55 protein-coding genes, 1 tRNA gene and 3 pseudogenes (2 of these 59 running past the window's edge) are annotated in these 57,671 nt (G+C 35.7%); 12 read left to right on the top strand and 47 right to left on the bottom strand.

Annotated elements, in window-relative coordinates:
• The 23 genes and pseudogenes from OOL01_RS01520 to OOL01_RS01410 form a co-directional block, all read right to left on the bottom strand.
• On the bottom strand, positions 1–250 hold the start of the coding sequence (locus OOL01_RS01520) for a hypothetical protein (RefSeq protein WP_264686604.1). Its footprint begins 1,199 nt before the window's first position; the window shows 250 of its 1,449 coding nt (coding positions 1–250); the start codon lies at positions 248–250; the stop codon falls past the left edge of the window.
• Positions 247–441 (bottom strand): hypothetical protein, encoded by a 195-nt coding sequence (locus OOL01_RS01515; protein ID WP_264685152.1) that lies wholly within the window; start codon positions 439–441, stop codon positions 247–249. Before OOL01_RS01515 ends, OOL01_RS01520 begins: the two co-directional genes overlap by 4 nt.
• A 4-nt stretch (positions 442–445) precedes the next feature.
• Entirely contained in the window at positions 446–1,633 is a 1,188-nt protein-coding gene (locus OOL01_RS01510) for a hypothetical protein (RefSeq protein WP_264685153.1), read from the bottom strand.
• A 14-nt stretch (positions 1,634–1,647) separates the two neighbouring features.
• The gene (locus OOL01_RS01505) at positions 1,648–3,573 is read right to left on the bottom strand and encodes a DUF4815 domain-containing protein (protein ID WP_264686949.1); all 1,926 of its coding nucleotides are present in this window, start codon (positions 3,571–3,573) and stop codon (positions 1,648–1,650) included.
• 16 nt (positions 3,574–3,589) lie between these two features.
• The gene (locus tag OOL01_RS01500; protein ID WP_264686948.1) at positions 3,590–4,276 is read right to left on the bottom strand and encodes a hypothetical protein; all 687 of its coding nucleotides are present in this window, start codon (positions 4,274–4,276) and stop codon (positions 3,590–3,592) included.
• A gap of 20 nt (positions 4,277–4,296) precedes the next feature.
• Positions 4,297–5,514 carry a phage tail protein gene (locus OOL01_RS01495; RefSeq protein ID WP_264685156.1) on the bottom strand — a complete coding sequence of 406 codons (1,218 nt, stop codon included), beginning with the start codon at positions 5,512–5,514 and terminating at the stop codon, positions 4,297–4,299.
• Positions 5,515–5,520: 6 nt separating this feature from the next.
• The gene (locus tag OOL01_RS01490) at positions 5,521–6,318 is read right to left on the bottom strand and encodes a baseplate assembly protein (protein WP_264377168.1); all 798 of its coding nucleotides are present in this window, start codon (positions 6,316–6,318) and stop codon (positions 5,521–5,523) included.
• Between the two features lie 9 nt (positions 6,319–6,327).
• Entirely contained in the window at positions 6,328–6,663 is a 336-nt protein-coding gene (locus tag OOL01_RS01485; protein ID WP_264377169.1) for a GPW/gp25 family protein, read from the bottom strand.
• Positions 6,664–6,668: 5 nt separating this feature from the next.
• A complete protein-coding gene (locus OOL01_RS01480; RefSeq protein WP_264686947.1) occupies positions 6,669–6,923 on the bottom strand; it encodes a PAAR domain-containing protein in 255 nt (84 codons plus the stop codon).
• Positions 6,924–6,931: 8 nt separating this feature from the next.
• On the bottom strand, positions 6,932–7,387 hold the full coding sequence (locus OOL01_RS01475; protein ID WP_264686946.1) for a phage baseplate assembly protein V: 456 nt from the start codon (positions 7,385–7,387) through the stop codon (positions 6,932–6,934).
• Positions 7,374–7,847 (bottom strand): hypothetical protein, encoded by a 474-nt coding sequence (locus OOL01_RS01470; RefSeq protein ID WP_264686945.1) that lies wholly within the window; start codon positions 7,845–7,847, stop codon positions 7,374–7,376. Before OOL01_RS01470 ends, OOL01_RS01475 begins: the two co-directional genes overlap by 14 nt.
• Positions 7,828–8,330 (bottom strand): annotated as a pseudogene (locus OOL01_RS01465) (phage tail protein). Before OOL01_RS01465 ends, OOL01_RS01470 begins: the two are co-directional and overlap by 20 nt.
• A gap of 1 nt (position 8,331) precedes the next feature.
• Positions 8,332–8,637 (bottom strand): head-tail joining protein, encoded by a 306-nt coding sequence (locus tag OOL01_RS01460; RefSeq protein WP_262986521.1) that lies wholly within the window; start codon positions 8,635–8,637, stop codon positions 8,332–8,334.
• 96 nt (positions 8,638–8,733) lie between these two features.
• Positions 8,734–9,738, bottom strand: a complete 1,005-nt coding sequence (locus OOL01_RS01455) for a major capsid protein (protein WP_264686944.1) — start codon at positions 9,736–9,738, stop codon at positions 8,734–8,736.
• Positions 9,739–9,762: 24 nt separating this feature from the next.
• Positions 9,763–10,134 (bottom strand): head decoration protein, encoded by a 372-nt coding sequence (locus OOL01_RS01450; RefSeq protein WP_264686943.1) that lies wholly within the window; start codon positions 10,132–10,134, stop codon positions 9,763–9,765.
• Entirely contained in the window at positions 10,109–11,215 is a 1,107-nt protein-coding gene (locus OOL01_RS01445; RefSeq protein WP_264377348.1) for a S49 family peptidase, read from the bottom strand. Before OOL01_RS01445 ends, OOL01_RS01450 begins: the two co-directional genes overlap by 26 nt.
• Positions 11,212–12,630, bottom strand: a complete 1,419-nt coding sequence (locus tag OOL01_RS01440; RefSeq protein WP_264686942.1) for a phage portal protein — start codon at positions 12,628–12,630, stop codon at positions 11,212–11,214. Before OOL01_RS01440 ends, OOL01_RS01445 begins: the two co-directional genes overlap by 4 nt.
• Positions 12,630–13,661, bottom strand: coding sequence for a PDDEXK nuclease domain-containing protein (locus tag OOL01_RS01435; protein ID WP_012482036.1), 1,032 nt, complete (start codon positions 13,659–13,661; stop codon positions 12,630–12,632). Before OOL01_RS01435 ends, OOL01_RS01440 begins: the two co-directional genes overlap by 1 nt.
• A gap of 26 nt (positions 13,662–13,687) precedes the next feature.
• Positions 13,688–13,912 carry a hypothetical protein gene (locus OOL01_RS01430; protein ID WP_211908700.1) on the bottom strand — a complete coding sequence of 75 codons (225 nt, stop codon included), beginning with the start codon at positions 13,910–13,912 and terminating at the stop codon, positions 13,688–13,690.
• 1 nt (position 13,913) lies between these two features.
• Positions 13,914–15,743 (bottom strand): phage terminase large subunit family protein, encoded by a 1,830-nt coding sequence (locus tag OOL01_RS01425; protein WP_264686941.1) that lies wholly within the window; start codon positions 15,741–15,743, stop codon positions 13,914–13,916.
• Entirely contained in the window at positions 15,740–17,224 is a 1,485-nt protein-coding gene (locus OOL01_RS01420; RefSeq protein ID WP_264686940.1) for an ankyrin repeat domain-containing protein, read from the bottom strand. Before OOL01_RS01420 ends, OOL01_RS01425 begins: the two co-directional genes overlap by 4 nt.
• Before the next feature lie 19 nt (positions 17,225–17,243).
• Entirely contained in the window at positions 17,244–17,714 is a 471-nt protein-coding gene (locus OOL01_RS01415) for a hypothetical protein (protein WP_264686939.1), read from the bottom strand.
• Positions 17,715–17,847: 133 nt separating this feature from the next.
• A complete protein-coding gene (locus OOL01_RS01410; protein ID WP_264377173.1) occupies positions 17,848–18,318 on the bottom strand; it encodes a RuvC family protein in 471 nt (156 codons plus the stop codon).
• A 724-nt stretch (positions 18,319–19,042) separates the two neighbouring features.
• Here OOL01_RS01410 and OOL01_RS01405 point away from each other — a divergent pair.
• The 7 genes and pseudogenes from OOL01_RS01405 (at position 19,043) to OOL01_RS01375 (ending at position 26,047) form a co-directional block, all read left to right on the top strand.
• A complete protein-coding gene (locus OOL01_RS01405) occupies positions 19,043–19,534 on the top strand; it encodes an RNA polymerase sigma factor (protein ID WP_264377175.1) in 492 nt (163 codons plus the stop codon).
• Positions 19,535–19,583: 49 nt separating this feature from the next.
• On the top strand, positions 19,584–20,381 hold the full coding sequence (locus OOL01_RS01400; RefSeq protein WP_264686938.1) for an ATP-binding protein: 798 nt from the start codon (positions 19,584–19,586) through the stop codon (positions 20,379–20,381).
• A 23-nt stretch (positions 20,382–20,404) separates the two neighbouring features.
• Positions 20,405–20,884, top strand: a pseudogene (locus OOL01_RS01395) (hypothetical protein).
• Positions 20,881–22,113 carry an AAA family ATPase gene (locus OOL01_RS01390; protein WP_264686937.1) on the top strand — a complete coding sequence of 411 codons (1,233 nt, stop codon included), beginning with the start codon at positions 20,881–20,883 and terminating at the stop codon, positions 22,111–22,113. Before OOL01_RS01395 ends, OOL01_RS01390 begins: the two are co-directional and overlap by 4 nt.
• Before the next feature lie 348 nt (positions 22,114–22,461).
• Positions 22,462–22,584 carry a hypothetical protein gene (locus tag OOL01_RS01385; protein ID WP_264686502.1) on the top strand — a complete coding sequence of 41 codons (123 nt, stop codon included), beginning with the start codon at positions 22,462–22,464 and terminating at the stop codon, positions 22,582–22,584.
• A gap of 43 nt (positions 22,585–22,627) precedes the next feature.
• Positions 22,628–23,959: a group II intron reverse transcriptase/maturase gene (gene ltrA / locus OOL01_RS01380; protein WP_264686936.1), complete on the top strand. Its 1,332-nt coding sequence runs from the start codon at positions 22,628–22,630 to the stop codon at positions 23,957–23,959.
• A gap of 21 nt (positions 23,960–23,980) precedes the next feature.
• Positions 23,981–26,047: an AAA family ATPase gene (locus OOL01_RS01375; protein ID WP_264686935.1), complete on the top strand. Its 2,067-nt coding sequence runs from the start codon at positions 23,981–23,983 to the stop codon at positions 26,045–26,047.
• On the opposite strand, the gene OOL01_RS01370 is transcribed toward OOL01_RS01375, so the two are convergent.
• The gene (locus OOL01_RS01370) at positions 26,027–27,265 is read right to left on the bottom strand and encodes an IS256 family transposase (protein WP_264686429.1); all 1,239 of its coding nucleotides are present in this window, start codon (positions 27,263–27,265) and stop codon (positions 26,027–26,029) included. The genes OOL01_RS01375 and OOL01_RS01370 overlap by 21 nt on opposite strands.
• Positions 27,266–27,371: 106 nt before the next feature.
• Positions 27,372–27,560 carry a hypothetical protein gene (locus tag OOL01_RS01365; RefSeq protein WP_264686934.1) on the bottom strand — a complete coding sequence of 63 codons (189 nt, stop codon included), beginning with the start codon at positions 27,558–27,560 and terminating at the stop codon, positions 27,372–27,374.
• Positions 27,561–27,810: 250 nt separating this feature from the next.
• On the opposite strand from OOL01_RS01365, the gene OOL01_RS01360 reads away from it, so the two are divergent.
• Positions 27,811–28,677 carry a hypothetical protein gene (locus tag OOL01_RS01360; RefSeq protein ID WP_264686933.1) on the top strand — a complete coding sequence of 289 codons (867 nt, stop codon included), beginning with the start codon at positions 27,811–27,813 and terminating at the stop codon, positions 28,675–28,677.
• A gap of 301 nt (positions 28,678–28,978) precedes the next feature.
• On the opposite strand, the gene rlmB is transcribed toward OOL01_RS01360, so the two are convergent.
• Positions 28,979–29,746: a 23S rRNA (guanosine(2251)-2'-O)-methyltransferase RlmB gene (gene rlmB / locus OOL01_RS01355; protein ID WP_064085291.1), complete on the bottom strand. Its 768-nt coding sequence runs from the start codon at positions 29,744–29,746 to the stop codon at positions 28,979–28,981.
• A gap of 92 nt (positions 29,747–29,838) precedes the next feature.
• Between rlmB and OOL01_RS01350 the strand changes: the two genes are divergently transcribed.
• Positions 29,839–30,330, top strand: coding sequence for a Smr/MutS family protein (locus tag OOL01_RS01350; protein WP_264374581.1), 492 nt, complete (start codon positions 29,839–29,841; stop codon positions 30,328–30,330).
• 11 nt (positions 30,331–30,341) lie between these two features.
• Here the strand turns inward: OOL01_RS01350 and uvrC are convergent, their stop codons facing one another.
• The 14 genes and pseudogenes from uvrC to secB all read right to left on the bottom strand — a co-directional run.
• On the bottom strand, positions 30,342–32,159 hold the full coding sequence (uvrC, locus tag OOL01_RS01345) for an excinuclease ABC subunit UvrC (RefSeq protein WP_264686932.1): 1,818 nt from the start codon (positions 32,157–32,159) through the stop codon (positions 30,342–30,344).
• Complete coding sequence (gene glyS / locus OOL01_RS01340) at positions 32,143–34,251, bottom strand: glycine--tRNA ligase subunit beta (RefSeq protein WP_264686931.1); 2,109 nt, start codon at positions 34,249–34,251, stop codon at positions 32,143–32,145. The genes uvrC and glyS overlap by 17 nt, the downstream gene beginning before the upstream one ends.
• Positions 34,252–34,254: 3 nt before the next feature.
• A complete protein-coding gene (locus OOL01_RS01335; protein WP_264374578.1) occupies positions 34,255–35,094 on the bottom strand; it encodes a glycine--tRNA ligase subunit alpha in 840 nt (279 codons plus the stop codon).
• Between the two features lie 44 nt (positions 35,095–35,138).
• Complete coding sequence (locus tag OOL01_RS01330) at positions 35,139–35,897, bottom strand: hypothetical protein (RefSeq protein ID WP_010404500.1); 759 nt, start codon at positions 35,895–35,897, stop codon at positions 35,139–35,141.
• 661 nt (positions 35,898–36,558) lie between these two features.
• Complete coding sequence (hemB, locus tag OOL01_RS01325; RefSeq protein ID WP_010404406.1) at positions 36,559–37,557, bottom strand: porphobilinogen synthase; 999 nt, start codon at positions 37,555–37,557, stop codon at positions 36,559–36,561.
• A complete protein-coding gene (gene nuoH / locus OOL01_RS01320) occupies positions 37,550–38,575 on the bottom strand; it encodes an NADH-quinone oxidoreductase subunit NuoH (RefSeq protein ID WP_010404403.1) in 1,026 nt (341 codons plus the stop codon). Before nuoH ends, hemB begins: the two co-directional genes overlap by 8 nt.
• On the bottom strand, positions 38,559–38,918 hold the full coding sequence (locus OOL01_RS01315; RefSeq protein ID WP_246038627.1) for a hypothetical protein: 360 nt from the start codon (positions 38,916–38,918) through the stop codon (positions 38,559–38,561). The genes nuoH and OOL01_RS01315 overlap by 17 nt, the downstream gene beginning before the upstream one ends.
• Before the next feature lie 73 nt (positions 38,919–38,991).
• Positions 38,992–41,040, bottom strand: coding sequence for an NADH-quinone oxidoreductase subunit NuoG (nuoG, locus tag OOL01_RS01310; protein WP_264686930.1), 2,049 nt, complete (start codon positions 41,038–41,040; stop codon positions 38,992–38,994).
• A 5-nt stretch (positions 41,041–41,045) separates the two neighbouring features.
• Entirely contained in the window at positions 41,046–41,258 is a 213-nt protein-coding gene (locus OOL01_RS01305) for a hypothetical protein (protein WP_006279675.1), read from the bottom strand.
• Between the two features lie 257 nt (positions 41,259–41,515).
• Complete coding sequence (locus OOL01_RS01300) at positions 41,516–43,012, bottom strand: leucyl aminopeptidase (protein ID WP_264686929.1); 1,497 nt, start codon at positions 43,010–43,012, stop codon at positions 41,516–41,518.
• A gap of 96 nt (positions 43,013–43,108) precedes the next feature.
• Positions 43,109–43,750 (bottom strand): protocatechuate 3,4-dioxygenase, encoded by a 642-nt coding sequence (locus tag OOL01_RS01295; protein ID WP_064085711.1) that lies wholly within the window; start codon positions 43,748–43,750, stop codon positions 43,109–43,111.
• A gap of 166 nt (positions 43,751–43,916) precedes the next feature.
• Positions 43,917–47,057: a bifunctional proline dehydrogenase/L-glutamate gamma-semialdehyde dehydrogenase PutA gene (putA, locus tag OOL01_RS01290; RefSeq protein ID WP_264686928.1), complete on the bottom strand. Its 3,141-nt coding sequence runs from the start codon at positions 47,055–47,057 to the stop codon at positions 43,917–43,919.
• A 121-nt stretch (positions 47,058–47,178) separates the two neighbouring features.
• Complete coding sequence (gene acnA / locus OOL01_RS01285; RefSeq protein ID WP_264687240.1) at positions 47,179–49,800, bottom strand: aconitate hydratase AcnA; 2,622 nt, start codon at positions 49,798–49,800, stop codon at positions 47,179–47,181.
• 9 nt (positions 49,801–49,809) lie between these two features.
• Positions 49,810–50,310 (bottom strand): annotated as a pseudogene (gene secB, locus OOL01_RS01280) (protein-export chaperone SecB); the annotation flags it as partial.
• A 164-nt stretch (positions 50,311–50,474) separates the two neighbouring features.
• Between secB and OOL01_RS01275 the strand changes: the two are divergent.
• Genes OOL01_RS01275 through OOL01_RS01265 form a run of 3 tightly spaced genes read left to right on the top strand, consistent with a single transcriptional unit; the run spans position 50,475 to position 52,488 of the window.
• Positions 50,475–51,134, top strand: a complete 660-nt coding sequence (locus OOL01_RS01275; RefSeq protein ID WP_010404363.1) for a Tim44/TimA family putative adaptor protein — start codon at positions 50,475–50,477, stop codon at positions 51,132–51,134.
• A gap of 14 nt (positions 51,135–51,148) precedes the next feature.
• Positions 51,149–51,853 carry a DNA polymerase III subunit epsilon gene (dnaQ, locus tag OOL01_RS01270; protein WP_010404360.1) on the top strand — a complete coding sequence of 235 codons (705 nt, stop codon included), beginning with the start codon at positions 51,149–51,151 and terminating at the stop codon, positions 51,851–51,853.
• Positions 51,854–51,888: 35 nt separating this feature from the next.
• The gene (locus tag OOL01_RS01265; RefSeq protein ID WP_264686927.1) at positions 51,889–52,488 is read left to right on the top strand and encodes an SCO family protein; all 600 of its coding nucleotides are present in this window, start codon (positions 51,889–51,891) and stop codon (positions 52,486–52,488) included.
• Positions 52,489–52,540: 52 nt separating this feature from the next.
• Here the strand turns inward: OOL01_RS01265 and rnc are convergent, their stop codons facing one another.
• The 7 genes from rnc to OOL01_RS01230 form a co-directional block, all read right to left on the bottom strand.
• Positions 52,541–53,233, bottom strand: coding sequence for a ribonuclease III (gene rnc / locus OOL01_RS01260; RefSeq protein WP_264687239.1), 693 nt, complete (start codon positions 53,231–53,233; stop codon positions 52,541–52,543).
• 89 nt (positions 53,234–53,322) lie between these two features.
• Entirely contained in the window at positions 53,323–54,390 is a 1,068-nt protein-coding gene (locus OOL01_RS01255) for a quinone-dependent dihydroorotate dehydrogenase (RefSeq protein ID WP_264377646.1), read from the bottom strand.
• Between the two features lie 72 nt (positions 54,391–54,462).
• Complete coding sequence (locus OOL01_RS01250) at positions 54,463–55,260, bottom strand: hypothetical protein (protein ID WP_006015735.1); 798 nt, start codon at positions 55,258–55,260, stop codon at positions 54,463–54,465.
• A 107-nt stretch (positions 55,261–55,367) separates the two neighbouring features.
• A tRNA-Cys gene (locus OOL01_RS01245) sits at positions 55,368–55,439 on the bottom strand.
• Between the two features lie 5 nt (positions 55,440–55,444).
• Entirely contained in the window at positions 55,445–56,335 is an 891-nt protein-coding gene (locus tag OOL01_RS01240) for a class I fructose-bisphosphate aldolase (protein WP_264336825.1), read from the bottom strand.
• A gap of 58 nt (positions 56,336–56,393) precedes the next feature.
• Positions 56,394–57,392: a molecular chaperone DnaJ gene (locus OOL01_RS01235; RefSeq protein WP_264686926.1), complete on the bottom strand. Its 999-nt coding sequence runs from the start codon at positions 57,390–57,392 to the stop codon at positions 56,394–56,396.
• Positions 57,393–57,552: 160 nt separating this feature from the next.
• Positions 57,553–57,671: the final stretch of an AAA family ATPase gene (locus OOL01_RS01230; RefSeq protein WP_064085706.1), read on the bottom strand. 2,161 nt of this gene lie beyond the right edge of the window; the window shows 119 of its 2,280 coding nt (coding positions 2,162–2,280); the start codon falls outside the window, past its right edge; its stop codon occupies positions 57,553–57,555.

Here is a 57,671-nt window from a genome sequence, read left to right as displayed (position 1 = left end):
CACTTTTGTCGACTATTGATTCCAATGCTTTAGCAAGATATGCTAATTGATCTGGAGTACTGTTTTCTGCTAAATCCTTAAGTCTTTTTTGTAGTGCATCAATTATTCCTTTTACTTCAGTCATCTGCACAACGTTGGAAATAGCTTTTTTATCTGCTATCAATTCCAGCGATTTTGCAAGATATGCCAGTTGATCAGCTGTGCTACTTACTGCTAAATCCTTTATCCTTTGGTATATTGCTTCTTTCATTCCCAAAAATTCAAAAAAGTTTCAAATCTAAATCGTTCAAAATTACTTTTCAGTTGATTATGTTTATTTTCTCTCTCACTCATATCTTCATCTATTTTCTCAATTGTGGTACGAATACGTACTACATCTTCCACTGCAATGTTTTCTGGATGAGGTAGTGGATACCCTCTACTCGTTTTATCATTTGACATTCTTCTATGTAACAATGATTCGTAGATTTTTGACTTTAGGACGATAGATAACTGTTCCACTTAAAACTAATTTTATCCTTGTCTCATTGCCATTAAAGTTTGTCAGCACATGAGTTCTCTCTACCCAATTTTCTCCAATTGGTTTTCCTGATGTTAAATTTACTAATTGCCATTCTCCCACGTTTTTCTCTACATAAGTTTTAATGTCTGCAGTGCCAGGTATTAGCGCATCATATGTTATGGTAATTTTAGTGTTAGCTCCTGCTGTAATGCTTCTTGTAACATAATCTCCTTTTTCCCCTATATTACCCATAACTAGCTGTAACCCAGGATATAGCACTGGACTTTTTTCTTTTGACCCTTTTAAATTTGCCTTTACTGTTAACTCTCCAGATAGTCTTTCACGCAGCGCGAGCGACAAGTTATCAGATAGAAAATTTTCTTTTCCCTCTTCATCTATCAGAATAAATTCTACATTGGTATCAAATGCTACTTTTTCGACGTTCGTCAAAACAATTAAATCTGAAGTATTGTTTGCAGTAACTTTACCAAGATCAATAACGTGAGAATTTTCAGTGAACTTCGCTGCTAAAAGCCTAAAAGTTAGATCTAAATTTTGATGTGGTGTCCAAGTACTTGCGTTGCTAGATGAAAGTAATACTCCTACTTGATATGGCTGACTTGTTACCCAACGGCTATTTACTGCATCATATTTGCCAAGTTCTGCTATCTTTACTGCAGTACCAGGATCATCAGTAAGCAGTACTATTGAATACTCCTCTCCTGCATGGCAAAACACTGGTGACCACTCTATACGTGTTGCTGTGCCATCTATCTTTATATCTTTTGGCTCAATATAACTTTCAGCAATGACAGTCTGCGAGGGCATTCCCACTGCTGTTTCTCTAATCTGCACAACAACACGTTTTTTGCCGCTATTTGTGAACCATAAATCTAGACCCCCTATGTGTCTGCTCTCATTTAAAGTAAATGTTTGTGCTAAAGGATCAACTCGTCTTGCTGCGATCACTCTTCTTCTTTCTTCTATGGTAATTGTTTTTTTACCAGTATAAGTTGCTTCTCCATAGCTTCCTTTATTCCCATAAAATTGCACCAATTTAGTACCTGCTGGAATGTTTGCTGGGATTTTTATTTTTCCCTTTAATTTTCCCTGATTGTTAGCTGTTAACATTTGGTTTTCCAGTTTTAAGTTATAGGTTGAATGTTTATTCCGTCAAATTTTATCTCTTTAAGCTTCTCATTTGGCTCAAAACCTTCAATTTCAAAATTCTGTATTGCTTCTCTCATAAATTCAGTTTCATAAGAATTACTTGATAATAGCTCTGTGGTCTCTCTAGTATTAAATTCTCTAGTTACTGGACTTTTCCAATTTGTTTTTACCTCCGTCCAGTGATCAATGTTTTTATTTATGGTAACTTTTGCGGTTATTTTATCAAAAGCTTGATACGGATTAATTTTTTCACTTTTAGTCTGTAAAAGCTGTTCTAATACCGGCTCAAGTTCATACGGTAAAAGATAAGGTTTTGTGCTCTTTTCAACATCAATAATTTCTACGTCTATCGGTAAAATTAGTTCCTTATTTACTATCGCTGCAGACTGCGAAACTCCTTGATCACGCATATCATCGTCAAAGAACGAATCTACAAACACTCCTTTTTTCGTTGTAGGTTCTCTTGAATTTGCATCACTGCGTAAACGTTCCTGTGCAACTAGCGCATAAAGATCATTTATTCCTTTTTTCATTGCTTCAAGCTCATTCATCGGTACAGCATGAATAGCATTATTCACTATTTTTACCCCTTCGCCTTTTTTCCACGTCTGATGAATGTAGCAGAGCAAAAGTTGTCCACTAGGCGCTCTAGGCATTGATGGTCTCCAGGGATGGGCAATTCCCTTGATTCTTCTCACCACTCCTTTGCTATCGATAGTAATTAAATCAAAGCGGGGCATTTTCCAGGTGTAATCAATCAGAACCAAGCTGTTATCAACTGCTCCTTTTACTTTGCATCCCTCTTCACTTATATCTTCAGGACTTACATGAGTACGACAGCGATAGGTTATCAGGTAACTACTCCCAGGAGCTGGTTCTTTGCCAGGTAATGACCAATCAACGTTTCCTGCATTTAACTTATAGTCTGTACTATTTTCATAAATAACATTGCCTTGTTTAACTTGAATAATCTCAAGTACTGCAGAGTCAGGTATCGGATCAACAGCTCCTGAGTATGAACCATGAGTAACAGTAGTGGTTTTCTGAACAGTTATATCTACTTTTTTGATTTCACTTATTGGAAAATCATTAACTTTAAGTTCCATTACTCTTTGGCTATTTAGCTGAAAAGTATGTGGTTCTGATTCAACTGATTTTATATTCGGATCTTGATCAAAAGAAACACGAATACTATGAGGTAACTCAATCTCATAGCCATCAACATGAGCTTTTCCCTCATTAATCACGAATACTTGTTTTTTGCCCTCTTCTTCCTTTTGCAAAAACATTACTTCAAGGCCATTTACAACGTAGGAACCATTAGCTTCTTTGTCATAACGAGCAAGAGCAGTAGTTACTATGTTTGCTTGTGGTGGTGGTGAATGTTCTATTAATACTCCATTTTCAATGTTATAGATTGGATAAAACTCTCCTGCAGAAAAACGTGGAGAAAGACCTTCTGCTTGATAACCCCAAATGGTGGAAACTTTAAGCCTTGCAGCTCCTACTTCTTGATAATTACGTGTACCAACAGCAGGATCACGAAGATTTTCGTCCTCAAGTTCTGTAATCGTAGATTCTAGATAATAAACACCTATACGAACTGTGGTACTCAGTGGAATAACAAACTCTTTTGCCTCTACCTTTCTCACCGCTCCACGAAGATAGATTTTTCCTCCTTCAAGTGTAACTTTACCAGTTTCTCTATCTATAATACAATTGCTTCCTGTTATAACATCACCATCACGAAATATTGCATCACCTATGCCTTTAAGCTTAGAAAGAGCATACTCCTGAGTCTCGTTTAATTCTGCAGATTGTAGACCTCTTCCTGCCAGGAACAAACTTTTTTCGTATTCTTTGTCAGGATTAAAGCGATTGTAATAGGCGTTTAAAGTCATTTTATGCTAGAAAAATTCAAAAAGTTACAACAAATGAAAAAGTTTCCCGAGTTGCAGCAGTTCTGATAAGTGGCACGGTATGTTCTAAAACTAACAAAATTCCCGGATTTTCCACGTCTTTTGGCTCAAAATATCTCTGCCCAGATGACACTTTTTCCTTTACCTTTGTACCAACCATAACTCCGAGCTCCCTTATTACTTGATTTGCTGCGTCCGTGAAATCGAAAGTAAATTTAAGATAGAGATTATTAGTTGGTACATTAGAGGGTTTAAACCTACCTGTGGGAGTTAGAAGCTCTCCATCATCATCACCAGTACAAAAGAGTATCTCATCAACAACACGACGTCCAACTTCCTTAATTAATGTTGCAGAAGTAATTAGTTCCGGTGGTGTGTCTTGAGTGTACTCTATAGTGATTACGCTATCTGCTATAATTGCACCATTTTCTACACGCTCAATAGTGCCTGAGCTACTATCAACTATATAATCTATGCTTGACTGATAAATTGTTTGCCCTGTATAAACTTTTACATCTTTAATAGTGTGGTGATCTAAACTTATCTTGCCGCCTGCTGCAAAAGTTTTTTCAACTTTGTAGCTGCTTTCCCAGGTAGAATCTCCAGATCCCCAAGCAAGATGTATCGGTTGCTCTTTTATGCTCGCAGCAATAGCTGCTCTGCCTGATTGTGTGAGTACTGACATAGTTGATTGTGCAGTTGATATTATGTATATACAAGATCCGTAGAAAAAACGTCCAATTTTTTTGCAATAATAGGATCAAAATCTTTCCAAGGGCGATTTAAGTGGCGATGTTCATGCCAAGTAACCATACCTGAATAGAATGCTGCTACGTAATTTTCTAGCTCATGAATGGGATCTTTCTGTTTTGAATCTGAATCATTTTGACAATCAACATGATATTCCACTAAATTAGACTCTATTATTTTTTGATCAGTAAAATTCTTCGCTTCATAGTAATAAGTTATACTAAATCGCTCTAAAATTGGTGTACGTTGAAAATTCCAAATCTGCTCAGAAAGTTTATCTTCACTTAAGTGAAGTGTATGCTCTATTTCTTCATAAGTAGTTGATGCAAAACAAGCATTGATATCCCCTAAATTCCAACTATCTGACAATACTATTAATGCTTTAGCACACTTAATTTCTGGCAATAAACTCTGTGGTAGAGGATATAGTGCTTCTAAGTTGTACCACTCATGATTTCTTTCATATGTACCGTTGTAATTCTTCGTGTGAGGCTCTTTCTCTCCTAATGTTGCAACATCTAACCTATATAAATCATTACTGTAACTTCTATCATAATGTGATCTAAAAGTGCCAAATTTAAATCTTGGATTTCCTATTTTCAGCTCAAATGAGTTTTTTCTTCCAAACGATAATACTGGTCCTTCTTTTGCTATTTTTACACCTGAGTAGTCTGAAAGAAGATCTCCAAAAATACTTTCATCTAACATAAATCGCTGAGCATTATAATAGTCATTGAATATTCGCATTAATCGAGATCTTGCCGGTGCAGAAAGTTTTGCCAGAGCAATTACACTATCGACAAAAAAGTCATTAGGAACATCAGAGATGCCAATTTGAAATTCAGCAAAATGCTCTCCTGGTGGTTCTTCTTGAATGGTAATATTATCAATGTTTGCCCACTTCAGCGCCATCTTCAGTGACTGTGGTGTACCGCGCAAACGTTGAAATCTTATTCCGTTTTGCTTAGCTGAGACCCATTCTTTTAATGCACTCTTAGTAGCTTTCTTACCCCAGGATAAAATTTCTCCCAAGCCGTATTCCGCTACTAGCCACGGCAACATTTCAGTCTGTGGGTTAATTTTAAATCCCCGTAGAGAATTTGCATCAAAAGAATAATTAATTATGTCTGTAAGTATTTGCTCTTGCTTTGAAGCATTTGGAGGAAGTATCACCAATTTTTACCTAACACTTAAATTATTTAAAGTAACGCATTCATTATCTCGCACGACGATGTCTTCTATCGGCTCTGTAAGCTCTATATTCTGCATACCTTCTATAAAGAGGTGGGCAATAATCCATGATCTGGTAACATTCCACCCTAAACCTTTAGCAGATTCAAGATCTTTGATAAATTGTTCCTTTGCAGCTTCGATAACATCTTTGGATGCAGTAGGGTAAATATGCACTTTAGCATGAATAGTAATGGGAATAATACCACAGCCAATAACTGTAAGCGTATCTGTTAATACACGAATATCATCGCGAATAACGTGATTTCTGACGATCTCTAGCAATTCTTCTGAAGGTACTCCATCATTTTCTGTGGAAAATATTGAAATCTGTACACTTCCTGGTATAGTTGATACCACTTGCGCATCTTTTACTCTTGTGTCAGCAGATAATGCATGATAACGATAATGCTCTTTGCTTCCTGCTGTTGACCAACCAACAATTTTGGCTTTTACCCGCTTTCTTAAGGATTCATCATTCTCTGACTCCTTTCTCAGCACACCATAAAATTCAGCCAAGTGATCAAGGTCATTACCTCTTGCAAAAGCAAGTAAATTTGCCTGTGCTGCATCATTAATCCTTTGCCTAAGAAGTAGTTCACGCCAGGCTGCCACTTCCAGGATTTTTATTGCTGGATCACTCTCAGTTAGCGCAGAAAAACTTGCATCTCGACGCATTAACTCTTCTTTCATTCGCGAAAGGATTTCCTCAAATTTTAATGTTTCGACAATATTTGGTGTTTTCATTCTACTGCCTTATACTATAATACCATCAAGGCGGATCGGCTCTCCATTTGGTAGATAGGTTCCTTCTAAAATGAGAGTTACTTTGCCTTCTTTAATTTCTGTTACTTGTACACGTTTAAGCTTAAATCGACGCTCCCACTTTTCCAGTGCTTCTGCAACTGCTGCATAAAGTTCTTGTGCAAAACCAGGTACAATTGGATGATCAATCAGCTCAAATAATCTTGATCCGTAATCTCGGCGCATAACACGAGTACCAATTGGTGTAGTTAAAATATCAACTATTGATTGTTTTAAATGCTCTATACCACTGATTCTTTTGCCAGTTTCAGAACTCATACCACGCATATTATTTACCCTGCAAAGACATTGTTACTTCCTTGTTCTGCTATTGCTCCACAGGAAATTAGGTCACCAGTACGAGCAATCGCTTTGCCATTTGCAAACACTGCTTTCGACCCTTGAGTCATTACTTTTCCTTCACTCAAACTATCTCCTTGCCTACAGACAGGTCTTCCGTTTATAAATACATCTCTGCTTCCACTTATACAAAAATGCGGCAATGCTTCTTCACAGTGATCTCCTAGGCGTATAACTGATTTATTCATTACTTTCCCTAATTTAGATTTATTCTTTTTGCTTTTAGTTTTATTTCGTTCTTTGTTATCTCTATGCTTGATTCCCCAACCTTCAGTGTTATTTTGTCTACTACTTCAATCTCTAAATGATGTTTCCCTTTATCATATGTAAATCTTGTCCCATCTTGAAATTTTACACTATTTACTTCCTTTTTATTCTCTGGAGGAGGGTATTTTTCCTGATATATTGCCGGTAACACCACCCCCAAAGACAATTCTCCCAATGGTGATAATACTATTACCTGTTCATCAATATTTGGTGGTGACCAACTTTCAGCTCTATTTGTTATCCATGGAAGAAAATCTGTTACAAGTTCACCTATTTTAACTTTTACTTTAGCTTTTTCATAATCTATTTTTTCGACAATGCCTATACGGACAATGTTGGCCAATTTCCTCCGCAATTCTGAAATTGCAAAATTACTTTCCAACATTCACATCGATTAAATGAGGTTTTATTTTACTCACTTCCCAAATCGATCGCCCTACATGCAATTCGTGCGCCCAGTCTACCATCCACACTAAATATGCATCGAGCTCTGGCCTAAAATCATCTCCTCCTCCTGATATAAATTCTCCTGGTGAAACATTTTTCACGTTCCAAGTATTTTTATTTACTACTCTGGCAACCTCAGCAGCTAATGATCTGACAATAATAGGGGCATTTTCTATTGTGCTATCAATCACAATTCGTGCTTCAAATTTTGCTCTCAGCGCCAGCTCCTCTGTTCCTGGATCTTTTCCTTGCTCTAGACTTGACAATTCTACAAATACCGCTGGAGCCGCTAACTCTTTCCTTATTGCTGGATATACTTCACATGTCTGTATCGCTGGTATCTCTGCCTCTAGCGTATTACAAATCGCTTCATGTAAATTAGTCCAAAATGCCGTCATAAAATAACTCATGTGTAAAATATTTTTCAAATATCCTTTCAACTTCATAATTAACAATATTATCCTTGAAGCCTCTGGTTTCAGTGACAATTTAACTTCCTTTATTGGCAATGCTGCTCTTCCTTCACGTTTAAAAATAACGCTATTTCCTTTTGGCATAACTGCTGCAAATCCTCCTATAAACTCATGCTTTCCTACTTTCGATCCCCTTCTTGTTTTTTGTATTTTACCAATTGTCGATGCTCTAATGTCATAGAGATTTGCTCTAATTAACACGTCTAATCTGCTAGTTTTCGCCTTAAAAATTCTTAATCTCTTTCTTATCAAACTTAATTTTATCTTCTTTTCCTCACTGATTTCCTTAGCTGCTTGCGCTTTTAACCATAGTGCCGTTTTGTTTAATGCCTTTACCGTTGCTAATTCTACTTTTCTTCTTTTAGCATTTACACTTTCTATTACCTCAACTTCTATATGAACAGACATTTTACACCCCAGACGCTTTTATTTTCCACGTTATTCCAGACTTGTCTCTAAGTGGCGGTGAGTGTACTTTATATCTTCGATCACCTATAACAAAAACATCTCCCACTATTGGCTTTAACACATCAAACGCACTTACTTCTAACGCTAAAGTTTCTTCCACAAATTGTCCTTCACCAATCTCGTATAATTTATCTGGCTGTTGCTTTAATACTTGTACCATGTATGACTTATCCTTTGATTTATACAAAGCCACTTCTCCTAAATGGGCAAAACAATCTTCTAATAATCGCTTAATATTCTCTTGCATATTTCTTTTTGATATACTAACCTTTACATGCTAAGAAAGCGCATATCGGTAGAGTCGTTCTGTGCCTCACCACCTTGTAGTTACTCTACCAGTATGTTATGCTATAGCGACTTTTACTAATACGCCAGGTCTATGGCACATTGGCAATGGATTTGACTGCGTATGTAAATCTGTTCCTCTATCAAATCTTCTTGGTTTTTGCTTTGCATATAGTGGCTGTCCTAGTGTGTTTACCGTCTCATTAAAATCTGCTGGTGCAAAATATGTTGTAAATGTGCTTGCTGTTCCTAGTGGAAAACAGTGACCTGTATCTTTCTCAATAAATCTTCTCACGGTTCCTTCAGGATCAGTTGCTTGTCCTCTGTATTCCTCAAATGTTATTCCACAAAACGTAAATCCTGATCTCATATCATTCCGAAGCGCTGCTCCTTCTTGCCATCTTTCATATGCTTCTTTTACTTTACTATGCGAAGTTAATGCATCAAAAAATTCAGGGCTTACCAAAGCATGTACTCCTGTCATATATTCACCACTTAGATTATCTTCTATATGCCGGAGTACTTCCAGACACTTACGCTTTACATCTGTTGTTGCTGTTCCTAGTGCAAAATTTACTACTTTTGGCGTGATTTCAAATTCGTTGTACAGATTTAATAATTCTGACCCGTCAGCATCTAAAATTATTCCTTTCAGCGCTCCCATTCGTAAATGCTCTAATGTTATTGCGTGTTTGTTTCTCATTAGCTGTAAATGGTCAGTTACTACGTCTGCCAGCGCTTTCAGTTCACTCTCTGATCCAAATGCTCTTATTCCCTGTACTTCTTCTGGTAACACTACATCATCATGAGGAATATGTGGAATCGTAAATGTTCTTACTTTTCTTTTTCCTCTTTTTCCTACTGTTGCTGGTGCTCCGGGTAACTGCGTTGGTAGTAAACTTAACACTCCGTTGTGTTCTTCTATCGTAATATGTCTAAATCTTACTGATCTACTTGGAAATAAATTTAAATTTCCAACACGTCCATAATTTATCGGCAATATATTCATCGCATTTGTTAGTGCCGTCATGCTAAATGCTGTATTTGTAAATGGATTTTGCATTCTTTTTCTCCTTATTAATTTTAGTTAAACTCCCTTGCGGATAATGATCCCTCGTCCTTCAAGTTGCTTTATTGCTGCAGTTTTCTGCTCTTCAGTGATATTTGCTGGCCATACAATTGCATGATCGGCAAGAAGAGCAATACGAGTAATTATTACTGCTTTAGTATCTCCATCTTTGCTATTTACATCGCTTGTTATTACACCTATCGCTGTTTGTGTGCCATCTGTGGCAGTTGGATTTATTACCTTAATCATGTTGTCTTTATCACGACCAACAACTGTACCAAGTTTAAGATTTTGACCTTTAGCTACTGCTATTGAGTCTCTTGAATACAGGCTTGATGCCTCATACTTTAATAAGTCACCTAGATTATTTTGTTCGGTTATAGTACTCATTTTGCTTTTCTCCTTTTGTTATATATTTTAAATGCCTACGACTTTTCGCTACCTGCATCATCAACTCTTCTCCTGAATTCTGTGGTATTGCACTCAGTATCTCTGTCTTTTTCGTTTGCTCTGCAAGTAATTCCATTAAAACCTCCCTTGCTTGCTCAACACTTACGCCCTGCTCAATAAATTCTCCTATCTTTTCTGGCATCTTTGATATATTACATAAACGTATTAATTCAAGAACTTCAGTACGATACTTAGTTAAATTATTAGTTTCTTCTTTTAGGTCAGTTATAGTTTGTTCGTTCATAGTAATACTCCTGTTTTTATTAATATATTTAAACTCTGAAAGAATTGTAATTCCATCTGCAAGACCTATTTCTACTGCTTTCTCGCCAAAATATAGCCCTGCTTCTGTTGATTTGATTGCCTCTACAGAAAGGTTTCTATTGCGTGCTATTAGCTCAACCAGCATTTCATATAAACGATTCACTTCGCTTTTTAGATTTTCTAAACTCTCAGAAGTTATTGGCTCATGTGGATTTAAATCATTTTTTCTACTTCCTGCAAACACTGTGGTATATTTTATTCCACATTTTTCATCAAATCCACTTTGATCTATATGACTTGCTATTACTCCTATACTCCCAACTCCTGAAGTGCGGGTGAGAAAAATCTTTTCAGCGCTAGAAGCTATAGCGTACGCAGCAGAATATGCATCATCATTTGCTATCGCTATTATCCTCTTTTTTCCTCTTGATTCATAAATAAAGTCAGCTAGGTCAAATATACCGTTTACCTCTCCTCCGGGGCTATCTATTTCCAGTATAATTGTCTCTATGCTACTATCTGCTAATGCTTGTGTAATTTGTTCTTCTATTTGCTCATATGATGTCATTCCGAGCATTTCATCAAATGCACCAGGTTTTTTAGTTAAAATGCCATGTATCGGTATTATTCCTCTTTCACTATTTCTTACTGCATGTTTTATATTTTTAAAGATAGGCTGCTTTCCTGTTTGTAGTGACAGTAACTCAAAACTCCTTGGTTCTACCATTACACATCTGTTTAGCCATTGTTGTTTCATATCACCTCTTGATTGGCCGTAACGTCAGAATCAAAACTTAAGCCCAGTTCACTTGCACGTCTTTGATCTTCTGCTATTTCTTGGTCAATTTCTTCTACATCATAACCCATTTCTGATACTACTTCCGCTCGACTCTTGAATCCATTTCTTACTGCCATTTGTTGTGCTTGCTGATCTTTCAGTGGATCCACCCAATCAAATCCCTGTGGTATCCATTTTACTTCTTCTTTCACTGCTTTTACTACTTTTTCATCTATACTCAGTTCTCCACAAAGCACTGCTAATTCTAGCCATCTATTCCAAATAGGTCTACAAAACTGGAACACTATCACGTTATGCTGTAACATTGCACACCTTCTGCGAAACTCTATCAGCCCTGCTCGAATGGATGAATAATTAACACCTGTTAAATCTCCTGTTAGCTGCTCATATGTTATTCCTGTACCTATTGCTATTGCCCTCAGTTGCTGTCTCATGAATGCTTCATAACTTCCTCCTACGTCTGATGGTTCTGAAAATTTTATGTCCTCTCCTGGGTCTAAAAGCTGCATTGTTCCAGGTTCCAGTCCAGATAGTGCTACTCCTTGCTCACTTGCTTCACCTTCTCCCATGATATTTGCTTCTGGATCGAGTCTCGTAATAAATCCAGCAAACATTGCTGCAGTTTTCTTTCTCACCAGCTCTGCATCATCATATTGATCAAGCTCATAAAGCTTCAGCAGTATATTAGAAAGCCAAGGCTCCCCTCTGATTTGCCCAGGTCTTAATGGTCTATAAATATGTAAAACATCATTTGCTGGCACTCTCACTGATTCACCAAACGAGCCTTCACCAGGGTGTTCTTTAAATAGGTAATATGCTTCTCTTTGCCCAAGCTTGTTAAACTCAATCCCGTTTCTTATTACATTACCATTTCCTAAAGTTTGATTTGTTTTATTATCTAAATGTTCAGACTCAAGTACTTGCAGTTGTAATGGTACAGAAAATCCATCTTCGAGTTTACGATTTCGGAGGCGTACAAAACATTCTCCTCCCTCTATCATACTTCTGCATACTAGAGCTTGTAATCCATAAAAATCACTTACTCCGTTACTATCTGCTTCATCTGTCCATCTTAGCCATAATTCTTGTACTTTCTTTCGAAATTCTCCATCTCTTGCTTTTGATTGCGGTTTTATTCCTGTCCCAATAGAGTTACTCACTATGGTATCAATGATATTTGCTGCATATGGATTTTTTCTCACCATATCACGTGATCGACTACGTAAAGTTTCAAGGTTTTGAGACAGCAAATTGTTTATACTTCCTAACTCTGGTTGAAAGTGAAAAAATCTTCTTCCTGACCCTGCTGCATCCCATGCAGAGCTTTTGATTTTTGGCTTACTAAATAGTTGTTTGAATGATTTGAGTAGCATTACTTCTCTTTATCTGAAACTTTAGATAACTCAGCTTCTAATTCCTCTATCGTTGGTAAAGCTGTCTTTATATTCTCTGGTAGACTTTCAGTTATTCGATATTCTGCTAGTCCTATTGGTTTTGTCATATCTTTTAGAGTGTATTTTGCTAGTACATCATTTTTAGATTTACATAAAATCAACCCTACAGATGGTTGATCTGTCTCGTGTTTTAGCAAGTCATCTACTGCTGAAAGGTAGAAATTCATTTTACCGGCGTATTCTGGTTTAAACTTATTATCTTTCAATTCAATTACTATAAAACAACGTAATTTTAGATGGTAGAATAATAGATCGACAAAGAAGTCTTCATCACCAACATCTAAATGAAATTGTCTACCTACAAATGCAAAGCCTTCACCAAGTTCTAACAAAAACTTCTCCATATGTCCTACAAGACCTTTTTCTACTTCTCTTTCATGAGCATCCTTTCCTATACTTAAAAAATCAAAAATATATGGATCTTTTAACGTGTAATGCGCTAGATCTGATTGAGGTGAAGGTAACTTCTCTTTAAAATTAGTGATAGCCTTTCCTTGACGTTTATGTAACCCAAGTTCAATCTGCATTACCATGATGTTTCTTGACCAGCCATGTTCTATAGCTTCTTTTATGTAGAATAGCCTCGCTTCTTTGTCCCGAACTAAGTCCATCAGAAATACATTATGTCCCCATGGCAATTGGGCAACAAGTTGTTGCACAAATTCAATATCTTGATATTCCCCTGCAAACTGCCTCATATATTTTAGATTTCTTGTGCTAAAACCTTTCATTTCTGGAAACTCAGCCTTTAAGTCTCTACTTAACTGCTCAATTACTTTGGATCCCCAACCTTGGCTCTTTTGTTTTTCTAGAATCTGTGTTCCAATATAATGATAAAGTAGTAGTAGCTCTTTATTTACTGTTCTTGCTGCTTTATAACGACTAATAGCAATCTGTTCTTTCAGCTGCTCTAAAAATTCTGTATATTCTTTTGCTATAATTTTTGTCATACGGTTCCTTTCAACGATTTTCATCATTATATGATCCCCTTACTCGTTGAAAAAACAATTTTCCTCTTTGGCTTCATGCCCGCAACTTTTAACCCCGCTTTTATTCGTTGCCTGAGCTCCAATAAATCCTTTATTTGAACTTCCCCGTACCGTACAATATGGTCACCATATGCAATTGATACTACTCTCTCTCCATTTTGTAGTTTCTTTATCGCTTCTTCGACTTGAATTAAATATTCTTCGTTATACATTTCACTTCTCATTCAACCATTGGCTTTGCCTTACTTTTTTAGGCTTTTTGCTTTCCATTTTTCCACTCAAACTATTCCATTTATTTTCTTGCCACCTATCAATTCCAAGCGCAATAGATGCAGCTCTCGCATAAATTCGGCAATCTAGCACTTCGTTTCTTTCTCTTACCTTTTGCCACTCCTGTTTGGTGTATCCCTTTACTACCTTGCTGACTAACTGCTCTGCCGTTAGCTGCTTAAAATACTCAGGTGCATACTCGGGAAAATGACAATATCCAGGTAGAGCTTTTCCTTCTTCTTCTTTTAAAATATTAAATAATTGAAAAAGCTCTGACTTTAATATTGATACTCCTACTGGCCAGAGCTTTATTCCTCTTTTTAATTTTTGACCACCAACTGTTATATCTACTCTACTTGGGCTACTAAGTGTCACTAACGCTTTATTTACACCTTTCACTGCCATTACTCTTCCTGATCCTTGATGACTTCTCACCCAATTGTATACTTCCTGCGTTGCATATCCAGCATCTACTGCCATCATACTTATCATATATTCAAGCCCATTTTCACCGATAAAATGATGATTGAGGAGCTCCGAAAGCTTTCCCCATACTTCTCCACTTCCTGTATCTCCTTCAAATACTCGGTAGTCTATTGACCAATTTTCTCTGCCTTTTCCCCAGGCTACAACTTCTACTTCCAAGCGATCTTTTTGAACATCTACTCCTGCTGTGAGAACTACTTCGCCTTTTGGTACTGTGCCAATCTGAAAAAATTCTCTCCTGTTAAATAATTGCTTCCAGTCCGGTACTTCTCCTTTATCTACCCAGGTTTCTCCAAGCGTGGTATTTATCCAAACTTTCAGTAATTGTTCACTTTCCTTTGCATGGAGAAAGTTCTCTACTGCTTGTTGCCAACTATACCAGCCTACTGGACTATAAAGACTTGAAAGATGAAATCCTTTTTTCTCCCCTTCTTTTGCCCCTGTAGCTCTCCATTCTCCACGGTCTAGCATCTCTGTCTTTTGATGATTTTCTATCTTTTCACCACATTCTATACACATATAGTGTGCTGTATTTGGATTTTTATCTTCCCATTTTATTTGTGACCACTTTAAAATTTGGTAATAATTACAATGCGGACATGGTACAAAAAAATATCTCTTGTCTGTAGCTTCAAATTCCTTCTCAATTCTGCTTATTCCATGAATCGTTGGCGTTGATACTAAAAAAATCTTTCGCCGTGCAAATGTATTAGTACGGGCTATGCTGAGTAAAACTGGATCTCCTTCACCTCCCGAATCTCCTGGATAGGCATCTATTTCATCAAGAAAGAGATATTTTACTGGCATAGATCGGAGGCCTACACTGCTATTTGCTCCGGTTATTACTACTATTCCACCTGGAAATTCCTTACTTTGTACAGTATTCCCTGAATCTCTTGATCTTGGGTCTTTTACTTTACTTTTTAAACATGGTGTACTTTCAATCAGTGGCGCAAATCTTCCTTTTGACCAACGTTTTCCCATTTCAACTGTTGGCTGTACTACTAGCATTGGCCCTGGTGTTTGATCGATGATATAGCCTATCCAATTGTTACCAGCTTCTGTTCCCCCAATCTGCGCTCCTTTCATGAATACTACTTTTTCTGCAGGTGAAGAAGGAGAAAGTGAATCCATTATTTCTTTTAAATAAGGAGTTCTTTCTGTTCTCCATTTCCCTGGCTCTGATGCTGCAGTTGGTGCTAGAACTCGATACTCATTTGCCCACTCTGATACTTTAAGCTCTGGATCTGGTCTTAAACCTTCAGAAAAAGCTCTAGCGTATATCATTGTCTGCATCTACTCATAATTGACTCTATCTCAACATCATTAACAGTAGAACTACACTCTTCCAGTTCCATAAACATCTTTTTCTGAAATTCCTTTTCTATGTATCTTTTGCTCATCTCACTTATCATTATTGCTATAATAAGCGCAAGTATTCCTGTTGTTGTTGCAAAAATGATTGTACTGCTTATTGTTGTTGCTGTTAAACCTATATATGCTGCCATTGCTACTGCGCTAACTGTAATACAGATGCAGATAATATTATTATGTTTTTTCATCCTTTTATCTGCTATTTCTCTCTGTGCTATATATTTATTATGAAGGGTTGGAAAATTAACAACGGTATCTCTGCAGAGTAACGCTCCATTTTTTTCAGTAAATAAAACTTTAAGTAACTCTAAATTATTTGACTTGATTGCTAAGTGCAAAACAGGTGTATAGTTTGCTCCTTTTTTCAGTAGTAATTTTACTACATGTAAATGTCCTTTTTCTGCAACAAGGTAAATAGGTGATAAACCTTTATTATTTACAATATCAATATCAATTTCTTCCTTTAAGATTGCATCTACAAGCTCAATTTCTCCTCTTTGTGCAGCTAAATGGAGTAGACTATTCTTTTCAGAACCGTATTTATTACTCATCAAAGCCTTCTTTATCTCAGGTTTAGCGTAATCAAATGGTGTCTTGCCCCTATCGTCTTTTACCAGAGGGTCTATATCTTCTCGCGTTAGTAAGACCTCTATTGTTTTAAGTCTTTCAGCGTAATGTAGAGGTGTTCTATTTTCGTAGTCCTGCAAATTGACTTGAGCATTAGGCTCCTTTATTAAGCATTTGAGAATATCAAGACATAAATCCCTTTCATCGTAATTAGTATTACTTACAGCTATATGCACAGGTGATAATTTCATCGAGTTTTGTCCTACACGTGCGCTATTTACATCTGCTCCTAGCTCCAGTAATAACTTTACTATCTCCAACTTCTTGTTATTAACTGCATAGTGCATTGGTGTCTGATTTGGTGCATCAAAGACATCTATTTCAGCGCTTCCTTCTTCCACTAAAATTTTGACAACATTTTCATGTCCTATGCCTGCTGCTAGATGTAATGGAGTATGATGCAGAGCATTTCGTACATTAACGTCAATACCTTTTCTGATCAAATATCTCACTGCATTAATTTCACCTATCATTGCAGCTAAATGAAGTAAGCTATCTTGTTCTGATCCGTATTTGTGATTGATTAATGCTTGTAATATTTCTGCTTTTTTACCTTCTTTGGCATAATCTAAGGAGGTTTTGCCTTCATTGTCCTCAACAAAAGGATTAATGTTCTTTTTCGTGAGTAACAGATCTACCATACTTAATTCATCAAACTCTATAGCGCAATGCAGTGGAGTTTTTCCGTTTAACCCTCTGACATTAACATCTAATCCAGGTTGATTAATGAGGCATTTTATTAACTCTAAACTTAAGTTATCAGCCATTTTATATTCAAAATCTTTTTTATATTTGAAATTTAGTATTAGATAATTCTTGTAATGAGTTTGTAATCTCTTCGGTTAGCGCCATATGAATCTTTTCAGTGTCGCTCAGTGATGCAAGCAGTGCTGAAACTCTATTTGGAATATTAAGCAAATTATTACGGACAACTCTTGCTACATTAAACGCATCGCGCTTTACTTCTTCTACTGCTACAAGTTCTCCTATCTCAGCCTTAGCTTTCGCCTCAAGAAGTTTACCACGCTCCGTTTCATTTTTTATTCGCGTTTTTAGCAATATCGTTGAAAGCTTTTCTCCATTCTCTTTTCTTCTCAGTGGTTGACTTGGATCACGAACAGCTTTCAGAGCTTCATTTGCCTGCTCGGGGTCAATAAGTCCATCTTTGAGTTCAACGATTCCTTTCTTTACCAAAGAACAGACATATTGCCTTGAAAACCCTTTTTCTCTTGCCCATTCTGCTTGCTTAATTTTCACCTTTTTTTCTCCTTTTTTGGCACTGCTCAGCTATAACTGCACAAGTAGTCAACATTTGAAATATTTCTGACGCTAAAGAAGGCCCGAGGTCAGGACCACCAAACCCTCCAGCATGGCCGAAAGGACCCACTTTTTATGATACTTTTAATGTATTAAAATCTTTACTGAAATTCATAACATAGAACATTAAAGCTAAAGAATCTGCTTCATTATCATCTGTTGGACAGAAACCCTTTTTCTGTACTGCTTCAATTACATCAGCTTTACTTGCATTGCCTTTGCCTGTTATAAAGCGTTTGATAGTTTTCACAGATACACCTTTGTATGGCACATGATGTTCTTCACACCAAGCAGAAAGATGTGCTAAAAACCCTCCATAGATATGTGAAGCATCAGTTCCCAAGTGTCTTCTCACTTCTTCAAAGTACACAACTTCAATACCTGGAAATTTATACTTAAGTGCATTAAGCCAATTACGAAAATTTAAAAACTGCATTCCACCACCACTAAACCTGCTAACATGAAAACTCTTACTTCCACTTTGCACTATTCCATCATGTAAAATAGTCCAACCAGTTTGTTTGCCAAGATCTAGGGTGAGCATTTCCTTTCAATTGCTGAGTACATATATATACAAGATTTGGAAAATTTTCGTCCAAAAAATCTTCAATTTTTGAAAAATTTTTTATAATTAACTCTTTCTTGAAGATGTTTATTTAAAAACCTTACTTATCCTAAACATGATTTTTCTACTTTTAGAGTTTTTTTTATTATTCTAAATCTTATATTTTATATGTTTTTATATATGTGTATATTTTTATATATGTATTATATATATATTATATATAAGGGTTTTAGGAAGCTGGAACCCTCCATATTGGCGGACTTCAGATATGCCGTTCCTAGGAACGGTTTTAGGAACGCATGGTGAAAACCCTCCATACAGGCTAATTCTAGATTCCTGATTCCTAATTCCTGATTTAGGAAGCCAGTAATTAGGAACGGAACTTAAGATCATAGAGAGCACATTTTTCCCTCTTAAAAATTGGTAATATTGAATTTCAAAATATGAAATTCTTATATATCTTACTACATTTTTAACATAATTTTAGAAAGCCTGAGCTACCCACTCTTTGAAATCCATTCAAAATAGTTTCCAAAAACCTGAACTGTATTATTTTAAATTGCATCAGTATTATTCTCAAAAAAAAATAACAGAATATCAATAGATTAAAAATCGCATCAGTATTATTTATTTTTGCTCCTGTCCTACATAACGGCATTAATAACTCCCATCCTTAAAGCATTAATTTGTTTTAGGGAAAACCATGAAATTAAAAAATATAGCTATAATTGTTAAAAACGTAAAATACCAAGCCTATAGACTAAAACTTGCTAAGTGCTTTATTGATGAGAATAACGAAGATCTTGAGCAAGAACTCTTCTGTGAAATTTGGCCATGTCTTGATCAATATGATGAAGATAAAAGTAGCTTTAACACTTTCGTAGCAAGATTAACTGAAAACAAAGCTATTAACTTGCTAAAGAAACAGCGATGTGCAAAACGCGATATCAATAACTATATTAGTATCGATGTAACAGAGCTACTTGAGAGTGAAATAACAAAACGCATTGATGTAGACTATATGATCTCGGTTTTACCAAAGGAATGGCAAAATATATGTGAGCAACTTAAGTTTTTCAACTTACATGAAGTTGCCAAAATGAACAACGTTTCAAGAACCACTTTAAACAATATTATCAAGAAGATACGTGCCAAACTTTCTCCTATTTACTACGAAGGCAAAAAGAAAAATTGAACAAAATTTTTGCCTTTCTTGTATATATACATTGCAGCATGGATAAATAATGATTCTTAAAATTTTGAATAATAATGAAAGATTGCAAACAATATCAAGTGTAAAGATGGTCATCTTTGGTCCTTATGGTATTGGTAAAACAAGTCTCCTAAAGACTATAGATGAACCAACACTTTGCCTTGATTTTGAAGCAGGGCTTCTTGCCGTTCAAGACTGGCAAGGAGATTCAATTAGTCTTCGCACTTGGAATGAAGCTAGAGATATTGCTTGTCTTATAGGGGGGTCTAATCCTGCGCTGAAGTCTGATCAAGCATACAGCCAAAGACACTATGAACATGTATCTGGTAAGTACAAAGATCTTTTCTCTGAGTTTTCTAAATACCGATGCATCTTTGTAGATAGCATAACCGTTGCTTCATGTTTATGTCTGTTATGGGCAAAAATGCAACCTGAAGCTTTTTCTGAGAGATCAGGAAAACAGGATATGAGAGCTGCGTATGGATTACTTGCTCAAGAAATGATGGCTTGGCTCAATCAATTTCAACACATCAGAGACAAAGACATCATCATAGTTGGCACTTTAGGTCAATATCTCGATGACTGCAATCGTCCAACTTGGCTACCTCAATGCGAAGGAACTAAAACTGCCAGTGAAATTCCTGGGATAGTTGACGAAGTAATCAGTATGGTTGGAATCAAGAAAGATGATGGAACGGAGAAGCGCTCTTTTGTTTGCCACACTTTAAACCCTTGGGGATACCCAGCTAAAGACCGCAGTGGACGCCTGAGTATGGTTGAAGAACCGCATTTAGGCAAGCTGCTTACAAAGATTAAAAGCAAGTTTTAAAATTTAAACATGGAGAGTGATATATGTTACAAAACCTATTAACTGATTTTAACACTGTAAAACCGCAAAGTAGACTGATACCAAAAGGTACAATAGTAAAGGTAAAAATGACAATCAAGCCTGGAGGTTATGAGCATTGGTTTACTAAAAGCCCCACTACCGGTAGCATTTATTTAAATACAGAATTTACCGTTATTGAAGGTCTATATGAAAAGCACAAGATTTACCAAATAATTGGTATTAAAAGTAATAAAGCAGAAGATACTTGGGGAGAAATGGGTCGCTCTATGCTTCGCAGTATCTTGGAATCAGCACGTGACATTCATCCACATGATAACTAAGAAAGTGCAATCCTTGCTCGTAAGCTAAATTCAATTGCAGAATTAAATGGCTTAGAGTTTACAGTAAAGGTAAGTGTTATAACTGATGAATATGGAGAAAAGAACAAAATTGCTTCGGTAGAATACCGCAAAAATTATGAAATTGACAGAGTACCATTTTGAAGTACGACGAGGAAAAGCTTTGGTCTGCTGTCGTTACTAGAGGTATTCAGGACGCAGTAGGAAAAAACTCAAAGCTAAGAGAAGAAGCAATTCATTGGCTGAATTCAAAATCTTTTGAAACTGTTTGTGAGCTAGCTAATCTCAACTTTACACGTATGAAAAATATGTATGGGAATTTTATGTCTAAAAAGCAAAAAGAGTTAAAGATGTTATTGATTGATAATATCAAGGAGTGTGTTTCTTACCTACTTCCAAATGGTGAGTTTTACCGAGAAAAAACTTATATCGGAAACTTAAATGGAAATACAATTACAGTTAAAATAGTAGGTAAGGAAGCTGGTGATTGGCGTAATTTTACCAAAGGGACTAGCGGTGATATTATTGATCTTTGGATTTTGATTAAAGGTGATATATATTCTGCTAGAAAGTGGCTCAATAAAAAATCAAAGAGTGGAGAAAAAAAAGGGGGGAAAAGAGAAGAAAAAATATTTTCTGTAAAGCAGTACTTAAGTGATCAATCACCAATACCAGAAGATATAATAGCTCCACGAATTCTCACTCCAGGTGGTCTTTTAGTCATTGGTGGTACGCCAAAGGTTGGCAAAAGTTATTTTCTTCTCTCTTTGCTTGCACATCTTGCAGCAGGAGTGTCGTTTCTTAAGATGAAGTCAGCAAGGCCACTAAAAATAATCTATCTGCAAAATGAGATGGAGTACAATTATATCAGGGAACGCATACAACAAATCATAACTAATCAAAGGCTGCCAAATCTAGCAGAGGAAAACTTGATTGTTACTACAAAGATGAGATTAACTTTAAATGATGAAGGTATAGAGAGAATAAAAGAGATCATAGGGGAAAAATTTAAAACGATAGATCTTATCGTCTTGGATTCGATTGACTATGAAAATATATTTTCTGGCCTGCAAAGCAGAATAGAAAAATTACGTTCTATAATTAATCCTATGGCTGGAATCATTATTACACGTCATACCAGAAAAGTATCCACAGCTACACTCGCAAAAAGTCCTTTTCAAGCTTTAATTGGTGCTAATGCTTTAAGAAGTTTTTATACATCTGGTATGGTAATGTTTCAACCAAATAAACGTGCAAATGTCTTGCAAGTAGTATATGAGCTAAGAAACGGTAAATCAATACCAGCAAAATTCATTAGCAGAGTAAATGGGCGTTGGCAGAACTCTAAAGTTATAGCTACAGGTGCGCCGTAGAGACATGGAAAGTGTTGAAGCTGCATGATAGATGAGGGTGGGCCCCTCGGAGCCGGTTTACAAGAGCAGGCTTTAAACAACCATAAGCTGCTTTGGTAAAGAGCCAAGGTGGTGAGCGTTATGGAAAAGGTGCAACTATGCATCATGTGTGAAGTAGAGAGATGAACGAAAGTGAACCACTGATGAAGTGTCGAAAATGACAATTAGGAGGCGTCAAAACCAGGGGTTCTGTAGTAACCTGGGATAAGTCTATCAGGAGCTTGTTTACTGGGTAGATGGCGTCCGGCATAGAGGTGGCATGAATCTATTTTAGGCTATTGTGCGGAACTACGGGAACCTGTCGTTTCGATGATAAGGAAGAAATCCAAGGAGCTAAACTCTAAGGATGAGAGTACCGATGCGAAAAACAGGGGCGGATCAGCTCGTAGTAGTGAAGAAGTTTCTGTAATGGGAATGGAGCGAAGGGGCTGAGTTATTTAGTTTTAGTTATTTATCAACCGCAAGGGAGGAGTTAATGAATAAAACAAAGTCTTTTGATATACCAAAGCAACTTATTTGGAGAGCTTATAAACAAGTATCGAGAAATAAGGGTGCTGCTGGTGTAGATGAGGTTTCGATAACAAAATTTGAGGAAAATCTAAAAGATAATCTGTACAAACTATGGAATCGGATGTCATCTGGAAGTTATTTTCCAGAAGCTGTAAAAGCTGTTGCAATACCGAAAGGTACAGGAAGAGGACAAAGAATTTTAGGTGTTCCTTCAGTAATCGACAGGATAGGGCAAACAGTAGCTTCTATGTATCTTGAGCCGCTAGTAGAGCCAAAATTCCACGAAGATTCATATGGTTATAGACCAAATAGATCTGCATTGGATGCGGTAGACACAGCGCGTAAAAGATGCTGGAGGTACGATTGGGTGATAGATCTTGATATATCAGGATTTTTCGACAATTTAGACCACAAGTTGGCATTGCAAGCTATCAAGAAGCACACAGACTGCAAATGGGTCATACTGTATGTTGAAAGATGGATGAAAGCTCCAATTCAGCAAACAGATGGCAGTAAGGTAATCAGGGATAAAGGAGTTCCACAGGGAGGTTCAATAAGCCCGATAATCTCAAACATATTTATGCATCATGTATTTGATGAGTGGATGAGACAAAAGTGCCCAACAATACCATTTGAGAGGTATGTAGATGATGCGATAGTGCACTGTAAGACTCAGAAGCAGGCGGAATTTATGAAGATAGCAATTGAAGAAAGATTGGCTGAGCATAAGCTAAAATTACATCCTGAAAAGACACAAATTGTGTACTGCAAGGATGACAATAGAAAAAGTGAATTTCCTACGCAAAGTTTTGATTTTCTGGGCTACACATATAGACCAAGGTTAGCAAAAAGTAAAATAGGAAAGCATTTTGTTTCATTTCTTCCTGCAATTAGCAACAAAGCCAAGAAAAATATTACTACAACCATAAGGTCATGGAAAATACTACGAAATACACACAAAACATTAGAGGAAATATCAAAGATAGTAAATCCAATAGTCAGAGGCTGGTATCAGTACTATGGCAGGTTTTACAGGAAAGAGATATACAAACCTCTGAGAAACATAGAGCGGCACCTAGAAAAGTGGGTCAGAAGAAAGTACAAGAAACTTCGAACTCATGGAAGACTAGCAAGGCAACTTCTAGGAAAAATGAGAAAGGAAGGGCCAGAAACTTTCTACCACTGGATATTAGGTTTAGGTCAAAAGATGAATAATGGAAGCTGTGTGAGTCGAGAGGTTCATGCACAGTTTTGCGAGGGGCTCGTGGGGAAGTTCCACCGGTCTACTCTCCCTTAATTTGTCCGCAAAACGGACACTATGGTAGAGCTCAAAACTCAGCTTTTGCAAAACATCAGATCTTGTCTTTTTCACCTACTACCAAGAGGAACATTTCGTGGTGATAAGTTTTATGTAGGTGATGTACAGGGTAACAAAGGCAAAAGCACTGTAATAGAGTTAACAGGTGAAAGAGCTGGATTATGGAAAGATTTTGCAACAGGAGAAGGTGGTGACATTATTGACCTTTGGGCAACAGTACACGGGAAGAATGCAAAAACAGAGTTTCCTGAAGTAATGCTCTCAATAAGTGAATGGCTTGGCATCAAAGAAAAAAATAATATTAGAGATCTAGAACAATACCTGACTTGTAGTTGGAACTACTACGATGAAAATAACCAAGTAATCGTAATAGTCTACCGTTATGATCCTCCTTTAGAGAAAAAACAGTTTAAACCATTTGATTCTAAAAAGCAGAGATTCAAAGAGCCAGAGATAAGGCCGCTCTACAACATTCCAGGTATCTTAAAATCAGATAAGGTTGTTCTGGTTGAAGGAGAAAAATGCGCAGAAGTACTTATAGAGAAAGGAATAACTGCAACAACAGCAATGTTTGGAGCAAATGCACCTATTGATAAAACAGATTGGATTCCGCTAAAAGGTAAACATATTATCATTTGGCCAGACAATGATGAAGCAGGTAATAAATATGCTAAAAACGCTGAAAAGAAACTTTTAGAACTTGGTGTTGCATCACTTGCTACGCTTAGGATTCCACCAGATAAACTAAGGAGTTGGGATGCTGCTGATGCTGTACAAGAGAATATAGATATTTTTGACTTCATCGAAAAAAACTCAAGAAAAATAATTATTAAATCACCGCTTGATATTTTTAGCTGGAGTGTGGAGCGTTTTGTAGGTCCAGTACCAAAGCAAAGATTCTTAGTTGAAGGATTATTTCCTTTGGGTGTCACATCTATTTTAGCTGCAATGGGTGATACTGGTAAAGGCATGCTTCTTCTTGACCTAGCCCTCAAGGTTGCAGCTAGCATAGATCAGGTATGCGGATTTGGCCAACTTGTTACTGAACATGGATCTGTGGTGGTATTTTCTGCGGAGGATGATACAAATGAAATACATCGTCGCTTAGAACGACTTGATCCAAAATGCGAGAGATTGAAATATAAAGGTAGGCTATTTATTGTACCATTACCAAACATCGGAGGATCTCTTACCATACTTAAGAACGTTCGCGGTAAAGTTGTAGAAATCTCTCCAGAATTTGAGTCGGTAATGAAGCAGCTGAGCAGGATAAAGGATTTAAAGCTCATTATATTTGATCCCCTTGCTTCTTTCATTCATGCAGATTTAAATGCTGATCCAGCAGTAGGGGATTATCTCATGTGTTTATTATCTGATTTAGCATGTAGCACTGGAGCTTCAATAATTACTGCACATCATATGAGAAAGCTGAAGGGAGAAAAGCCTATATCAACAGTAGAGCAAGCACGAGATGCTATTCGAGGCACTTCTGCTCTCGTAAATGGAGTCAGGTGTTCTTTTGCTTTTTGGCCTGTTGAAGATATGACTAAACCAATGATTTTTAGGTCAATTGGAAAAATCCCAAGACAAAATGCACTATTTTATGGAGCTGTTGTTAAAGCAAATGGCCTGGCTGATCGTACCATACGCACTTACCTAAGAAATGAAGAAACAGGGCTATTGGAAGACATCACTGAACAATTAAAAGCTCAAAATATTAGCGATAAAGATCTTAAAATATATCTTATTGATTCAATTGCGCGAGCTGCTATTTCAGGACATCCATTTACTCACACAGGAAGTGCAGGAATACATAAACAACGACATAGACTGCCTGAAGTTTTTCATAGTATGGGAAGAGATAGATTAGAGCGTATAGTGCAAGAGCTTTTACAGGCAAAGCAAATAGTTAAAGGAATGGCTAATGGTTCAAAAGAGGATAAATGGCTCGATATTAAAACAGGACCATTTGCACGTGGAGTGGGAAAATTTATTCATGGAGCTGAAAAAAAGGGAATGTTCAAAAAAGTGTGTCAAAGCGAATTTTTAGTTCAACTCAATTTTTAACCTATCAGGAAAAAAGATATCAAGTTGAGATATAGTTAGAGCCCAATTAGGCAAAGCCATAGCCCATTTTTGCTCTATCTTTTTTATAGCACAATATACCAATTTGTACAAGGCATTTGTACTGGTAAATGAACCTTTGGTTTTAGTAAATTTTCTGATTTGTCTGTGCAACCCCTCAATTGGATTGGTGGTATAAATTAGCCTTCTAACAGGGCCAGAATACTTAAAATAACTAGACAAATTTTCCCAATTGTTTTGCCACGATTTTATGACTAAAGGATATTTTTCACCCCATTTTTCCTCCAGTTCAAGTAAATAATTTTCGGCGATTTCTCTACTTGTAGCACGGTATATTTTTTTCAAATCATTCATAAAAACTTTTATATCTTTGCTGGATACGTATTTTAGTGAATTTCTTATTTGGTGCACAATGCATAACTGTACCTCAGCATTGGGAAATACGCTATTTATATCTGTAGGGAAGCTTTTCAGACCGTCAACACAAGCTATCAAAATGTCTTCTACTCCTCTCTCTTTTAAGTCATTTAATACGCCTAGCCAGAAGTTAGCTCCCTCACTTTCTGCTAAGTAAAAACCCAGTACTTCTTTTCTGCCATTTTGGTCTATTCCTAATATATTGTACATGCATTTACTTATGCAATGTCCATTCTCTTTGACCTTAAAAAACATCCCATCCATAAATACTATCGGGTATACTGATTGTAGGGGACGACTCCTCCATTCATTGATTATAGGCAGTAATTTATCTGTAATTCCAGATATCTCTGCTGCAGATATTTTATGGTCATAGATTTCTTCCACATAGGATGCTATATCCCTGTATCCCACACCGCTTGCAAACATGTTCAAGACCTTTGTTTCAAGTTCTGGATGTAAGCTTGTTTGCCTTTTTTTCACTATCTGTGGTTCGAAACTTCCCTCTCTATCTCTTGGTGTCAATAGTTCAAATGAACCTGCACTCGTCTTCAAAGTTTTGCCATTCTTTCCGTTTCTTCGATTCTTTTCTTCTCTTTCATTGGATAAATGATGCTCTATTTCACCTTCTAGACTTGCTTCCAGCAGCCTTTTTACAAATGGTGTTAATGCTCCATCTCTCCCCATCAATGGTTTACCTTCCCTTATTGATGACAGTATATTTGCTTCCAGCTCTTTGTAATCTACCAGGCCAGTCGTTCCATTTTCTATTTTGTAACTCATATATCAAACCTCTATTTTTTGTTTCTATTTTATTTTTATTTCTCGGTTTGACACACTTTTTTGAACATTCCCCCAAATTACGAATTGCTATCAGATTCAAGTCACTTCAGCTTAGAAACACAAGATAACTTTGAGTTATTAGATCAACATCATGAATATAATCTCTATCTAGAGAATGGTTTTGTGAAAATGTTCGACTGCGCAAGCGATCACGTTTATCACGATCATAACTCAGCCTATATCTAATATACAAGGAGGGCCCTGCCCTCTTTTTGTTATTCCAATGCCCAGACACTGGCATCCAGTTAAATTTGCTAGTATAAAAGTAATCAACGTTTCTTATGATGGAAAAATGGATTCCAGTGTCAAGCACTGGAATAACACCAAAGGGGCTACTAGGATGACATCGTCTGCTACATACTTAGATCACAAGAGAAGAATTCTGAAGCGAAAAGCTTCAAGGAAATCTTATGCAAAATCTAGTATTTACGGAATTTATATTATTTTCATGCACATTATGGTTTTTATAATTAACGGAAAGTGATATGGCTAGTTTAACTTTTAAAGACAACTCTGGAGCAAATGTACCATCCCCTAACATTAAAAGCATAATTTATGAAGATGCTGCACAGAATAAGTATACCTTTGGTGTAGACAATGCTACTAATGTTTTCAACACTTTTAAGTATGAACCTAATGGTGCTGCTGAAATAGATTACAGTGCTACAGCAACAAACTTCATGACTGGAGGTGCAATTGCTACATTATTAGGTATTGGAACTAATGTAGATGCAATAAAAACTAAGACTGATTCTATTCCAGCTGACTTAAGCGCTGACTTAGTTACCATAAAAACTCAAGTCGGAACAGATCTGATATCAGGAATAAAGGCTAAGACTGATAAGATTACAGATACCTTAGGAGCTGATGTCACTGCTATAAAGGCTAAAACTGATACTATTCCAGCTGACTTAACAGCTAAAGTAACTGCTATAGAAACTGCTACAAATGCTGCTAATTTAGGAGACAAGGTTACTGCAATACAAACTAAGACTGATAAGATTACAGATACCTTTACTGCTGATGTTGCTGCTATAAAAGATGCTACAAGTGCTGCTAATTTAGGAAATAAGGTTACTGCAATACAAACTAAGACTGATAAGATGCCTGATGACTTAAACGATGAGTTAATTAAGTTAACTACAATAGGAAATGCTATAAATGGTAATGGTCACGTCACTGCAGCTGCTAAAGCTGTACTAGAGAGCAGTTTCAAGAAAGCTATTAAAGAAGCTGGAGAAGCTGGAGAAGATGGTAGCGAATGGCTTAGAAATGAGATAAAAGAGATAGTGTCACAGCCATCCTTCGAGATTCCAACAGATTCAAGTTCACCTCTTTCTTGGGATTGGTAATGTAAGTGCTAGTGAATGACATCGCAAGATGTCATTCACTGTTGTCATTACAGCATGTGATACACAGCTGTACGAACATTATTCTGTAGGAAGATGTCATGCCAGTGCCCAGACACTGGCATCCATTTTTCCATCATCATCAGAAACGTTATATTTTTTTTATACTCGCAAATTTAACTGGATCCCAGTGTCACGCACTGGGATGACATCTTCCAGCTGTGCATGTGAAGCTAAAATGGCATTCTTTTTTCTAGATTCCAACAGTCTTGATAGCAGGCAAAAAGTATATTTTTCATTGCAACTAATTTGCAGTGATTTTTGTTTTAATGTAGATGGAATATAGTCCTATTGCTGCTGCGTTTGAAACATTTAGACTGTTAATTACGTTTGACATTGGGATTTTTAAAAGATAATCACAATTTTCTTTAACTAGTCTCCGCATTCCTTTCTCTTCAGAACCAAAAACAATTACTCTTTTTTGCCCAAAATTCTTTATTTCATCTATATTTTCCTTTGCATTGCAATCAAACCCATAACACCAGTAGCCTATCTTTTTTAAAGACTCCATCGTCTTTACTATGTTTGTAACGTATATTAGAGGAACAATGTCTAATGCGCCACTTGCTGTTTTTGCGATAGATGCATTTTCGCTTGGTGAATGGTGATACGGTAAAACCAATGCATCAATGTTGAAACAAGCTGAGGTTCTTAAAATCGACCCTATATTGTGTGTATCAGTAATTTGATCTAAAATGACTATAGTAGAGTTTTCACCTGATCTTTCAGCTATTTCTTCAATATTTAAGCTGTGAAAAATAGGAGTAACTTTTAAAGCAATTCCTTGGTGATTTACACCTTTGGGTAAAACATCATTGAACATTTTGTTCTCTACCAGTCGAGCTTTAATGCCCTTACTATCTGCACATTGTTTAATTTCTTTCTCAAATTCTCTGTAGAAATTTTCTGTTACTAACAGTTCTATACACCGCCTATTTTTGTTTCTTAATGCTGAAATACAAGTGTGCTTTCCATATATCCAACAGTTTTCATTAGCTTTTGATGATTTCATCTCATTATTAAAAATCAGATTTTTATAGAGTAAGCAATATTTTACTGTGTTTATATATTGTTGTAAAATTATGCAGTTCAATTAATGAATTAATGTCAGATGATGAGTTAGATTGGCAAAAAAATGTTAAGCCAATAGAATGTGGAAAAGTTACTTTGAAAGTTGATCACAAAGTAAATATAAAATCTATGATTGATAAAGGTATCTCTGGCTTACAAGAAAATTTTCTTAATACTGATAATGGTGATTCATCATTTTGTCTTGACTACAATACAAAATTAAAGATCGATAGGGGCAAATATTTTATAAGCGATAAACTCGATTTGCATGGCTATAGTATAGATAATGCTTATTGTAAATTGATAGATTTTATTATCAAAAATTATCAAGCAAGGAATAGGTGCTTATTGGTAATTACGGGGCATGGTAATAGTACAGATAAAATAGACACTATAAAGAATAGCTTAAATAAGTGGTTGAATGACACAAAAGTTCGAAATATGATCTTATACTATCAGCAAGCCATAAAAAAACATGGTGGCAAAGGAGCTTTTTATGTCTTATTAAGAAGAAATAAAGGTTAATTTTAGAGTACCTATTTAGGAGTACCTTTCTTAGAATTCACGTGTTGAAGAATGATTTCTGCTAAACCTTTACTAATTCCAGGTACGTTTTGAATTTCAGCTAGAGAAGCTTTGCTTATGTTTTCTACCGAACCAAAATGAGACATGAGTGCCTTCTTTCTTTTACTGCCAACACCAGATATTTTACTTAATTGTGAAGCAAAAAACTGTTTATCGCGTTTTTTTCTATGCGAAGTTATCGCAAAACGGTGAGCTTCATTACGCAGCAATTGTAAATAAAGCATGACCTTGCTGTCACTTGCTAGAGTAAATTCTTCTCTGCTCGGCACATAAAATCTTTCATTTCCTGCGTTACGATCATGACCTTTTGCCATACAAGCAAAAGGAACGTTTATATTCAATATCTCCAACACATTCTGCACTATGGAAACATGTCCTGGCCCACCATCTATCAGTAAAAAATCAGGAATGATGTCTTTTATATTGCCAGAGAAACGTCTAGTAAGCACTTCTCTCATCATTTTATAGTCATCACCTGAAATTTCTTCTTTTATAGTAAATTTTCTGTACTCACTTTTTAAAAAACCTTCCTGCCCTGCAACAATCATCACACCAACTTGTTGATTTCCAGATATATGGCTATTATCATAAACCTCGATACGCTTTGGAATATTTGGTAACAAAAAGATTTTGCTAAGCTCTTCGAGCTTTTCTAGGTTATTTCTATAATCAGTAAGCTTCTGCTCTAGGCTATGCTTAGAATTATTGTAAATAAAATTCAACAAATCACGCTCTTTACTATTTTTCGCATACAAAACTTTTATTGATTTTTGAGTAAGAGCATAAAGTGCTTGCTCTATAATTTCCTTATCCTTAATAAAATCGGGAACGTAAATTTGTGCTGGTGGTGTATTAACTGGATTATACAAATTGACCAAAAAGGTGGATAAAATTTCATCATTTGGATGATCACTACAATTCTCAATGAAGTAAGGAATGCTTCCATAGTTACCTTTATCTCTGAAAGATAGTACACCAATGCATGCTAAGTCTGCCTCACGTACAATGCTGAAGAAATCTGCATCTTCTTCAAAAGAAAAATCCATTGGCTGCATTTGAATTTGCTGAAGAAATTTCAATCGATCTCTATAGACAGCAGCAAGCTCGTAGTTCATCTCCCTACTGCACTTTTCCATTGTAGAAAATAGCTGTCTTTGCACTTCTTTATTCCTTCCTAGCAGAGTATCTTGTGCTTGTTTTACTGATTTGCAGTAATCATCTTTTGTAATTTTATCTACGCATGGTGCTGAACAGCGCTTAACTTGATACTCAAGACATGGTCTTTTTGTTGAAGAGAAATATTGATCTGAACATACTCTTAAGAGAAAAGCTTTTTGCAATGATAATATAGTGTTCTTAACAGCAGCGGCAGATGGAAAAGGGCCGTAGTAATGAAACTCATTCTTCTTAAACTTACCTCTATATTTCGCTATTCTTGGATAATCATGCTTAGAAATTGTTATATAAGGATAAGATTTTCCATCCCTAAGCAAAATATTATAAGATGGTTTTAACGATTTTATTAACTGTGCTTCAAGAAGCAATGCTTCGATTTCATTCTCAGTGATGAATATTTCAACCTTAATAACCTGTAAGATCATTACTCTGATTCGTTCAGAAAGGTTTTCGAATTGAAGGTAGTCGGATAATCTCGACTTCAAGTTTTTTGCTTTACCAATGTATAAAACCTTATTCTTATCTCCAATCATCTTATAAACGCCACAGGATTGTGGAGATGATTTGATTTGTTCCTTATATTGCCTGAGCATTTATCAATTGTTTAACCTGTATAAGGTTAAACTCTGCTACTAAATGAAAGGTAGAAACAACATTTGCAAGCAAAGATAACCTGTTTATTCTAAGCTCATTAGAATCACAGTTAATCTTTACACTGTCCATAAATTGATTGATAAATGGAGCAAAACGAGCAAGTTCATCAAGCGCTGTATTAAAGTCGTTATTTTCTATCGCTTGTTTGATGTTTTTACAAGCAGCTATAGCACAATTTGATAGCGCAATCTCCTCATCTTCAATCAAAAACTTCTTACTGTAAGATGCATTATAAGTAGTGCCATCACTTTTTCTCACTTTGCTCATCATGTTACTGGCTCTTTTATAAGTGCTTAGAACCTGTTCACCTTCTTTTGTACTAAGATAACGATCCAATATCACAGTTTGCTTTTCCGCTTTCAGCAGATCATTAATATCGACTTTATATAGTATTGAATCTACAACATCTTGCCTTATATTTCTATTTTTTAAAATAATCTTGAACCTTTCTAAGCAGAATTTAAACACTAGTTCTGAAATTTGTTTTTCACTTGGCTTATCAACTGGAATTATATTTTTATTCAATAGAAGCCTTGAACATAAAGATACTGACTTATCTATCAGCAATCTAATTGGAATATGCAAATTATTTTCAAGTATTGTTCTAATTATACCAATTGTCATTCTCCGCAAACCAAACTGATCATACGAACCAGAGATTTTCTCACCTGCTGCAATTAAGCCAACCAAACTATCCATTTTGTCTGCAATAGCTACAGCAATCGCAGTAGGAGATTTAGGGCATTCTTGGTCCGATCCAATTGGCTTATAGTGCTCAGTTATAGCTTCCACTACTTCTTTATCCTCTTGAAAATAAGAAGCGTAGTATCCACTCATTACTCCTTGCAATCCCGGAAATTCTTTCACTATCAACGTTGCAAGATCTGCCTTTGCTAAATATGCAGCACGTTCAACTTTAATTAATGAAGCATGTGGAATAAATATCGCTACATACTTTGAAAGAGCGATAATACGCTTCACTTTTTCTTCTACGCTACCGAGCGAAGCATGAAATGAAATAGAGCTCAATTTTTTGACATAGTAATCTAGGTTTTCCTTCTTGTCTTGAGATATCAAAAACTGGGCATCAGCAAGACGTGCTTCTAATATTCTTTCATGGCCTTTGACAACTTCATTGTTGTTAACATTTACAACAGTAACAAAATGTGATATTTTCTGTCCATCACTTAAAGCAAGATACTTTTGCTGCGTATTAATTATACTAAGTATTACTTCCTTCGGTAATTCTGATGATTTTACTTTACCAAATAATACTATTGGCCACTCTATAAGCCCTGCCAATTCATTAAGTAAATAATCATTTTTTTCAAGTTGTAAGTTCTCCTCTTTTGTAAACTTATTAATCTGATCTAGTATAAATTGCTTTCTTTTGTCCAACTGGAGAATGACATTATTTTTTTCTAACAATTCAAAATAGTCTTTGGGTGTTTTAACAGTAAGTACTGCATCACCTGAAAGAAACCTATGACCATACGTCACGTTGCATGCTGTAACCCCTGCAAAAGATATAGGTATTATTTCGTCATTTAAAATACATAGAATATTTTTAATTGGCCTAACCCATCTCTCTTTTCTTTCACTCCATCTCATACTCTTTGGCCAAGAAAAGTTTTTTAGCATTTCCTCCAGTTGATTTTTGAGAAACCCGTTGATGTTAAATAAGCAGCTTTCTCTCTTAATGAAGTAAAAATCTTCATCGTTTACTTTGCGAATGAGTAAATCTTCTTCACCTTTCCGATTTTTTCTCAAAAAACCTTCGATAGCACTTTTCGGTGCATTAACTCTTGGTCCTTTAATCTCATTGTTAGAATCTTTTAGCTCCAAAGCACTTATGCCATCAATAAAAAGAGCAATGCGACGTGCAGTCACATAAACTTCTATAGATGCAAATTTCACATTATTTTTACTAAAAGCATTAGTGATATAGCTCTTAACCTGAGCTGCAGATGAATTCTGCATTCTTGATGGAATTTCTTCTGAAAGACATTCAAACAATAATTGTGACAACATATTCTACTTTGCTCTATATAATTCACAGCATTTTTTTGTTAACTCTCTCACTCTACCAATATAGGCTGTACGTTCATTCACACCAAGCACACCTCTTGCATCAAGTAGATTAAGTAGATGGCTCGTTTTAATACATTGGTCATAAGCTGCTATCGGCAATTCTTTTTCAACAAGGAATTTACACAGTTTTTCTGTATCCTCAAACTGCTGTTGTACTACTTTAGTATCATAATAATCAAGTGCCAGGTAAGAAAACTCTCGCTCTCTTTGTTTAAAAATATCTCCATAAGTTGCACCGCTACCGTTCCACATTATGTCGTAAACATTATCTACACCCTGTATGCACATTGCTAAACGCTCTAACCCATATGCTACTTCACCAGGAATTATTCTGCAGTCAATACCTCCCACTTGCTGTATATAAGTAAGTTGTGTTACTTCCATTCCGTTGCATGTAACCTCCCAACCAAGACCGGATGCGCCAACACTTGGGTTTTCCCAATCATCTTCAATAAACTTAATATCATATTCTTTTGTCGATACACCAAGAGCTTTTAAGCTATTTAAGTAAATATCTTGCAAATTGCTGCCAGATGGTTTTATTATAACTTGGTATTGATGATGCTGATATAAACGATTAGGGTTGTCGCCATAGCGTCCGTCTGCAGGTCTGATTACTGGTTGTAGATACGCAATTTTTGTTGATTTTTCGTCAATCGCTGACATGATTGTTGCGGGATGTAGTGTTCCAGCTCCAACTTCAGACGTATATGGATGAAGTATAGTACACCCTTCATCTGCCCAAAAATCTTGTAATCCCTTTATTATATCCTGTAGATTCACGCAAACTGTATATCTTTTAAACTGAATACATAAGCAAATAAGTACTATTCTATACTTATTTTTTTAATAGTGCCATGAAAATAGTCACTCAAGGCTATTGAACTTTCTTTTACATACTCAAATATGCTTTTGTTTAAAACAATCGCATCATGCATAGTCAGATCGCAGAATATAAATGCAGTCAAGTACAATAAAATCACTGCATAAAACACATGAAAAATCCCTTCAAATGTGATTGATATTGCATTGTTATAACTAAGCTGTATCGTACTTATCGGCCATGGTTTTATTACTTCTACAATATTAAAAAATAAATAAGGTATTATAAAGAAAAAGAACAAATGCATAAGATCATTAAACCAAAATGGACATTGAAGTATTGCCTTGCATATACTTAAATAGAATTTACTTACAATATAATAAATTGACATTATTGCCGGCATCGAAAACGCAACAGTCATCACCTGTCCTGATGCTATTTGTATTACTATATTCTCATCACTGCTGGCTGAAGGATCTTGAGTATGAAAAATAGATATGCCAACTAATTGCAGCACTAACATAACTATTGCTAGCTTGGTAAAAATAGCAGCTACAACTATGCCTGAATTCGGCATTTTATATAGTATAAAATCACCTCCGTATGTAAGCATTAATATAATGTCGGTAATAAATAATATTAGAAAAGAAGACCAATAATGCTGCCAACCCGGTAAATATCCTACTCCTAAAAAAGAGCTTACTATTTTGGCAGGAAAAACCTTGCCTAGCACCTTACCCAAAAATTGAAAAAAAATCCCCATGTCCTAACTAACACTTGACTTATATTTTTCACAATACTGAATTGTAATGGACTTATCAATACACTTCTTGCATAGAAAAAAGGCAAATAGTTAAAAACGATCTAAATTTACCAATAACCGTTATCCCTTCTTTCTTCATATTAGTGCCTCTATCCCAGTGCTCCTTTTCCTGTCATTCAAGTAGCCCCTTTGCGTCATTAGATCTCTTGCATAACTGGAATTCAAAAGTTGATGTCATTCCAGCTCATGACGCTGGAATCTAGTCTTTATTATGATTCAATTTGCGGTTAGTTTTTCTGGATCACAGTGTCACGCACTGTGATATGATGTCAGTATGTATAGCTAATTCAAAATATTAAAAAATTTACTAAATAAAAAAAGGCAAAAGAACCCCCTTATAGCGAGTTTTATAATTTAAATTGGCGTTGTAATAATGTGCTAACAAGCGCGATTTGGCTGAACGTAGAAAAAATAAAAAAGACATGCAGCCGCTATAATTTTATGTAATTTGCCAATAAATACCTGAGTTTTTTACTGAATTTTTGTTGTTAAATCTGCAGAGATTAAAAACAAGGATAAATACTTTTATTGATATGATAAGGAAAGTGGGAAGGTTTGTCAAGTCACTTCGGCCAGCTACCTACTTAGATGTTCCACACTGCTAAGTAGATACCAAATTTTTTGCAACATCAAGTGCAGCATAGGTAAATATTGCACTTGCACCTGCACGTTTAAAACCAATTAAGGACTCATAAATCACTCTGTTATAATCCAACCAGCCATTATTTGCTGCAGCTTTTATCATTGCGTATTCACCGCTTACTTGGTAAGCAAAAATCGGAAAATTAAACTTTTCACTTGCTGTTTTTATTACATCTAAGTATGGCATACCCGGCTTTATCATAATAAAATCTGCACCTTCATCTATATCCATTTCGATTTCGCAGATTGCTTCACGTGCATTTCTATAATCCATTTGATAACCACTTTTGTCGATGAAATTTGATGATGCGCACGAACCGACAACTTGCCTGAACGGCGCATAGAAGCTAGAACAGTACTTTACTGCATAGGACAATATTGACACATTCTGAAAGTTATTATCATCCAATGTTTTTCTTATTTTTCCTATCCTGCCATCCATCATATCAGAAGGAGCAACTATATCGCATCCTGCTTTTGCTAAAACAAGTGCTTGCTTACATAATGCTGACACAGTCTCGTCATTTTCTACATCTATCCTACTGCTTTTTAAAATGCCATCATGACCGTGAGTAGTGTATGGGTCTAGTGCAATGTCTGCAATAATGCCAATATCCGGTACATTTGATTTTACAGCACAAATTGCTTTACAGATTAAATTGTCAGGATTGTACGCTTCCTCGGCGTTTTCAGATTTTAGTTTACTATCAACTACAGGAAAAATTGCAACAGCATTAATCCCCGAGTCCTTAGCTTTCTGAATTATAGAAATTAATCCATCTATTGAATAACATTTGATATCAGGTAAGCCAGAAATTGGCTCAATTGTTTCTTCTCCGTCATGAACAAATAAGGGAAAAATCAAATCATTTACTGATAAAGTGCTTTCACTTGTTAAATTGCGAATCCACTTGCCTGAGCGCCTACGCCTTAACCTTGTATTTGGGAAATTAAACATTGGATCCAGGCAAATTCCCAGTAAAAAGCAACACTCCTGAAATGAGTATTACCCAAAGTACCGATATTGGCAAAAATACTTTCCAACCAAGACGCATTAATTGATCATAACGATAACGAGGTATTGTAGCTCTAATCCAAACAAATATAAACAAAAGTACAACTATCTTCAAAACAAACCAGATTAAACTAGGAATTTTATACAGCAAACTAAGCTCTAATGGAGGATACCACCCTCCTAGAAAGAATATTGTCATCATAGCGCTTGCTAAAATCATATTTGCATATTCTCCCAAGAAAAAGAGAGCAAAAGGCATTGATGAATACTCGACGTTATACCCAGAGACGAGCTCTGCTTCAGCTTCTGGCAAGTCAAATGGGTGACGATTAGTTTCGGCAAGCAAAGAAATAAAAAATATTATTCCTATAGGCATTAGTAATAAATCAATCCAAAATGGCATATTATGTTTCGCTACCACCATCTCTCCAAGATTTAATGTGCCAGTTGTAATAACAACTGTAGCAACTATTAGACCTATTGAAACTTCATATGAAATCATTTGAGCAGCTGACCTTATAGCGCCAAGAAATGCATAATTAGAATTACTAGACCAGCCTGCAATAATAATGCCATATATTCCCAAAGAGGATATAGCTAGCACATAAAGCACTCCAACATTAATATTTGATATTACCTTAGGGATTATTACCTGCTGTCCATTTTCTGTAATTATTTCAGCTCCAAATGGTATAACTGCCCAGGAAATTAATGCTAAAATAAAGGTGAGCATTGGAGCCATAATAAACAGTATGGTGTTTGCTCTAAATGGTATTATCGGCTCTTTAATTATCAATTTGATAGCATCTGCAAATGGCTGTAGTAGCCCAAATGGCCCTACTACACTTGGACCATGCCTTAGTTGAATTGCACCAATAACTTTACGCTCAAAGTACACTAAATATGCTACTGAAAGCAAAAGTGGAATAAGAAGAAAAAGAATATCAAATATCAAGTACATGCAACCCTAAATCAAAAAAATAGTTCATAATTGTGGCAATAAAAAATACAGCAAATGCTCTAGACACAAAAGACAATGTCCCTATTGAAATCAATAGGACAACACTTTTCTGTACAGCATTTAGCTTAATAGAATAGTAAAATGATATGCATATGAATGACACTAGTGACATCATAATTAAGATCATTGTGAGAGGCAAATAATTCCCTCTTCCCTCGGTAACTATAATAAATGTTATTGCCATCCATACATATCCTTCCGTAAATAGTGCAATAATATCATTGATAAAATCAACTAGCTTATAAACGAACTGTTTTTCTAATGTATTTTGTTCTTTACACAAAAATATAGAGTTTAATTTTCGTTGAAAATATACCAGAGTTATTAGTAATAATGGTGTTAGAATAAATAAAATATTAAGTAGAGTGTTCATAAAAATCCTTAGTACAATCTGCCATTATTTTTGAAGCACGACCTATTGAGTCTGTCATATAAAAATTACACTCCTTTAAAGTAAAAGGCGTATTACTTAAATTTATTTTACCATTGCTGATTGGTACCCATGTATTTTTTACCACTTGATCAACACTTCTAAACTGTGGACCGATAGTATCTAATTTTTTTCTCACATCAAATAAACTATCATATAACAAGGAAAGGCTCAAATATTGGGATAAATTTTTAATAATCAACCAATCTTCCTTTGCTTCACCAGGAGGAAAAACAGCTAAATTTGTTCTCTGTACTCGCCCTTCAGTATTTACATAAGTTGCATATTTTTCTGTGTATGCAGCTCCAGGTAGAATGACATCTGCTATATGCGCTCCCCTATCACCATGGTGGCCTTGATAAATTACAAATGTATTTTCTAATTTTGATGTATCAATTTCATCTGCACCAAGAAGATAAACAACTTCCACCTCGCCACTTTCTGCTTGCTTTAGTATTTGACTAATATCTTTTCCATCTTTTTTAGGAACAAATCCAATATCGAGTCCACCAACTCTTGCTGCAGCCTTATGCAGTACGTTAAAGCCATTCCAGTTATCTCTGATCATGTTAAATTTTTCTGCAATTTTGCCAGTTAGCGCTAAAATTGATTCAGAATCATCTCTTACTAATGCATCTTGACCGATGATGAGCATAGGATTTGAGGCAACACTCAGCAGCTTGCAAAATTTATGATTTCCTTTTGCTATTTCGTCTAAGATATTTGGGTTATTGCCTAACCTCTCAACATGGTATAAATACTCAACGTTAGGGCCAATGCTTGCAATAGGAAAATTGCCTTGTAAATATCTCTTTCTCAATCTTGCATTAATGATTGGTGCTTCTATCCTTGGATTCGTATTGATTAGCAAGCATAAATCTGCACTTTCTATATCCTGAATAGTGGTATTGAACACATAAGATCCACGATTACTTGATATAAGATTTGCACCATCTTGCCTGCAGTCTATATTCCCCGAACCAAGCTTCTGCATCACTTCTTTGAGTAGAAGCATAGACTCACAATCTGCTAAATCACCTGCAATTGCAGCTATTTTGTTTGATTTCGTACTCTTTAGTTTCTTTGCAGCAAAAGCCAATGCTTCATTCCAATCAACTGGAATTAATTTGCCCTCTTTTTTTATATAAGGTCGATCGAGGCGTTGTACTTTGAGTCCATCGTAAGCAAAACGAGTTTTGTCTGATATCCATTCTTCGTTCACTTCTTCATTGAGTCTTGGCAATATTCGCATAACTTCAGGACCACGACAATCAACTCTAATATTACTTCCCACAGCATCTAGCACATCTATAGTTTCACAATGTGATAGCTCCCATGGACGTGCTGTAAAAGAATAGGGCTTTGAAGTTAAAGCTCCCACCGGGCAAAGATCTATAATATTCCCAGATAATTCAGAGCTAATATGCCTTTTTATGTAAGTACTAATCTCTATATTTTCTCCCCTTCCAATTCCTCCAAGTTCATTTGTACCTGCAACATCAGACAAAAATCTAACACACCGAGTGCAATGAATACACCTGTTCATTGCAGTTTCAATCAGCGGACCAAAATGTTTTTTTGGCACAGCCCTCTTATATTCATCAAGTCTGCTGATTCCTTTACCATAAGCCATCGTGATATCTTGCAAATCGCATTCACCACCTTGATCGCAAATTGGGCAATCAAGCGGGTGGTTAATTAGCAAAAACTCAAGCACACCTTCACGTGCTTTTTTAACCTTAGGGGTATCAGTGTGAATAACCATCCCTTCTGCAACTGGCATTGCACAAGAGGCTACTGGTTTTGGAGGGCCACCCTCAACTTCAACCAAACACATTCTGCAGTTACCAGCAATTGCTAAACGCTCATGATAACAAAACCGTGGAACTTCAACGCCCACAACTTCACAAGCTTGAATTATAGTGAGCCCATGCTCTACTTCACATTCCTTAGAATTAATAGTAACTTTAACCACAACTACTATACAGCTTCCCACTTTATAGGATTGCCGCTTACCTCATCTTCAACTAGATTGCCGTTATCGTATTGAGCAGACATATAGTTCATACGTGAATCACGGTCTATATATCTAACCGGCTTTACCGGTTTATCCTTATACATTTTTTGTTCTGCTTTCTTACGCTGAGTAGGGTTATTTTTACTAGCTGTTTTCGCTTTTCCGCCTGCTGCCATATAAACTCCTAAAAACTTCCTATTTTATTCTAACACTTAAGTATATACCGTCAATACCAAATAGCTTTAAAGTTTTAATAGTCCATCATTACAATCATCATTTGAACAAAATACTTTCTCTTGATGCTGCTCAAGTGTGTAACTTTAGAATCCCCAAAAAAGAAAATGTAAGTTACTTTGATGATATCATTTTCTACGTCTTATAAATAGACATTCATGTAGCCGTAAATTAAGCTATAAACTCAATACAAAGATCCTTAATTATTAATCTCATAGTACTTCTCAACCAACTTATTTAGCAACCTTACACCGAAACCTACTGCCCCTCTTGGAGAAATATCAGTGCCTTTTTCGTGCCAAGCAGTGCCTGCAATGTCTAAATGTGCCCAACAAGTGTCGTTTACAAAACGCTGTAGAAACTGTGCAGCCATTATACTATCTCCACCAGAACCTGCAGGAGCTATATTTTGCACATCAGCAATCGGCGAATCAATAATTTTGTTATAAGTTTCATTCATAGGAAAACGCCATAATTTCTCATTTACTTCATTTCCTGCATCAATCAGATGATTCGCTAATTCATCGTTATTTGAAAAAAGACCAGCATATTCATTATTTCCCAGTGCAACCACTATAGCACCAGTTAAAGTTGCAAGGTCGATCATAAATTTCGGTGCAAATCTATCTTGTGTATACCATAAAGCATCCGCAAGTATTAGTCTTCCCTCTGCATCGGTATTTAATATTTCTATTGTTTGTCCAGACATTGAAGTGACTACATCGCTCGGTCTTTGAGCATTACCATCCACTGCATTTTCTGCAAGTGCAACCACACCAATTGCATTTACTTTTGCTTTTCGCCCAGCTAGAGTATGCATCACTCCAACTACAGTAGCAGAACCTGCCATGTCATATTTCATTGACTCCATACCGCGTGAGGGTTTAAGTGACACTCCACCAGTGTCAAACGTTATACCCTTGCCTATAAAAGCTATTGGTTTTTGTTCTTGAGAAGCCCCATTCCATTTTATCACCACTAACTTTGGCTCTTTACTACTTCCTTGTGCTACTCCAAGCAGGGCTCCCATTTTTTTCTCTTCCATTTGCTTTTTATCAAGCACTTCAACCTCAAGACCAAGTTTAGTAAGTTCAGCTTTTATACGATTAGCGTAAGACTCTGGATATAAAATATTAGGTGGCTCAGTAGTAAAAGCACGTGCAAGAAAGATACCTTCACCTTCGTGTTTTAAACGCTCAAATGATTTTTCAATGCTACTTAACTGTTCATCTTTTACTAATAATGTAATTTCCTCTACTTCTGTAATTTTTTCATCCTTTTTAGTTTTATACTTATTAAACTTGAAACTGCGCAGAAATGCTCCATATGCAACATTTGCTGTACTGCCCTCGATTGAAATAGCTGCTCGCTTGATTCTTAATCTGCTTAGCTCACAATATATTTTACCACCAATATTTAATCCTTTGCTTTCATCCCATTCATCTCTCATTCCAAGACCAGCAACTATAATATTTTTTCCCTCTGATGAAGTAACGGAGAAAAATTCACCAAAACCTCCATTAAAACCACTAAATTTCTTGATGTTATCTATAGCTTGCTTATCTTGTAGAACATTAGTTATGAGCTTATCACCCTCAAACAAACCTACCACTAGCGTCTCAAAATCGGGTAAAGCTTTAGAAATTGTTATCTTCATCGTTGACATCTCCGTTGCAAATAATTGTAAGCTGCACATAAAACATAGTAAAAACATTAGTAAGATATTTTTCATATACATTTTAAGTACAATAGCGCTTAAGACTACTATGAACTCCCCTGATATGCAAGGGCTTTATCTTTTATCAGAAAATTTGTTATGCCCACCTAGGGTTATATTAAATGTGTAGGTCTTCATGGCCTGATTGTTATAAGTAAATGGTGCTATCAGAAGGCTTGCAAGTCCACTCTCAATAAGATTACCAAGAAGAAGATCATCACAGTTATCGCAATTATGATCAGCAAAAAACATTTGTGTTGTGAATTCTGGAAAATCTGGATGTTGGACCAAAAAGTTGATGTGTGGAGCCCTATCACCAATTTTACCTGGTACTATTGTAATAAAATTATAATAGCCAAGGTTATTTACTACAAATCTTCCTGATCCAGCAAAATTTGGATCAAGCTCCACATTTTCATCATAATAGCTCATGCCAAGTGAGTCTGCGTGCCATATAGAAACCACAGCATTTTGTATCGGTAAGCAATTTACATCAGTAACTCTACCCACTACATTTATTAATTCTCCTGCTGCATTATTTGGAGAGCCAGGTTTTCTTCTTAAATTATTTGAAGAGTTAAAGCTTTTTGGCCTTGTTTCAAGATCATAAATCCCTGGAGTTTCAATACAATTAAGCAAAATAGGATCAGCCGCAAATAATGACAAATCGAATATAAATTGTACTAAAAACGCTAATAAGATATTTTTTACATTCATTTTGTTTATAGTGCTTTTATCAGAATTATAGCAACCTTTTTCTTTTATTAAAGACAAGACTTTCTTTGAATCCTCCTTAGAATCACAACTATCCTTTCAGTGTATGAGTTTTAGGTTTTAGTACTGCATACACAACTGCACGGACTTCCAATTTAGAAATTGCAAATCAATCCAAACACGCAAGTGTAATGTTACCGCCACATGCTGTAGTGTTGACACTTACAACCTTTTCTATAGAAAAACGTTGCAGATAATTAGGACCACCAGCTTTTGGTCCGGTACCTGACAGTCCTCTACCGCCAAATGGTTGCATTCCAACTGCTGCACCTATTTGATTGCGATTGATGTATACATTTCCAACTGATATTTTCTTGCTTATTAAATCGATCTTACTTTGTACACGGCTTTGCAAAGAAAACGTAAGTCCATATCCTGTATTGTTTATATCACTTATAACTTCATTTAACTGCGACTTATTAAAACGTATGATATGTAAAATAGGCCCAAACACTTCTTGCTTTAATTGCGAAATTTTTTGTATCTCATAAATGTACGGAGGAAAGAAATAACCATTATAAGAATTTGTATCCATGGGTACCTTGGACAAAAGGTTTGAATCTTCATCCCTTGATATTTTTTCCGTATGTTTAGTGAGCATATCAATAGATGCTTTGTCAATTATTGGACCAATATCTGTGCTCAGTTGTATTGGGTCACCTATCTTTAGTTCTTGAGCTGCATTGCATATCATTTTTATCTGTTTTTCTGCTATATCTTCTTGAATAAATAGCACTCTGAGAGCAGAACAACGTTGACCGCCACTGCGAAATGCAGAAATTAAAACATCCTTAGTTACCTGCTCTAAAAGAGCAGAACTATCAACAATCATAGCATTTAATCCACCAGTTTCAGCGATAAGTGGCACAATAGGACCATCTCTGCTGGCAAGCATTCTATTAATTATTTGAGCGGTCTGTGTTGAGCCGGTAAAAGCTACACCGGAAATTCTATTATCTGGCACTAATATTTTACCTAAATATCGACCATCTCCTGGAACAAGATGTAATACATTTTTTGGTATTCCAGCTTCGTGTAGTATCTTAACGGCTTCATAGGCAATAATCGGCGTTTGCTCTGCCGGTTTTGCCAGCACTGCATTACCTGCTACAAGTGCAGCTGAAACCTGCCCAATGAAGATAGCAAGTGGAAAATTCCACGGTGATATGCATAAGAAAACTCCTCTGCCCTCAAAAAAGATGAAGTTATCTTCACCTGTTGGACCTGGCAATTTTTTCCAGTCATTCAGTTCGTTTTTTGCTATCATTGCATAATAGCGCAAAAAGTCGATTGCCTCTCTTACTTCTGCTATTGCATCGGATAAAATTTTTCCTGCTTCCAAGATCAGAATGTAAACCAACTCTTTCATCCTTTCCTCAAGCAAATCTGCAGCTTTTTCAAGGCATTTAGCGCGCTCTTCTGCTGAAATATTCTGCCACTTAGTAAAAGCACTATGTGCTATTTCAAGAGCATTTAAAGCCTGAGCGCTTGTTGTACTTGACACTTCTCCAATTACATTTTCCAAATGTGCAGGATTTACTACTTCGATAAATTCAGCACTATCAAGTAGTGCCTTTCCATCAATTATTGGCCCAACTTGCCATTTCTTTTCACTAAATTTTTTTATATCATTTGCAAATTGCGAAACTGTAATTGAATCACTAATATCCATCCCCAAGGAGTTTTTTCTTTCCTCTCCAAAAATATCTTGTGGCAATGGAATGTTTTGATGAGGTTCATATTCTAAACTTTTAGCTTTTTCTAATGGATCCGAGACTAATTCTTCAATTTTAACGTTAGGATCATTTATTTGATTGACGAACGAACTATTAGCTCCATTTTCAAGAAGACGCTTAACAAGATATGGTAATAAATCACTACGTTTACCAATTGGTGCATATATACGACAGCTGATGCTTGTTGCAAGTTCTGACATTGCATAATCATATAAATCCTCACCCATTCCGTGTAAACGCTGAAACTCAAATCCAGGATGATCTTTGTCAGCAAGCTCTATTATAGTAGCAAAAGTATAGGCATTATGAGTTCCAAAGCATGGGTAAAAGTGATTTACTTTGCTTAAAAGCTTCTGTGCACACGCAAGGTAGCATACATCAGTATAGCTTTTTCTTGTAAATATTGAATAACCACTTAACCCTAGCTCTTGTGCACACTTGATTTCTGAGTCCCAATATGCACCTTTCACAAGCCTCACCATAATTTTATGCTTTGATCGGATAGCAACATCCTCAACAAAATCAAGCACAGATAAAGCACGTTTTTGATATGCTTGTACAGCCAAGCCAAGCCCTCCCCACTGAGAAAGTGACTCATCAAGACGCAGTTGCTCGAATAAAACTAATGACATCTCAAGTCTTTCTGATTCTTCTGCATCTATGCATAGTGAAATGTTGTATTTTTTTGCTTCACGACAGAGCTCTAAAACCCTAGTAAATATCTCACCAGCAATTCGGTCAAATTGACCAAATTCATAACGTGGGTGCAAAGCAGAAAGTTTTATTGAAATTCCATGGGATTTAAAACAATCATTCACTTCAGTAGTTGCACCTATAGCTTTTATTGAGTGCATGTATGAATCAAAACACTCTTCTGCATCTTCAGCTGTGTGAGCAGCTTCGCCAAGCATATCAAAAGAGTATAAAAACTTACTATTGTCATCTAGTTTTGCATATCTTAAAGCTTCTTCTATGGTTTCTCCAACAACAAAATGATTACCAAGCATAGACATTGCTTGTTTTACTGCTTTGCGAATGATCGGTTCTCCTAAATTCTTAAGTAACTTAGAAATTGCGTAATAGAACTTCGAATCGCCTTCATTATCTCTCAATATACTGCTACCTATCATCAAGCTCCATGTGGAAGCATTAACAAACAATGAAGAGGAACGCCCCAAGTGTTTATTCCATTCTTGGTTGGTAATTTTATCTTTGATCAATTCGTCTATTGTGTAATCATCTGGTATTCTAAGTAGCGATTCAGCAAGGCACATCAATGCTATTCCTTCATCATTGGAAAGCGAATATTGCTGCATAAAGGAATCTACAATACTTAATTTATTGTGTTTGATTTTTTCAATAACTTGTTTTGCAATATTGTAAATTCTGTTTTTCGAATCAACCGAAAGTTCTACTTTTTCTACAAGATAACGTACACAGCTTTTTTCATCAGTACGATAAAATCCTTGTAAACGTTTTCTGAGTTCATTAGGTTCTTGTATAGAGCTAATCATAATTATCTATAAAACACCTTTACTATATGTAAGGTAAAATTATATCATAACTTCGCATAGAACAAATCATTATTTAAAAGGACCAGGGCTGGAGCTAAAAGAAGTCTAGTACTTACTTTTACTAAGTCGAAAGAAGTATGTAGCTTAACACTCCACCACTCATTAAGTATTTAATCTCAGTTGCGGTTTGTACACAGCATTTGAGTTGTATTGATTGCTTTGAATTATCCTGTCTTTTAATGATACATTCTAGATTTCCATTTGATACTATTTCACCTTTTATGCTTATTATCTCACTACCATCAAATATCTTTCTGGTTATTCCATTTTGGAATATAAGTGGAAGAACACCCATGCCGACCAAGTTGGACCTATGTATGCGTTCAAAACTTTCTGCAATCACAGCTTTAATTCCCAGTAATGCAGTACCCTTTGCTGCCCAATCCCTACTTGAACCTGTACCATATTCTTTTCCTGCAATGACAACTAATGGAACAGCTTCTCTTTTATATTGCATTGCTGCATCAAAAATTGACATAGTTTCTTGAGAAGGAATATGTTTTGTATAGCCACCCTCAGCGCTCACCATTTTATTTCTTATTCTGATATTAGCAAAGGTTCCACGCATCATTACGTTGTGGTTACCGCGGCGAGATCCATATGAATTGAAATCTTGCGGTTCAACTCCAAGACCTTTTAAATATATGCCTGCAGGACTATTTGAGGCAATATTTCCAGCAGGGGAAATGTGGTCGGTAGTGACGCTATCGCCAAACATCGCTAGTATTTGCGCATTCTTTATATCAACTATGTTGCTTCCATTGTTCTTAGTCGATAAATTATCAAAATAGGGAGGGTTTTGTATATAAGTGCTTTTCGTGTCCCAATCATAGATTTCACCTTTCTCACACTTTATCTTTTGCCAATGCTCATCACCAGAAAAAACATCCTTATACTTTTGTATGAACATTTCACGCGTCACAACACTTTTAACACAGCTCTCAACTTCATTATTTGTTGGCCATATATCTTTGAGATAGACATCATTTCCATTCTTATCTTTGCATATTGAATCTTTTGTCAAATCAATTTGCACAGTGCCTGCAAGTGCATATGCAACAATAAGTGGCGGAGATGCCAAGTAATTAGCTTTGACTAACGGATGAATTCTTCCTTCAAAGTTACGATTGCCAGACAAAACTGCAGCAACAGTTAAGTTTTTGTTTTTTATATCATCCTCTATATCCTTATTAAGTGGACCAGAATTTCCAATGCAAGTTGTGCAGCCATATCCAACTAGATTAAAACCCAAAGCATTTAGATCTACCTGTAATCCAGACTTTTCTAAATATTCTGTCACAACTTGTGACCCTGGAGCAAGAGAAGTTTTAACCCAAGGCTTTGATTTTAATCCAAGTTTAATTGCATTACGAGCTACAAGACCTGCAGCAATCATCACACTTGGATTTGAGGTGTTAGTGCAGCTTGTTATTGCTGCAATCACTACGCTGCCACTCTGGAGCTGATCGCCATAGATAGGTTCCAACGGAGGTCTGTTTGTCTCATTAATAGGAAAAGATGTAGAAAAAGATTCCGCTACTTCTGAAAGGAAAATCTTATCCTGTGTTCTTTTAGGACCAGCCATCACTGGCTTTACGCTTGATAAATCAAGCTCTAGTGTGTCAAAAAATGCTAACTCATTACTGCTACGCCACAATCCCTGCTCTTTTGAATAGACTTCAACTAATTTGATCAGCTCTTCTGGTCGCCCTGTTAAATGTAAATAATCGAGTGTTTTCTGATCAATTGGAAAAAACCCACAAGTTGCACCATACTCTGGGGCCATGTTAGCTATAGTGGCCCTGTCTGCTAGAGATAAATAATCTAAACCATCACCATAAAATTCTACAAATTTACCAACAACACCTTTTGTTCTTAGGATACTGGTAACCGTCAGCACTAAATCAGTCGCAGTTACTCCTTCCGGTAGTCTGCCAATTAATTTAAATCCAACTACTTCTGGAATCACCATACTAATTGGTTGACCAAGCATCACAGACTCAGCTTCTATGCCTCCAACACCCCAACCAAGGACTGATAACCCGTTAATCATTGTAGTGTGACTGTCAGTACCAACTAAAGTGTCAGGATATATGACCCCATCATTATTACACACAACTTGCGCTAAATACTCAAGGTTTACTTGATGGCAAATTCCAGTACCTGGTGGTACTACTCTAAAATTTGTGAAGGACGACTCTCCCCACTTTAAAAATTGATATCTCTCCAAATTTCTTTTTACTTCTAGCTCAACATTTTTACTGAATGCGGAAGTGCTTCCATAACTATCTACTTGAACAGAGTGATCGATCACAAGATCAACAGTTACAGATGGATTTATTTTGCTTGGGTTACCTCCGTTTTTCTTCACATAATTACGCATTGAAGCTAAGTCAACGACAGCAGGAACTCCTGTGAAATCCTGCATCAAAACCCTTGCTGGCTTGTAGCTAATTTCGTGATTAATGTGTTTCTTGACGCAATTTGCTAATATCTTTATGTCATCTAATTTAACGCTTACTCCATCTTCGTTGCGCAATAAATTTTCAAGCAATACCTTGAGTGAACAAGGCAATTTGGTTAAATTTACTCCTAAGAATTTACCAGCGTTACTTAGGTTAAAGTAGTTATATAACCTTCCATCAATATTTAAAGTCGTCTTTGCATTTAAAGAATTGTTCATCCTGTATTCGTTAAAATTGGAATTACTAGCGCTACTTTTTTGTTGTTGACTTTGCTGCTGATACATAGTTTCAAAATCTATAGGATCTAGCATAAGTGGAGGAAACCCACCACTACTTGTAGTTCTTGCAATTACTTCTCTTGCAAAAGGAAAAAGAAAAGTAGGCCCGCCAATAAACAAAGCTTGTCTTACTTCCTCTTCACTCAACTCTTTCAAATTTTCTATTGAAAAAATACCACAATACTTTATCTCACAAATGAAAGCTATACCATTTTTTATATCTTCATCTTTTACCGTCGCTTTGACTTCTATATGCAAAGTAATTTCATGAAAAGGTTTTTCTTCATTTATTCCTTCTTTGCTTTCCGTTCCTTCTAATTTTGCTGAATTAATATTAACCGTTACATTAATATCGAGAGCTTTACTAGAAGGAAGGAATGGCGAATTTGGATTCTCAAACGAAAGATCTTTGACATACTGACCATGAATTTTCATTTTGTGTTGTAACATTTCTTACTTCTCCTTTAATTAAGTTGAGATATTTAATACTTTCTTATATAATATATTCATTTATAAACGAATAGCAAACCTAACTATAGGCTAATATGCAAAACATATTTTTATCAATAATTAATAATATTTAGATACTTTATATACCAAGGGGTTAAGTTACCATGATAGAGCTTGTAATATATGCTTTACTAGCGGCGTTTATTTTTTCACGCTTATACAATTCTTTAGGAAGATCAGCCAGTCTCAACCTAAAAAAGCTAACAGTTGTATTGGATGCAAGTCAAAGTAAAGAGGATGTGGTAGAAAATATCGAAGATTATATTTATAGCAACGACAAAAGTTCAATAGAAGCTACTTATAAACAAATATTACAAAAAAACAGAGAGTTCTCTATTTCCAATTTTATAGAAGGTTCAAGCATAGCTTTTGAATTAATAATTAAATATTTTAACCAAGGGAATTTACCTCAATTAAAATCCCTTCTGGACAAAGATTTGTATAACAGCTTTGTGGATAAGATTAAGCATCGTAAAGAGATACACGAGTCTATAATTGTTTCTATCGTTTCACAAAAGATCTTAGAAATAAAGCTAGTAAAAAACGTAATATTTATTGCAGTATATTTCCTTTCAGAGCAAATTAACTTCGTTAAGAATAATGAAGGAGATATCATATCAGGTAGTATGTCTACTATTAACAAAGTTGAGGATGTATGGCAATTCAAAAAAAATATTAATTCATCAGATCCAACCTGGTTGCTTGTTTCCATTAACTACAAGAAGGCAAGTACCGATAAAAATTTAACAGCAAATGACAAGTAAGATTAGTTACACCGATGGAAAGTAGGCTACGAGAAATAGTACTTGATACTGAAACTACAGGTCTTGACACTGAGTCTGGCCATCGAATTATTGAGATAGGATGTGTAGAACTAATTAACCGTATTCCAACAGGTAAAACATTTCATCGATATCTTAATCCAGAGAGAGATATACCTTACCACTCATTTAAGATTCATGGTATTAGTGAGGAGTTTTTGGAAGATAAGCCACTATTTTCAGATGTTGCACTTGAATTTCTTGACTTCATATCTAATGACATCTTGGTAATTCATAATGCTGAGTTTGATATTAAGTTCCTTAATATGGAGTTAAACAAGTTGAATGCCGGGTTAATTTCCTCAGATAGAGTGCTAGATACATTACCACTTGCAAGAAAAAAGTTTGTAGGATCACCTGCTTCTTTAAATGCATTATGCAAGCGTTTTGATATATCGCTAGAAGGTAGAGAGTTACACGGAGCATTAGTTGATGCTCAATTGCTTGCAAAGGTCTATGTTGAGCTTACAGGAGGATTGCAAACCTTTTTATTTAATAATGAATGTGCTCAGGACAATAACTCTACGTTTATTCAGCATAAAGTGCGTAATTTAGCTCGCAGAGAACATTCACCAAGTATTAAAGAAATTGATGAGCATAAGAAATTGTTAGATAAAATTAACAACCCACTTTGGAAGGAATATATTGAATCAATCAACTAATCAATATATGATTTAACTTTATTGGAAACGCTTTAATGATAAAGTTTATAAGGTTATTGTCTAGTTTGCTAATAACAGTAGCAGCTATCTTCTTAGGTTATTGTTATTTTACCAAGCAAGGCATATTTGTTTCACAAAATACAGAAATTAAGGTAGGTGGAGATTTTTCTTTGATCAATCAAGACGGACAAATAGTACGCAGTAGTGATTTTAAAAATAAGTATATGATGATTTTTTTCGGATTTTCCTCATGCAAAAGAATTTGCCCTATGAATCTCGGCATAATTTCAGAAACACTTGCAAAGTTAGATAAGAAAACTGACAATAAGCTACAAACATTTTTTATCACAGTTGATCCTGAGCGCGATAACACAGAAAGGCTTAAAGAATTTCAGCAGCAATTTGACCATAGAATACAAATGCTAACTGGTGAAAGACAAAAAATAGATGAAGTAGTTGCAAAGTATAAAGTATATGCAAGTAAAGTAGATGGAGAAGAGGAAATTAACCATTCTTCAATGATATACCTTATTAGCCCTGAAGGAAAATATGTCACACACTTTGTAGCTGATTTAAATTCAGATGAAAGTCAATCTGATAAGATTCTGGCTGAGATAAAAAAATATGTAAGCTGAACTAAAGAGCTTAGCTTACTTTAAATTTATGCTAACAGCTATTTTGATTAAACTAAGTCGTTTTTTTAATTTTTTCTAGGATCAACTCAGCAGCTTTTTGTTCAGCAATTTTCTTACTAGAAGCGCATGCAGAAACTTTGCCATAATTCTCTATGAAAATTGATATAGTAAACTCAGGATTGTGTGCTGGTCCAGTTTGTTTTACAAGTTCATACTCTGGTAAAGGTAATTTGTTTTTCTGAGTCCACTCTTGCAGTGAAGTTTTAGGATCTTGAGGAGGATCGAGGATGTCTTTAGCTAGCTTTTCCCAATGTCGGATAATAAATTTTTCAACACTCTCAAGTCCACCGTCAATATAAATTGCACCTATTAGTGCCTCAAGCGAATTTTCTAAATTTTTTAAGTTACATTTCCCTCCGTTGCAACGTTCACTATTATTCATGATAATAAAGTTACCTAACTCTATTTCTTTAGCAACATTAGCAATGGTACTACCACAAACTAAATCCGTTTTTCTTTTTGCCAATGCTCCTTCTTTTTCTTCAGGAAACATTTTAAACAGCATAGCAGATACAACCATGTTCAAAATACTATCGCCCAAAAACTCTAGCCTTTCGTAGCTTACGATCTGGTCTTCGCTATTCCTTTTATTTACGCTTGGATGGGTTAATGCCTCTTCTAATATTGCATGATCTGTAAATTGATAATTAATAACTTTAGATATTATATCGTTCAAAACTTTCATGTTCATCATTCAAAAGAAAAACGCTTTCTACCACCTTTATACCAGAGAATTAGTTTTATTTTATTAAAATAATACCACCACTTCCAAAATTAATGTATACAACCCACCGCTTCAGTAACGTTACTAAATCCATCCCTTCTTACTAGTTCCGCAAGCTCCAGGTTAATTTTGTTCACAACTTGATGCCCCTGGTATACAAGAGCAGTGTATAGCTGGACTAAAGAAGCTCCTGCCTTTATTTTTTCATATGCGTCAACACCACTTGAAACTCCCCCACATCCTATCAATAAAATTCTGCTCTTAGTAAGCTTGTACATATCACTCAATAACTCAGTTGAAAGTTGAAACAATGGTCTGCCACTCAACCCACCGCTCTCATTATAGTAAGAATCTCGACTTATCGTAGTGTTGCTTACTATTAAGCCGTCAATTTTATATTCTAGTGTAAGCTCAGCGATATTTTCTTTTGTTTGCTGATCTATATCTGGAGAAATTTTTAATATTATCGGTATGGATTCAGAGCTATCGATTGATTTTCGGGTTAGAGTGATAGATTTCAACAATTTGGATAATTCTTGTTTATTGTGCAAATTGCGCAAGTTAGGTGTGTTTGGAGATGAGATGTTCAGTACTATATAATTGCTCTTTCCATATACTATCTTTAGCAACTCAACATAATCGCTTATTTGATCCTTTGATGTACTGTTTTTTCCTATATTGATGCCAAAAATGCAATCATCAAGCTTAGCTTCGCTGATCTGTTTAAGAAGATAGTCTATTCCTTTATTATTAAATCCCAATCTATTAATTATTCCTTCATCTTTAATTAATCGAAAAATTCTCGGTTTCTTGTTTCCATATTGGGGATGTTTAGTTACAGTACCAGCCTCAATAAATCCAAAACCAAATGAGAGCATCGGCTTTACAACTTCCGCATTTTTATCAAAACCTGCAGCAAGACCTACAGGACTCCTAATTTTATTACCAAAAAAGTTTACATTTAAAGACTTAGGTAGTTCTATAGGTTTCCTACAGGGCATCTTTTTTAACGCCGTTATTACCAAGGAGTGAGCAATTTCAGGCGGCAGTAAAAACAATAAATTACGTAATATCATTTTGTAAAACACTTTGCTTATTTTTAGTTTATTTTTTACCATGCAACAAGAATAACTTAGAAAGCTTGAGGTTTATCAAAATAGTAAGTATATAGTTTCTATGAGTAGTAAAAACTAATTTTTCTGAAGGGAAACCAGAACTTGATCAGTATTTTTATCTACTAATTCGAGGTAGCCAAATTTGTTAATTTGAGATTTTATTAGTATAGGAATCTTATTTCGATTTAAATAAAATCCCTGTTTTGATTGTTTATTAATCCTCAACCTTACATCCCCATTTTTCCAAGCAAGCATCTTATTTATTCCAGATTTTTCTTTACAATTATCTTCATTTACAAATCCTAAGTATTCATCTTCTGAAGAAGATATTGCAATCTTGCATATTCTATACCCTACCCAATTCCCTAGATATGGATCAGTATCGTCTTTTTCGTGAAGCTTGAACTCTCCTTTGACATATTCCCATGGAGCTTTTGCATCACCTACCTTTTTTAGAAAGAGTACGTCCTGATCAAAGTTTATAATGGTCCTTGTATGAAATGTTGTTAAGCTTGTGTCCCATAATAGTTTTTCTGTGATGCTAAAATGCTCTTTATCCTTTTGCATATTTTGAAATGATACGATTATCACATCTGCTCCAACTTCTCTTCCATAGTTAACATATTGACTAGCACGCCCATGTTTGGCTGTGAATGATGACTTACCTATTAACAGAAAGTCATTAAATAACGCATTATATATAGTCTGTGCACTGTAAGCTGTACCGACGTAAACCGGCTGTTTGTTGGATGAAGGGTACTTTTCTGGTGCAAGATGAGTATACGAGCTCTTTAATAAATAGTGAAAAGTGCAACTGGTAAGCAAGAAGGGCAAACCAATCAATAATAAAACTTCTGTTAATCTCTTTGGCATTTTACTGCTTATATTTTGAATATAGTATCTTATTTTTTTAAATATTTCATTAAAAGCCACACTTCTTGTTAAAATTTCAGAAGAAAAAACGATCTAATTGGAGTAAGAGGCCGGGACCGGAATTGAACCGGTATAAAAGGATTTGCAGTCCTCCGCATAAGCCATTCTGCCACCCAGCCGTTTTTTATGCATAGATATCCATTATATCTTTTAGCATAGATAAAGCATCCTCTTTTTTTCTTTGAAAAGTGTTACGCCCGATAATTGAACCATTACCACCGCCTTGCTTAATTTCTTTCGCTTCATTGCATATGTCATTCACTGATTTTGACTCGCCACCAGAAAAAACTACTATTCTTTTCCCTGCAAAACAAGATCTTTTAACATATTCAATTCTTTTAGATAATGATTCAATATTTTCTATTTTTTCTCTTTCCAGATGATTGGTTGGAAGTTTTACTTTTATTATGTTGGCACCGAGCAAAGCCGCTATATGCGCAGCATAGGCAATAACATCAACTGCTGTTTCACCTTCTTTGGAAATTCCTTCACCGCGTGGATAAGACCATAGCACTACGGCAAGGCCGCAAGACTTAGCCTCAGCTATAATTTCGCGAGCTTCTTCCATCATATCGAAGCACTTAGCAGAACCAGGATATATAGTAAACCCAACAGCTACGCAACCCAAACGTAGCGCATCTTTTACAGAAGCAGTTATTGCTTGATCAGAAGTTAAGTTTTTCGAGTGCAAGGAGTTAGCACTATTAAGCTTCAAAATAAGTGGTAGCATTCCAGCATAAGTTGAAGCACCAGCTTCGATCATACCAAGCGGAGCAGCGTACGCGCTTACTCCCGAATCAACTGCAAGCTGAAAATGATAATGCGGATCGTAAGCATCAGGATTAACTTCAAAACTTTTTATTGGCCCATGCTCAAATCCTTGATCTACAGGAAGAATTACTAACTTGCCAATTCCACTAAGTTTTCCATGCATAAGAATACGAGCAAGATTTGCTTTTACTCCAGGATTTTCACTTTCGTAATAACTTAGGATTTGTTTTACTTCTTCACTCATTAATATCTTCAAATTTACTTAAAGTGTAGCAAAAACTATAGTTGAAGCAAAGACCTTTTTATACTCTTGCTCCTACACCTATATTTAAAGGTGTAACTTTAGGATCGGTGGTGTGCTGTTGTGGTTTTTCTTGAATTAAATCTTCAAAATACATTTTAACAATAGGAAGAATGAGCGACATAAGCACTAATTTATAGTCATACCATGCAAACTTTTCCTTGTAGCTAAATTCTGCATCTTCTTCGTATAAACGCTGGATGCAGTGCTCACTATATAATTCAGAAGCTTTCGTAAAAATTCTAAGTAAAGCAATCAATAATAAATCCAATGCCAAATTAACTATCAGCATTGTTCCATATTGAACAGGCCAGCCATTTTGTGCAATTTCCGATGCTAAACTGCACACAGCAAACGCTACTGCAATACATATCACATAATTATCAGCAGCAATAAGTAAATTAAACCTTCGGTTGAATCTATCCATATTTCCTTCTTGTGAGCCTCTTTGTTTACTTGCTGCATAGATAATACTACAAAAGGATATAATAAATAACCATGGCCAAACTCCGATGCTGAATGCATAAAATTTATAAGCAATATTTTGCACTTTGCCACTGTTAGCAAGTTGTGATAAGCAATATTTGACTTGAGGCGACGGACCAAGTACCACATTTGCTAATATAAAAAATAAACATGCTCTATTCACAGCTTTCTCTCTACGCAATAGAATCTCATTGATTCTCCTTTGTTTTTCCTGCACTTCTCGCTGTAATGTTATAGATATGCCAGCTGCTTTTAAGTCGTTAAGATATTTCTCTAGCTTATCTTTATCTGCACTAAGTTTTTTAAACTTTTCTTCAGCTATTTTTTTCTCTTTCTCTCCTACTACTTTATCAGGGTGACATTTTAATGAAGCTCTTCTAAAGTGCCGCTCAACTAACTTAAGTACATCATCAAACTCCTGGCTTATTACTTCTTCTGCTTTTATTCCCAGCCTTGAAAATAAGTTCTGTAAATCTTGATTACTGTAATATTGATTTCTGGTTAAACTTGCCACTATAGCCTCATTAAAAAATAGTGACTATACTACAAATTTAATACTCAAGCAAGAATTTAAACTATATCAAAAGCAATTTCTTGTTTATCCATATAAATCCTTAATTTCTTTCCTTTGATTAATAGTGACTATACTACAAATTTAATACTCAAGCAAGAATTTAAACTATATCAAAAGCAATTTCTTGTTTATCCATATAAATCCTTAATTTCTTTCCTTTGATTAATTGACGATTCAGCATTTCTTCAGCCAAATGACTTTTTATCTCTTTTTCAATCA

The organism is Wolbachia endosymbiont (group B) of Rhopobota naevana (genome assembly GCF_947250615.1).
Taxonomy (GTDB): Bacteria; Pseudomonadota; Alphaproteobacteria; order Rickettsiales; family Anaplasmataceae; genus Wolbachia.
Note: the sequence above shows the minus strand (reverse complement) of the source record. Positions and strands in the feature narration are given on the sequence as shown.

Coding starts and splice junctions, on each gene's coding strand:
- OOL01_RS01485 (WP_264377169.1), bottom strand. CDS start 6,663: ATGCGTGGTATGAGTTCTGAAACTGGCAAAAGAATCAGTGGTATAGAG.
- OOL01_RS01505 (WP_264686949.1), bottom strand. CDS start 3,573: ATGACTTTAAACGCCTATTACAATCGCTTTAATCCTGACAAAGAATAC.
- OOL01_RS01375 (WP_264686935.1), top strand. CDS start 23,981: ATGGTAGAGCTCAAAACTCAGCTTTTGCAAAACATCAGATCTTGTCTT.
- rnc (WP_264687239.1), bottom strand. CDS start 53,233: ATGAAAGTTTTGAACGATATAATATCTAAAGTTATTAATTATCAATTT.
- OOL01_RS01265 (WP_264686927.1), top strand. CDS start 51,889: ATGATAAAGTTTATAAGGTTATTGTCTAGTTTGCTAATAACAGTAGCA.
- OOL01_RS01300 (WP_264686929.1), bottom strand. CDS start 43,012: ATGTGCAGCTTACAATTATTTGCAACGGAGATGTCAACGATGAAGATA.
- OOL01_RS01510 (WP_264685153.1), bottom strand. CDS start 1,633: ATGTTAACAGCTAACAATCAGGGAAAATTAAAGGGAAAAATAAAAATC.
- nuoH (WP_010404403.1), bottom strand. CDS start 38,575: ATGTACTTGATATTTGATATTCTTTTTCTTCTTATTCCACTTTTGCTT.
- OOL01_RS01470 (WP_264686945.1), bottom strand. CDS start 7,847: ATGACGGCATTTTGGACTAATTTACATGAAGCGATTTGTAATACGCTA.
- rlmB (WP_064085291.1), bottom strand. CDS start 29,746: ATGAAATCATCAAAAGCTAATGAAAACTGTTGGATATATGGAAAGCAC.
- OOL01_RS01475 (WP_264686946.1), bottom strand. CDS start 7,387: ATGTTGGAAAGTAATTTTGCAATTTCAGAATTGCGGAGGAAATTGGCC.
- OOL01_RS01500 (WP_264686948.1), bottom strand. CDS start 4,276: ATGTCAGTACTCACACAATCAGGCAGAGCAGCTATTGCTGCGAGCATA.
- OOL01_RS01295 (WP_064085711.1), bottom strand. CDS start 43,750: ATGAATGTAAAAAATATCTTATTAGCGTTTTTAGTACAATTTATATTC.
- OOL01_RS01385 (WP_264686502.1), top strand. CDS start 22,462: ATGATAAGGAAGAAATCCAAGGAGCTAAACTCTAAGGATGAGAGTACC.
- OOL01_RS01490 (WP_264377168.1), bottom strand. CDS start 6,318: ATGAAAACACCAAATATTGTCGAAACATTAAAATTTGAGGAAATCCTT.
- OOL01_RS01460 (WP_262986521.1), bottom strand. CDS start 8,637: ATGCAAGAGAATATTAAGCGATTATTAGAAGATTGTTTTGCCCATTTA.
- OOL01_RS01240 (WP_264336825.1), bottom strand. CDS start 56,335: ATGAGTGAAGAAGTAAAACAAATCCTAAGTTATTACGAAAGTGAAAAT.
- OOL01_RS01350 (WP_264374581.1), top strand. CDS start 29,839: ATGTCAGATGATGAGTTAGATTGGCAAAAAAATGTTAAGCCAATAGAA.
- OOL01_RS01400 (WP_264686938.1), top strand. CDS start 19,584: ATGATTCTTAAAATTTTGAATAATAATGAAAGATTGCAAACAATATCA.
- OOL01_RS01275 (WP_010404363.1), top strand. CDS start 50,475: ATGATAGAGCTTGTAATATATGCTTTACTAGCGGCGTTTATTTTTTCA.
- OOL01_RS01480 (WP_264686947.1), bottom strand. CDS start 6,923: ATGAATAAATCAGTTATACGCCTAGGAGATCACTGTGAAGAAGCATTG.
- acnA (WP_264687240.1), bottom strand. CDS start 49,800: ATGAACAATTCTTTAAATGCAAAGACGACTTTAAATATTGATGGAAGG.
- OOL01_RS01440 (WP_264686942.1), bottom strand. CDS start 12,630: ATGCTACTCAAATCATTCAAACAACTATTTAGTAAGCCAAAAATCAAA.
- hemB (WP_010404406.1), bottom strand. CDS start 37,557: ATGTTTAATTTCCCAAATACAAGGTTAAGGCGTAGGCGCTCAGGCAAG.
- OOL01_RS01305 (WP_006279675.1), bottom strand. CDS start 41,258: ATGGCAGCAGGCGGAAAAGCGAAAACAGCTAGTAAAAATAACCCTACT.
- dnaQ (WP_010404360.1), top strand. CDS start 51,149: ATGGAAAGTAGGCTACGAGAAATAGTACTTGATACTGAAACTACAGGT.
- OOL01_RS01255 (WP_264377646.1), bottom strand. CDS start 54,390: ATGGTAAAAAATAAACTAAAAATAAGCAAAGTGTTTTACAAAATGATA.
- OOL01_RS01430 (WP_211908700.1), bottom strand. CDS start 13,912: ATGTATAACGAAGAATATTTAATTCAAGTCGAAGAAGCGATAAAGAAA.
- OOL01_RS01330 (WP_010404500.1), bottom strand. CDS start 35,897: ATGGGGATTTTTTTTCAATTTTTGGGTAAGGTGCTAGGCAAGGTTTTT.
- uvrC (WP_264686932.1), bottom strand. CDS start 32,159: ATGCTCAGGCAATATAAGGAACAAATCAAATCATCTCCACAATCCTGT.
- putA (WP_264686928.1), bottom strand. CDS start 47,057: ATGATTAGCTCTATACAAGAACCTAATGAACTCAGAAAACGTTTACAA.
- OOL01_RS01450 (WP_264686943.1), bottom strand. CDS start 10,134: ATGAGTACTATAACCGAACAAAATAATCTAGGTGACTTATTAAAGTAT.
- OOL01_RS01250 (WP_006015735.1), bottom strand. CDS start 55,260: ATGCCAAAGAGATTAACAGAAGTTTTATTATTGATTGGTTTGCCCTTC.
- OOL01_RS01435 (WP_012482036.1), bottom strand. CDS start 13,661: ATGACAAAAATTATAGCAAAAGAATATACAGAATTTTTAGAGCAGCTG.
- OOL01_RS01445 (WP_264377348.1), bottom strand. CDS start 11,215: ATGAAACAACAATGGCTAAACAGATGTGTAATGGTAGAACCAAGGAGT.
- OOL01_RS01360 (WP_264686933.1), top strand. CDS start 27,811: ATGGCTAGTTTAACTTTTAAAGACAACTCTGGAGCAAATGTACCATCC.
- OOL01_RS01515 (WP_264685152.1), bottom strand. CDS start 441: ATGTCAAATGATAAAACGAGTAGAGGGTATCCACTACCTCATCCAGAA.
- OOL01_RS01425 (WP_264686941.1), bottom strand. CDS start 15,743: ATGATATACGCTAGAGCTTTTTCTGAAGGTTTAAGACCAGATCCAGAG.
- OOL01_RS01410 (WP_264377173.1), bottom strand. CDS start 18,318: ATGCTCACCCTAGATCTTGGCAAACAAACTGGTTGGACTATTTTACAT.
- OOL01_RS01405 (WP_264377175.1), top strand. CDS start 19,043: ATGAAATTAAAAAATATAGCTATAATTGTTAAAAACGTAAAATACCAA.
- glyS (WP_264686931.1), bottom strand. CDS start 34,251: ATGTTGTCACAATTATTGTTTGAATGTCTTTCAGAAGAAATTCCATCA.
- OOL01_RS01420 (WP_264686940.1), bottom strand. CDS start 17,224: ATGGCTGATAACTTAAGTTTAGAGTTAATAAAATGCCTCATTAATCAA.
- OOL01_RS01455 (WP_264686944.1), bottom strand. CDS start 9,738: ATGCAAAATCCATTTACAAATACAGCATTTAGCATGACGGCACTAACA.
- OOL01_RS01370 (WP_264686429.1), bottom strand. CDS start 27,265: ATGAGTTACAAAATAGAAAATGGAACGACTGGCCTGGTAGATTACAAA.
- ltrA (WP_264686936.1), top strand. CDS start 22,628: ATGAATAAAACAAAGTCTTTTGATATACCAAAGCAACTTATTTGGAGA.